This is a genomic window from Pseudomonas cichorii (assembly GCF_003700275.1).
GTDB classification, from domain to species: Bacteria; Pseudomonadota; Gammaproteobacteria; order Pseudomonadales; family Pseudomonadaceae; genus Aquipseudomonas; species Aquipseudomonas cichorii_B.
This window is the reverse complement of the sequence record NZ_RBRE01000075.1, coordinates 29,591-84,630: the sequence shown is the minus strand read 5'-3', so window position 1 is coordinate 84,630 and position 55,040 is coordinate 29,591. Positions and strand designations below refer to the sequence as shown.

Below are 55,040 nucleotides of genomic sequence, written 5' to 3'. Positions count from 1 at the left end.
TTAAATTTAAAACCCATAAAGACTGGTTATTTTTCATACAAAAACAACCAAAAAGCGCGCAAGCCTGTGCGCACCTGCGCAGAATGTTGCGCAAGCACTCGGAAAGCCTTATCCGTAAAGGGGCTGAAGGGGTTTTGAGGATATTTTTAATGGCGAGAGGTGCGCAAATATTTGCGCATCAAGGCGTGCTGCCCTGAGCTCAGCAAAAAAGCTCGCTGCATCCCGCACCGAGCTTTTTATTTGCCGCGAATCAGAACACCAGCTTGAACAGCGCAATGACCACGATCAGTCCGATCAGAAAGATGATGCCGACGGTGCCACCCAGGAACTTGAGCATTTTATACCTCCAGTAATTGATGCCTCACAAACTTGGGACCACGCTGCGTTGCGCTCGTTTCTTATATTTTTTACACATTTACAGCCCCGCCTGATTCAGCAAAATCCCATAAAACTTTCTCTGCGTTCATCACTCACACTTAGTAACGATCTCGCCGAGCCCTTCACCAAGAGCGGGACGCATACCTGATGAACCATGGAGATAAATCATGATTTCTGCACCCCAGCTATCCGATGTCAGCACTCTGCGTGAACGTGCGCGCCATAACGTTGAGAACGGTGCGGTCACCGAAGGCTATAGCGCGGACCGGGAAACCATCCTGCGTCTGCTCAATGAGTCGCTGGCGACCGAACTGGTCTGCGTGCTGCGCTACAAACGCCACTACTTCATGGCCACGGGCCTGAAGGCGAGCGTTGCGGCAGCGGAGTTTCTGGAGCATGCCCAGCAGGAAGCCGAGCACGCCGACAAGCTGGCCGAACGTATTGTGCAACTGGGCGGCGAGCCGGAGTTCAACCCGGACACCCTGACCAAGAATTCCCATGCGCAATACGTGGCAGGCAACAGCCTCAAGGAAATGGTTTACGAAGATCTGGTCGCCGAGCGGATTGCCGTCGACAGCTACCGGGAAATCATCCAGTACATCGGCGAATCCGATCCGACCACACGCCGCATCTTCGAGGACATCCTGGCTCAGGAAGAAGAGCATGCCGATGATATGGCGGATATTTTGAACGACCTTTAAAACCTTTCGCGGATGAGTCCGCTCCACGAGCTGTGGGAGCGGACTCATCCGCGAAAATCCGGCGTTTATTTAACCGTCTTGGGCGCCTTGCCCGCTTTCATCTGTTCCAGCAACGGCCCGCACTGATTCGGCTCGTTATCTCCGGTGGCCACCAGCGCCAGCAAACCGGCTGCAGGGCCGACCGTAGCCCCCAACAGCAGCATGCCCGCCCCGCGCAACAGCAATGGTCCGGATTGCACCCCGGCATTGGGTCTGGCGAACGGCCCGTTCACATACAACGGCGAACGTAGTGAGAACACCCGGAAGCCCTTGGATTCGGGGCTGATCTTCAGGTCCAGTTGCTCGGTCTTGAAGTTGGCGGTGCCGTCGATGTAGATGATTGCGTTCTCGGTATCGAACACGAACAGGCGACTGGTCGCCAGACCGTCCTTGATGCCGAAGTCGGACGCAGCGCAATTGATCTTCACGTCCTTGTCGCCAAACAGCTTGCCGACCACGTAGTTGCCCACATTGAGCCCGGCGATTTCCATCAGGCCCTGGCTGATGGCGCCGTCGTTGACCAGCATCTTCAGATCGCCATTGGCAGTGCCCAGCAGCGCCGCGATCGAGTTGCCGCGCCCGCTGATATCGGCATCGCCGTTAAGCTCACCGAAGCTGGTCTTCATCGGCTCGAAAGTCGGGAACAGTTGCTTGAGCTTGAAGTTGCGTGCCGACAGCCTGGCACGGCCCTGCAAAGGCTGGCTGCGGCCATCGAGGCGTATCTCGGCATCCAGTTTGCCGCCCGCCACACCGAACCGCAGCGGTTGCAGGCTCAACTGGCCATCATTGAGCAACAGGTGGGTATACAGGTCGGTGAAGGGCAAGTCCGGGCTCTGTACGATGCGCTTGCCGGTGAATTCCACATCGGCATCCATCGCCCGCCAGCGCTCGGTCTGGAACTCCTCGACCGGCAGAACCTTGTCCCTGGGCTGCTTGCTCTCGCCTCCGCGCTTTTTCTGCGCGGCATTGGAATCGGCACCGATCAACGGGGCAAGGTCACTGAACAGCAACTGGTTGGAAACCAGCACGCCGCTGAGCTTAGGCCGTGGCTGGCTGGCCACAAAGCTCAGGTCGCCATGAATATCGCTATTGCCGATCTTGCCGTTGAAGCCTTCGTAACGGAAATTCGCCCCGCCAGCATCATGCAACCGGGCAATCAACCGACCATCAGTGGAATAGGCTGGCGAGTCAGGCAAGGCCACGCCGGTCAACGGATAGAGATGGCTCAGACTGGCGCCGGACAGTTTCAGGCGTAAATCGAGCGCGCCCAGGTTCTGTGGATCGGTCAGGGTGCCGGCAACGGCAATGTGCGTATCGCCAATGTTCAGGTCGGCCTGCACCGGGAACGGCTGCGTGGCATCCTTCAAGGCAAGCAAGCCACCGACCTTGCCCGTCCCGTTCAGCTTCTGCTCGTGATACTGGCCCTTGACCGCCAGGCCAAACGCATAGTCTTGCGGGACTGCACCTTTCTCCTGGGCTTTCTTCACTTCTTTGCTGCCGACAATGTCGCCGAAGGGAATCGGCTTGCCCAGCATGTCGATCACCACATCAAGTTGCGTCTTCAGGGTCTGGTCATTGAAGCTGACCAGGCCTTTGTCGAACTTGATCGCGCCGATATCCAGCACCCAGCTTGAAGGCTCGGCGTTGGGGTCTGACTTGGGCAGGTCAAAAACCCAGTTGGCACGGCCATCGGCCAGGCGCTCAAGCTTCGCTTCGGGGCCGGTCAGGTCGATACGCGGGATCACCACTTCCTGAACCAGCAAGGGCAGCAGGGCAAGACGAAACTCGACCCTCTTGAGCGTGACCATCTGCGGCGTCTTCGACCATTGCGGGTTGCCCAGGCTCAGGTCCTGGGCGACGAAATGTGGCCATGGCAGCCAGGCGCGCCAGCCACCCGATTCCGGTTCGCGCTGCCAGTGCACGGCAAGATCGCCATTGATGGCGAAGGGTCGATGCAGCGCTTCGCTGACTTTTTCGTTGAGCGTGGGTTTGATGCGGTTCCAATCGAAGGTGGCGATCACAATGACCAATACGGCAAGTACCAATAACAACGTGGCACCTGTCCAGGCGAAAATCTTGCGGCTGCGCGTCATTGCACGACACTCCAAAAAACAACGCCCCGGCCATGGTGCGTTGAATACGACATATACCTGAGACTGACAAAAGCGCCGAGGGTTTGATCTGATGTACAAACCCTGCAACAGGTTCCCTTGAAGAAAAGGTAGCGCATCCCGTCAAAAGCCTTTCGACGCATACAAAGCTCATTTGCTAGAGTGCCAGCACAGTCTAACCGCAGAAATGTTTACCCCCATGCTGCCCCGCGCCGAACAGAAACAACAGACCCGCAGAGCACTGCTCGACGCCGCTCACCAGTTGATGGAAAGCGGGCGTGGTTTCGCCAGCCTGAGCCTCAGGGAAGTGGCGCGTACGGCAGGTATCGTGCCCACCGGTTTCTATCGGCACTTTGAAGACATGGACCAGTTGGGGCTGGCGCTGGTCAGCGAAGTCGGCCAGACCTTTCGCGAAACCATTCGCCTGGTACGGCATAACGAAATGGTCATGGGCGGGCTGATTCACGCCTCGGTACAGATATTCCTCGACAAGGTGGCAGCCAACCGTTCGCAGTTTCTGTTCCTGGCCCGCGAGCAGTACGGCGGCTCGCTCAAGGTACGGCTGGCGCTGGGCGCCCTGCGCGAAGGCATCAGTGCCGACCTGACGGCCGACCTGGCGCAAATGCACAAGTGGCGACACCTGGATGGCAAGGCGTTGTCGGTGATTGCCGACCTGGTGGTCAAAAGCGTATTCGCCATGCTTCCGGAACTGATCGACCCGCCTTCGGCTACGTTGGCAGCCCACCTGACCCCGCAGGCGAAGATTACCCAGCAACTGCGTTTCATCTTCATGGGCGCCAAACATTGGAAAGGTCTTGGAAGCCACGACTGATAATTCCGTCAGAAAATTCGCACCAGCTTGAAACACAACTCAACGCACGCACCAAAAAAGTGCGTAGATTCGGCTTTTTTCCGGGCATTGCGCCAATAGCGTCCGTCTTTTCCTTCTTTCTGCACTGTTGGCAAGCCCCTTGCTCTGCTTTGAAGCATCGCAATTAGCCGGAAGCTTCCCGATGCTGGTGATTCATAAAAGAATCGACCCCCAAACCGAATGGGCCGCCGAGCTGCATTTGAATTTCGAGGCGCGCAGCAAAAGCCGTCTGCGCTGCTTCAGTGCCGAAAACGAAGACGTAGGTCTGTTCCTGCAACGTGGGCAGCCGCCTCTACATGACGGCGAATTCCTGCAGGCCGAAGATGGTCGTATCGTTCGCGTCTGCGCCCGTCCCGAGCAATTGCTGCATGTGACCTGCAGCAACACTTTTGAACTGACTCGCGCCGCCTATCATCTGGGCAATCGCCATGTCGCCCTGCAAGTGGGCGATGGCTGGTTGCGCCTGCTCGATGACTACGTGCTCAAGGCCATGCTCGATCAACTGGGCGCAACCACCGAAACTATCGAGGCGCCGTTCCAGCCGGAACACGGCGCTTACGGCGGCGGGCATCACCATTCGCGGGCCGGGGAAGAAGACTTCAACTACGCACCGCGCCTGCACCAGTTCGGCGTACGCAAGTGAACCGAGCCTGGGCGCTTTTGCGTCTGGCCAGCCCGCAACTGCCAATTGGCGGCTACAGCTATTCGCAAGGGCTGGAAATGGCCGTGGAGCAGGCCATCGTGGTCGACCCGCCAACGGCGGCGCTCTGGATCGGCGATCAGTTGCTGCTCAACCTCGCCCGCTTCGAGGCGCCGTTGATGCTTGCCCATTGCACGGCGGCTGCCGAGGAAGACTGGGGCCAGTTGCTGCAATTGAGCGAGCAGCACCGTGCCAGCCGGGAGACCCGTGAGCTGCATCTGGAAAGCCGGCAGATGGGCTACTCGCTGAAGCAGTTGCTCAATGGCCTGCCGGAACTGGATCGCCCTGCCCGCCTGTTTCTGGAGCAGAGCGACGAACCGCATCTTGCACTGGGCTGGGCGCTGGCCGCACGCGCCTGGCAAATCAGTCCGCAGGACGCGCTGGCCGCCTGGCTGTGGAGCTGGCTGGAAAACCAGCTGGCAGTACTGATGAAAACCCTGCCGCTGGGCCAGCAGGCCGCCCAACGCCTGACCACTGAACTGCTGCCTTTGCTGCAGCAGGCCCAACAAGACGCCACCGCTCAAGACATCCGCCAGGTCGGCAGCGCCGCCTTCGGCCTGTCACTGGCGAGCATGGCCCATGAACGTCAATACAGCCGGTTGTTCCGGTCCTAGCATCCTTGGAGAACTCAATGAACAGCCAACCTCTGCGCGTCGGTATCGGTGGTCCGGTCGGTTCCGGCAAGACCGCCCTGACCCTGGCCCTGTGCCTGGCCTTGCGTGAGCGCTACAACCTGGCGGTCGTCACCAACGACATCTATACCCGGGAAGATGCCGACTTTCTGGTGCGCAACGAAGCCCTGGCGCCGGAGCGGATCATTGGCGTGGAAACCGGCGGCTGCCCGCACACGGCGATTCGCGAAGACGCTTCGATCAACCTGGAAGCCGTCGATCAGCTCAACCGTCGCTTTGAAGGACTGGACCTGATCATTGTCGAGTCAGGTGGCGACAATCTTTCGGCGACCTTCAGCCCGGAACTGTCGGACCTGACCATTTACGTGATCGACGTATCGGCAGGCGACAAGCTGCCGCGCAAGGGCGGCCCCGGCATCTGTAAATCCGATCTGCTGGTGATCAACAAGATCGATCTGGCGCCATTGGTGGGCGCCTCGCTGGAGATGATGGACCGCGACACCAAAAAGATGCGCGGCGAAAAGCCCTTCGTATTCAGCAATCAGAAAACCGGCCATGGCCTGGAACAGATCATTACCTTTATCGAGCGTCAGGGTCTGCTGACGGTCGGTGCCTGAATTCAAACCTCCAAGGAAATCTGTCAATGAACTACAAGAAAGTCCTCGGCGCACTCGCCCTGCTGCTCACCCCGACTCTGGCACTGGCGCATCCCGGCCATGGTGATAACGGCCTGATCGCCGGGCTCGGACATCCGATCGGTGGCCTCGATCACTTGCTGGCGATGCTCGCGGTCGGTCTGTGGGCCGCACAGCAGCAAGGCGCGGCCCGCTGGGCATTGCCTTGCACCTTTGTCGGCACCATGTTGATCGGCGGCCTGCTGGGCTTTGCCGGCCTGGAATTACCGGCGCTGGAAAGCGGTATCTCGGCCTCGGTGCTGGCGCTGGGTCTGGCGGTCGCGCTGGCAGTACGTCCACCGCTGGCACTGGCTGTTGTGGCCACGGCCGTGTTTGCGATGTTCCATGGCGTGGCTCATGGCCTTGAGCTGCCGGACATGTCCAGCCCATGGGCTTATGCAGCTGGTTTCGTGGCAGCAACGGCAGCACTGCATGCGGCGGGTTATGCCGTGGTGCGCATCCTGCCCCGGGCCGCCGCGCCGCTGGTACGGATTGCCGGTGCAGCTTCGGCAGCAACAGGTGTGTGGTTGCTGGCGGGCTGATCCGGGCTCCGGACAGGAGCCTATTTATTCGCGAAAGTCTGTATTCGCGAATAAATAGGCTCCCATCGATGGCAGGATATTTAACCGACAGGCAGATTGAGCCTTGTGTGGGAACGAGTTCATTCGCGAAAATGCATGATCGCGAATAAATAGAAACGCTCATGCCCGATACCCAGCGTTTGACCCTGCCCAACGGCCTGAATGTGGTGCTTTGTCATGCACCTCGTCTCAAGCGCTGTGCGGCATCGCTTCGGGTTGCAGCGGGCAGTCATGACGTGCCGCAGGCATGGCCGGGGCTGGCGCACTTTCTGGAGCATCTGTTCTTTCTCGGCACCGAACGATTCGCCGCCGGGGAAAACCTGATGGCCTTCGTGCAGCGCCATGGCGGACAGATCAACGCCAGCACCCGCGAGCGCACCACCGACTTTTTTTTCGAGCTGCCGCCCAGGGCCTTTGCCCAGGGGCTGGAGCGTCTGTGCGACATGCTCGCTCATCCCCGCCTGGCGCTGCCCGATCAGTTCCGCGAGCGTGAAGTGCTGCATGCCGAGTTCATCGCCTGGACTCAGGATGCCAAGGCCCGTGAGCAGATTCGCCTGCTGGCACCGATCAATTCGCAGCACCCGCTGCGGGCCTTTCATGCTGGCAATCGCTACAGCCTTGCCGTGCCCAACCCGGCCTTTCAACAGGCGCTTCAGGGGTTTTATCAGCGTTTCTATCAAGCCGGGCAGATGACCCTGTGCCTGAGCGGTCCTCAACCGCTGGCCGAGTTGCAGGCACTGGCAGCCGAGCATGGCAGCGCGTTCAACAGTGCAGGTAAAGTCACGCAACAAGCGCCCGTGGCCCTGCTCGACACACAGCAAGTGCGTCACACGGCATTTGAATCGACAGGCAGGCATTTGCTGTTCGCCTGCGAAGGTTTACCGGCGAAAGCCGAAGAGGCGGTGGCTTTTTTCTGTCACTGGCTGATGGACGCCCAGCCGGGCGGTCTGGTGGCTGAACTGCTGGAACAAGGGCTGATCGACTCGCTCACAGCATCGCCGCTGTATCAGTTCGACGGGCAATTGCTGCTCGATATCGACTGCGCGGGAACGAAACCTGCGACTTCTGTTTCGATAGCAGCGCTGTTCTTCGACTGGCTCGCCTTCTTCAAAAACCAGTGGTCCGCGCTGGTCGAGGAATACCGACGCCTGCAACAGCGACGTCTGCAAGCCTGCGGCGCACTGGAGATGGCCCATCATTTCTGCCGCGATACGCCTGCCGATCTCGGCGAGCGAGGCGCCCTGGCCTTGAGCGTCCTGCTTGACCAGCTATCACCCGAAACCCTCGTACCGCCGCTGCCTGTGGATAAGTTGGCCTGTGGACAAGTTGAATGGCGCCTGCCCGCAGCCAATCCTTTCCTGCAACCTGTAGCTGTTTGCGAGCAGGCAGTGGCCAGCCCGATGATCTATAGCGAAGCCCTGCCCTGCGACAACGGTGAAGGTGCAATTTTCCTGCGCTGGCAGTTGCCGTCTGCGCAGCCCGAAGTGTGGCGTATGCTCAATGGCGGCCTGCACAACCTCGGCGAACAAGCCCGACAAGCCGGCGTGGCAGTGTCATTCAGCGCTTATGGCAACTACTGGCAACTCAGGCTGACCGGCCTGCATGAGCCGATGGCCGCCATCCTCGAACGCGCCCTGGATTTACTGCAACATCCGGGTAGCAAGACCCTGGCACGCCAGGGCCAAGCGGACGATCAACCGGCGCTGATGCCGATTCGCCAACTGCTCAAGGTGCTTCCTGATCATTTTCTGTCCAGTGAGCCCGGACAGCGCATCGACGATCTTCAGGCGCTCTGGCGCAGTTCCCGCTGGACCGGCCTGGTAACCGGTCTGCCCAGCCAAAGCCGTTCACGCCTCAACAGCGTTCTGCAGGCCATGCCCGGTCTGGCGGAACAACAGGCGCTCGCCGCTCCGTCAACGAGGCCCGGCAAGCGCTGGCAAACGCAAACCTGCGGGTCGCCGGAAGATGCCGTGCTGCTGTTCTGCACCACGCCCGATTCTTCTGTTGCGCACGAAGCAGGCTGGCGCCTGCTCGCCCATCTGATCCAGGCGCCGTTCTATCAGCGCCTGCGAGTCGAACTGCAACTGGGCTATGCGGTGTTCAGCGGACTGCGGCAGATCGCCGGGCGCAGCGGGCTGCTGTTCGGTGTGCAATCACCGGCCAGCAGCGCCGAGCAATTGGTCGGGCATATCGAAACATTCATCGATGAACTGCCGGAACTGATCCAGAGCGCCGATCTTCCCGGCCTGCGACAGACGCTGGCCGAGCAGTTCGACCAGGCTGCGATGCCCAATGAGCAGGCGGCGGAATTACTCTGGCAGGCCTGTCTGTATGGACAGGCTGGCAACCCCTTTGAGCAGTTGCCGCAGACACTGTTACATCTGGAAAAACACTCGTTACTGGCCGTCGCCGATCAGTTGAAGGCAGCCAAAGGAGGATGGCTCATTCTCGCCAACCGCCCTGTTCCTGCGGCCTGGACGGGCAATAGCGCCCTTTGAAAACCATCTTTCATGCAATTGCCGTCCTCACAAATTGTTAAATTAAGTAAGATAGCTTCCTAAGCATCTGAACGTATGCCTGCACAGGCGCACTAAGATGTAGTCACCAACCGCTGCAATCATTTGAAGGAGTCTCACCATGTGGACCAAACCTGCTTACACTGATCTGCGTATCGGCTTTGAAGTCACCATGTACTTCGCAAGCCGCTGATTTACATGCGGTGCAAAGCCTCGGTTCGCCGGGGCTTTTTTTATGGATAGCGCTCTTTTTTATTTTCAGCGTTTGGCGGTAGGGAGCTGACATGTACATCCAGATTCTAGGTTCTGCGGCTGGCGGCGGTTTTCCGCAGTGGAACTGCAATTGCGCCAATTGCGCAGGCTTTCGCGATGGCAGCCTCAATGCCAGGGCACGCACCCAGTCATCCATCGCGATCTCCGACGATGGCGTCAATTGGGTCCTGTGCAATGCTTCGCCGGACATCCGCGCACAACTGCAAGGTTTCGCGCCGATGCAACCGGGCCGGGCACTGCGCGATACCGGGATCAGCGCCATCGTGCTGATGGACAGCCAGATCGATCACACTACCGGGCTGCTCAGCCTGCGCGAAGGCTGCCCGCATCAGGTCTGGTGTACCGATATGGTTCATGAGGACCTGAGCACCGGCTTTCCGCTGTTCGAGATGCTCAAGCACTGGAACGGCGGGCTGGTGTGGAACCGTATCGAGCTGCAAGGCAGCTTCATCATCCCTGCCTGCCCCAACCTGCGCTTCACGCCGTTCCCGCTACGCAGTGCCGCGCCGCCCTACTCGCCACACCGCTTCGATCCGCATCCCGGCGACAACATCGGCCTGATCGTCGAAGACCTGAGGACCGGCGGCAAGCTGTTCTATGCACCCGGCCTGGGCAAGGTCGACGAGTCGTTGCTGGAGAAAATGCACGCTGCCGATTGTCTGCTGGTGGACGGAACCCTGTGGGACGACGACGAAATGCAGCGCCGCGGCGTCGGCACCCGTACGGGCAGAGAAATGGGCCATCTTGCCCAGAGCGGTCCTGGCGGCATGCTGGAAGTGCTCGAAGGCTTCCCGAAACAGCGCAAGGTACTTATCCACATCAACAACACCAATCCGATCCTCGACGAAGACTCCCCGCAACGCGCCGAACTGGTTCGGCGCAATGTCGAAGTGGCCTGTGACGGCATGAGTATCGAGCTTTAGGAGCCAAGATGAGCGAAGCCACTGCGATGTCCCGCGTCGAGTTTGAACAGGCTCTGCGCGCCAAGGGTGCCTACTACCACATTCATCACCCGTTCCACGTGGCGATGTACGAAGGCCGGGCGACGCGCGAGCAGATTCAGGGCTGGGTCGCCAACCGTTTCTACTATCAGGTGAATATCCCGCTCAAGGATGCGGCAATCCTGGCCAACTGCCCGGACCGCGAGATCCGCCGCGAGTGGATTCAACGCCTCCTCGATCACGACGGCGCGCCCGGCGAAGACGGCGGTATCGAAGCCTGGCTGCGCCTGGGCGAGGCCGTGGGTCTGGACCCGGAGCAACTACGCTCACAGGAGCTGGTATTGCCGGGCGTGCGTTTCGCGGTGGATGCCTATGTGAACTTCGCCCGCCGCGCCAACTGGCAGGAAGCCGCCAGCAGCTCATTGACCGAGCTGTTCGCGCCGCAGATCCACCAGTCGCGCCTGGATACCTGGCCACAGCATTACCCGTGGATCGACCCGAGCGGCTATGAATACTTCCGCACTCGTCTTGGTCAGGCCCGCCGCGATGTAGAACATGGATTGGCGATTACACTTGAGTACTACACCACCCATGAGGGCCAGCAGCGCATGCTGGAAATTCTGCAGTTCAAACTCGACATCTTATGGAGCATGCTGGACGCCATGAGCATGGCGTACGAGCTGCACCGCCCACCTTATCACAGCGTCACCGACCAGAATGTATGGCATAAGGGAATTAGCCTATGAAACATGTGAAAACTGTGAACCCTGATCGACAAAAAGTCCCCAGCTGGCGTCCGGGGTATCGCTTCCAGTTCGAGCCTGCGCAGAACAGCCATGTGGTGCTGTATCCCGAGGGCATGATCAAGCTGAACGAAAGTGCCGGCCTGATCGGCGCATTAGTGGACGGAGAACACAATGTGGCATCGATCATAGCCTCATTGCAGGAGCGCTTTCCGAACGTTCCGGAGCTGGGTACCGATGTCGACGACTTCATGGCTCACGCCCAGAAAGAGGGTTGGATAACCCTTGTCTGAGATCGGCAGCGCCACCCAGGACGTACTCATCCCGCCCACGCCACCGGTCGGCCTGCCGCTGTGGCTGTTGGCGGAGCTGACCTATCGCTGTCCGCTGCAATGCCCGTATTGCTCGAACCCGCTGGACTTCGCCAGGCAAGGCCAGGAACTGAGCACCGAGCAATGGTTTACGGTCATGCAGCAGGCCCGACAGATGGGCGCGGCGCAAATCGGCTTTTCCGGGGGCGAACCGCTGGTGCGTCAGGATCTGGCGGAACTCATCGCCGAAGCCCGACGCCTGGGTTACTACACCAACCTGATCACGTCGGGAATCGGCCTGACCGAACAGAAGATCATCGATTTCAAGAAAGCGGGCCTGGACCATATCCAGATCAGTTTTCAGGCCAGCGACGAGCAGGTCAACAACATGCTCGCCGGCTCGAAAAAGGCCTTCGCGCAAAAACTGGAAATGGCCCGTGCAGTGAAAAAGCACGGCTATCCCATGGTGCTGAACTTCGTCACCCATCGGCACAACATCGACCGCATCGACAAGATCATCGAACTTTGTCTGGCCCTGGAAGCAGATTTCGTGGAACTGGCGACCTGTCAGTTCTATGGCTGGGCGCACCTCAATCGTGTCGGCCTGCTGCCGACCAAGGAGCAACTGGTGCGGGCCGAAGCCGTCACCAACGAGTACCGCGCAAAACTCGCCGCTGAGAAACAGCACTGCAAGCTCATCTTCGTCACCCCCGACTACTACGAAGAGCGCCCCAAGGCCTGCATGAACGGCTGGGGCAACCTGTTCCTCACCGTGACGCCGGACGGCACCGCGCTGCCTTGCCATGGCGCGCGCCAGTTGCCGATCCAGTTCCCCAACGTGCGCGATCACAGCATGCAGCACATCTGGTACGAATCGTTCGGCTTCAATCGTTTCCGTGGCTACGAGTGGATGCCAGAGCCCTGCCGCTCCTGCGACGAGAAGGAAAAAGACTTCGGCGGTTGCCGCTGCCAGGCGTTCATGCTGACCGGCGATGCTGCCAATGCTGACCCGGTATGCAGCAAATCCCCGCACCACGGGATGATTACCCAGGCCCGCGACGAAGCCGAAACAGCCACCAAAACCATCGAACAGTTGGCCTTTCGCAATGAACGAAACTCACGACTCATCGCCAAATCCTGATCTGTTCAGCGCCACCCAGGCCGTTGCGGCGGGTGTCGACTTTGCCGAACTGGATGTCGGGCCGGCTGGCCTGTGCTGGAACGAATATCGCCCCCAGGATGCGGCCAGCCGTATCTGGCACTGGTCTGAAGGCCGGGCCCGCTGCCTGACGCCCGACGGTTTCAGCGTGCGCAGCAGGGTCTATGAATACGGTGGCGGCTCGTTCTGCATCGCTGGCGATGCCGTGGTATTCGTCAATGAACGTGACCAGCAGCTTTATCGGCAGGCACTGGATGCCAGCGCGCCGGTAGCGCTGACTCAAGGCGACAAGCGCTATGGCGCGCTGCACTTCGCTGCGCAGCAGATTCTGGCGGTCGAGGAACATCACACTATCCATCGTCTGGTGGCAATCGACCTGGCGGACGGCCAGCGCCATCTGCTGGCCGAAGGCGCCGATTTCTATTCAGCACCGGTTCTCAGCCCGGATCTGCAGCGACTGGCATGGATTGAATGGCAACGCCCGCATCAGCCCTGGACCAGCACCCGGCTGATGTGTGCCGAGCGGCAGAACGATGGCTCCTGGTCGCAACCACGCTGTGTGGCAGGCGATGGCCCGGAGCAGGAGTCGCTGCAACAGCCGCGCTTCGATGCCCTTGGGCGCCTGTGCTGCCTGACGGATCGTGAGGGTTTCTGGCAGCCATGGGGCGAAACGCCTTCGGGCTTTGTGCGCTTCACCGCTGTCGCAGCCGACCATGCCCCAGCGCCCTGGCAGTTGGGCGGTTGCACCTGGCTGCCGGTCGACAACGGCTACCTTGCCAGTTGGTCGCAGGACGGCTTTGGCGTGCTGGGCTTGCGTCAGGCGGACGGCCCTGCCGAAGATTTCAGCGGCGACTACACCCGGTTTCGCAGCCTGGCCATTGATGAGCAGTACATCTATTGCATCGCGGCCTCGGCCACCCGTCCTTCGGCGGTGCTGGCCATCTCACGCAAGGATCATGGCACCAGCGTGCTGGCAGGTGGCGTGTCGCCTTTGCCGGCGGAGCACATCAGCCAGCCGCAATCGTTGCGCTATGCCAGTGGCGGAGCGACGGCGTATGGCTACTTCTATCCAGCCATGAACGACGCCGAAAAACCGCCCTTGGTGGTTTTTATCCATGGCGGCCCCACTTCGGCCTGTTACCCGGTTCTGGACCCGCGTATCCAGTACTGGACGCAGCGAGGCTTTGCGGTTGCAGACCTCAACTATCGCGGCAGCACGGGCTATGGCCGTGCCTACCGGCAAAGCCTGCATCTGAACTGGGGTGTCGCGGATGTGGAGGACGCCTGCGCCGTGGTGGCGCATTTGGCGGAAAGAGGCTTGATCGACAAGGATCAGGCATTTATCCGTGGCGGCAGCTCGGGGGGCTATACGACGCTCTGCGCACTGGCCTTTCACAAGGTATTCCGCGCGGGTGCGAGCCTTTATGGCGTCAGTGACCCCATCGCTCTGGGCAAGGCGACCCACAAGTTTGAAGGCGATTATCTGGACTGGCTGATTGGCGATCCGGTCAGGGATCTGCAGCGCTATCAGGCCAGGACGCCATTGCTGCATGCCGGAGAGATCAGCGTTCCAGTGATTTTCTTTCAGGGAGAACTCGACGCCGTGGTCGTGCCGGAACAGACCCGCTCCATGCTCAAGGCGCTGCAGGACAATGGCATTGCGGTGCAGGCACACTTCTATCCCGACGAGCGCCACGGTTTCCGCAAGGCCGAAAACCTGGCTCAAGCGCTGGAAGCGGAGTGGCGTTTCTATCGGGAAGTGCTGGCGGGAAGTGCCGGAACTTGATTATTCGCCAATGAACTCACTCCCACCCAGGCGGCGGGAGCGGTTTGGACCGCGATTACTTGCGGCTGGCGATGATGTATACGGCGTGGATGATGCCCGGGAAATAGCCCAGCAACGTCAGCAGGATATTGAGCCAGAAGGCGCCAGCGAAACCGACTTGCAGGAAAACACCCAGTGGCGGCAGCAGAATGGCGAAGATGATACGAATGATGTCCATGGGTTAGCTCCTGATGGATGACCTTTTTGTAGGCCCGGTAGCTAATCGACCCTTGGCATCGGCAAGGGTTCCACCCGCTCTGGCACACCGCCATTATAAAAATCACGCAAACAAAGAAAGCCCCGCCTAAGCGGGGCTTTCCAGACTGTTTCCCTGATATCCCTTTCGCCCCGCCGTCCTGGCAGGCATCCCTTCGTGTCCCTGTTATGTCTTATTGCGCATCCTGCGCTACGTCCATGGATTTAGAGTAACTTTGGATCCATTTTTAGGGAAGAGGCAAAAAGCCAACACAACATGTAAGCAAATGCTTACAGACTGTAATCTCAGAACTGTGACGCATCCATCAGGAACAGCGATTCGCTGCCGGCGCGCACGCTGGCATTCAGGGAATGGATACGCGGCAGCAGGCGTGCGAAGTAGAAACGCGCCGTGCTCAACTTGCTGGCGTAGAACTCCTCCTGCCCTTCCTTGCCCTGCGCAGCCTTGGCCATCATTGCCCACATGTAGGCATAGGCGGTGTAACCGAACAGGTGCAGATACTCCACGGAAGCAGCACCGATTTCGTTGGGGTTGGCCCGCGCACGGTCCAGTACCCAGCGGGTGAGTTCATTGAGCATATCCAGCGCAGAGCCCAGAGGCCTGGTGAATTCGGCCAGGGAACCGTCGGCACCGTTGATGAATTCGCGGACCTCGTCGGCGAACAACTGATAGAACGCGCCGTTCGAACCGACAATCTTGCGCCCCACCAGATCCAGCGCCTGGATGCCATTGGTGCCTTCGTAGATCTGGGTGATGCGCACGTCACGAACCAGTTGCTCCTGGCCCCACTCGCGAATGTAGCCGTGACCACCGAATACTTGCTGGCCATGCACCGTGGTTTCCAGCCCGATATCGGTGAGGAAGGCCTTGGCGACCGGCGTCAGCAAGGCCACCAGGTCATCGGCGCGCTGACGAGCGGCTTCGTCTTCACTGAACTTGGCGATATCCAGTTGCAGCGCCACATAGCTGGAGAACGCCCGGCCACCTTCGTTGAAGGCCTTCATGGTCAGCAGCATGCGCCGTACGTCAGGGTGGACGATGATCGGGTCAGCGGCCTTGTCCTTGTTCTGCGCACCGGTTGGCGCACGACTTTGCAGGCGGTCGCGGGCATATTCCACGGCGTTCTGGTAAGAGCGCACGCCAGAAGCCAGCCCCTGGATGCCAACGCCCAGACGCTCGTAGTTCATCATGGTGAACATCGCCGCCAGGCCCTTGTTGGGCTCGCCGATCAGATAACCGATGGCATCGTCGAAGTTCATCACGCAGGTGGCCGAAGCCTGGATGCCCATCTTGTGCTCGATGGAGCCGCAACTGACGGTATTACGCTCACCCAGGCTGCCGTCCTGGTTGACCATGAACTTGGGCACCAGGAACAGCGAAATGCCTTTGGGACCGGCTGGCGCATCGGGCAACTTGGCGAGGACCAGATGGATGATGTTCTCGGTCAGGTCATGCTCACCACCGGTGATGAACACCTTGCTGCCGGTAATCCTGTAGGAGTTGTCTGTCTGAGGAATGGCCCTGGTGCGGATGATGCCCAGATCGGTGCCCGCATGGGCTTCGGTCAGGCACATCGAACCGCACCAGGTGCCTGCATACATGTTCGGCAGGTAAGTCGCCTTGAGTTCTTCGCTGGCGTGGGTATTGATCGAGACACAGGCGCCAGTGGTCAGCATCGGGTACAGGCCGAACGCCAGGCTGCCGGAGTTGAGCATTTCCTCGACCTGCGCCGAAACCACCTTGGGCATGCCCATGCCGCCGAAATCCGGATTGCCGCCAACGCCGACCCAGCCGCCTTCGGCGTAAATCCGATAGGCTTCGGGGAAACCGGCCGGGGTAGTCACGACGGTGTCGTTCCAGTGGCAACCTTCTTCATCGCCGTTACGGCTGAGCGGAGCGATGGTTTTACTGCATACCTTGCTCGCTTCTTCGAGGATCGCATCGACTGTCTCGGCATCGACCGTTTCGGCCAGAGCCGGTAACTGGGCCCAGAGCCTGGAAACCTCGAACACTTCATTGAGGACGAAACGCATATCGCGCAATGGCGCTTTGTAGTCAGCCATGACAAACCTCACAAGCAAGGAACTGGAAACCTGAAAAAGAAGATCCAGGCATGCGGCATGCCGGATCAGGTGGCAATGTCCAAGAGTCTAACCGAACAACGTTTCAGAGACATAGGGTCATGGCGTGACTATAAATAATAAACAAGTCACACCCAAATCTGACCGACGAAAAGACACGGCGCTGCCCGACAGACTGCACCGTACGATCCTGAATCGTCTATCTCAAGTTGTGGGTTCGGCAGTGCGCACCGCGCCGCGTCGATTCTGCTGGCCGTGGGCAATCACACAGTTGCGGCCTGCGCCCTTGGCGGCATAGAGCGCCTGGTCGGCAGACTTGAGCACTTCTTCGGGAGTGCGCTGCTCCGGCTGACGCTCGGCAACACCGATACTGACCGTCACCGAAACACTGTTCGAGGCGGTCGCGCCCCGTCGCTGTCGGCCTTGTTGGTCGTCCTTGGGGCGATCATCCTTGTTGCGCAGCAGTATTTCGTAATTGGCGATACTCTCGCGGATGGCTTCCAGATGCGGCAGGCATTCCTCAAGAGTCTTGCCCGCGAAGACGATGGCGAACTCCTCACCGCCATAACGGTAAGCACGCCCGCCGCCATTGGTGATCTTCGACAGCTTGCTGGCTACCAGACGCAGCACCTGATCGCCCACATCGTGGCCATGGGTATCGTTGAATTTCTTGAAGTGATCGACGTCGCTCATGGCCAGCACATAGTTGCGCCCCAGTCGCTGCATGCGCTCATTGAGTGCCCGACGTCCCGGCAGCCCGGTCAGTTCATCGCGGAACGCCATCTGGTAAGCCTCATGGGCGACGGCGGCGGCAATCATCAGCATCACCTGGCTGCATAGAATATTCAGGGTGAACGGCAGGATGAAGGTCTTGGGCAAGGCCCAGAAAAGCCCCAGCAATCCGACGAGCTGCGCGGCGTGCAAGGGACGGGGTTTTTCCAGGTATTGCCAGATCAGCAGGCCGAACGAGCCCAGAAACATCGCATATGACAGCTGGATCAGGCTCATCCACGAACCATGCAATGCCGGCCAGCGAATATCCGCCAGCCAGGTCTGCACTTCAACGGGGTAGCTCTGCTCAAGGCCGAAGGCAACGCTGCCCACCGCAACCAGCACCGCGATACGCGCCACCAGATCCTGGAACAGGTGAGTGCGCTCCTCCCAGGCGGCATACAGCCCGAACAAGACTGGCAAGAGCAGGCAGACCAAGTGAAAGATCACCGCCGCATCTTCCCGGACCTTGCCGTTGTCGCGGTAGTAATCAGTCTGGGTATCCAGCAGGAAATAAGCGGTGTAGACGGTGATCATCAGAAACAGCTCACGCTGGCGTCGATACACACAGCAATAAGCACCACCCAGCAGCAATACCAGGGTCGGCAACACATTGAACAGGGAGGTGAAGAAAACGTTCAGGTCCTTGACGTAGGCAGCCGCCAGTCCTGCAACGAACAAAGCTGCAGAAGGAAGAAAATGGCTCAAGCGTGCAGCGGATGGACGCAACAAGGGGAATATCTCCTACTCGGCATCGGAGTGAATATCTGGAGTAATGGCATTGTGCCTCTATCCAGTGAGCAATGCATACAGCAGGATTGATAGCGGGCTACTTTTCTGTAACGGCAGCAGATCGAAAAGGTTTATTGATTGAGTGAGCAAAGAAGGCGGTTTGCCAGCTCTTTCATGCAAACACTAAAAAGCCGCCTGACCCCGGAGGGCCAGACGGCTTTGCACAGCGACCGGGCTTATCAGTAAGCCAGGCCGAAGTCTTCTTCTTTCATGTCCATCAGGTTGCCGGCACCGGAAAGGATAGCGGCGACATGCGTACGGGTACGCGGCAGGATGCGCTGGAAGTAGAAGCGCGCAGTCTGCAGCTTGGCGGTATAGAACGCTTGCTCGGAGGTACCGGCTGCCAGCTTCTCGGCCGCCAGGCGCGCCATGTCGGCCCAGAAGTAGGCCAGGCAGGCATAACCGGAATACATCAGGTAATCCACCGAAGCGGCACCGACTTCTTCGCGATCCTTCATGGCGGCCATGCCCACTTTCATGGTCAGTTCGCCCCACTCCTTGTTCAGCGCAGCCAGCGGCGTGACGAACTCCTGAACGCTTTCACTGCCTTCGTTGGCCTGGCAGAACTTGTGCACGATCTTGGTGAAGCCCTTGAGCGCTTCGCCCTGAGTCATCAGGACCTTGCGGCCCAGCAGGTCGAGAGCCTGGATGCCGGTGGTGCCTTCGTACAGCATCGAGATGCGGCTGTCGCGAACGTTCTGCTCCATGCCCCATTCGGCGATGAAACCGTGGCCACCATAGATCTGTACGCCATGGTTGGCAGCCTCGAAGCCCACTTCGGTCATGAAGGCCTTGGCAATCGGGGTCATGAACGCCAGCAGTGCATCGGCGGCTTTCTTCTGTTCGTCGTCTTCGCTGTACTTGACGATATCGACCTGCTTGGCCGTGAAGTACACCATGGCCCGCGTACCTTCGGCGAAAGCCTTCATGGTCAGCAGCATGCGGCGCACGTCAGGGTGCACGATGATCGGGTCAGCAGCCTTTTCCGGCGCCTTGGGGCCGGTCAGCGAACGCATCTGCAGACGATCGCGGGCGTATTTCAGGCCGCCCTGGAACGCCACTTCAGCGTGGGCCAGACCTTGCAGTGCAGTGCCCAGGCGAGCGGTGTTCATGAAGGTGAACATGCAGTTCAGGCCCTTGTTCGGCGGACCGATCAGGAAGCCCTTGGCCGAATCGAAGTTCATCACGCAGGTGGCGTTGCCGTGGATGCCCATCTTGTGTTCGAGCGAGCCACAGGTCACCGCGTTACGTTCACCGATGCCGCCATCGGCAGTTGGCAGGAACTTGGGAACGATGAACAGCGAAATACCCTTGGTGCCCGCCGGAGCATCCGGCAGACGCGCCAGCACGATATGGACGATGTTGTCGGCCATGTCATGTTCGCCAGCGGAGATGAAAATCTTGGTGCCGGTGACCTTGTAGGAACCATCGGCCTGAGGCTCGGCCTTGGTACGCAGCATGCCCAGGTCGGTACCGCAGTGAGATTCGGTCAGGCACATGGTGCCGGTCCATTCGCCGGACACCAGCTTGGTCAGGTAAGCCTCTTGCTGCTCGGGCGTACCGTGTTCGGAAATGGTGTTCATCGCGCCGTGGGACAGGCCTGGGTACATGCCCCATGACCAGTTGGCCTCGCCCACCATCTCGCTGACCGCAAGACCCAGCGACTCGGGCAGGCCCTGGCCGCCGTGATCGACATCATGCGCCAGGCTTGGCCAGCCGCCTTCGACGAATTGCTTGTATGCCTGTTTGAAACCGGTCGGCGTTTTCACGCCCGCCTCGCTCCAGGTGCAGCCCTCGGTATCGCCGACCCGGTTCAGGGGAGCCAGCACCTGCTCACAGAATTTGGCGCCTTCTTCAAGAATGGCGTCGACCATGTCAGGTGTTGCGTCCTGGCATGCCGGCAGACTTTGATAGTGCGCTTCATAACCGAGCAGCTCATCACGAACGAAACGAATATCACGCAAGGGGGCCTTATATTCAGGCATAGCGATAAACCTCTGCTGATGAATCCTGGAGCGAATGACCGGTCGGTCGCCGGGAGCAGTCTCCCAGGCACCAGACAATCTCGTATGCCTTACGGTCAAACAGGTGTTTGAAACATACGTTTACGCCTAAACCTTGTCAATAGCGCTTCACACACCGTTTGTCATCGATACGCTACAGAGCGCGCACACAAAGGCATACAGCGTTTGCAAAACGATGCAGTGAGTCTAGTTGAGGGAAGAGGAGTTGCGGTGGCGATACAAGCGGTTGATAGCGTGAAATTCAGAAAATGACGCCGTGCGCGGAAGGCACGGCGTGCAGGGGATCAAGCGTAGGTATCGATCAGCGTACCCAGTGCTTCGTCGCTGGCTTTCTGCGCAGCCAGGCCAGCCTGGATCTGCTCTTTGCCAGCGGCCAGCTCAACGATGTTGGCCGGCAGATCGGAACGCTGGCTACGGTCGACCGAGCGCAGGTTCTCAAGCTGGAAATCCGAAGACTGGCTTCTGCCGGACACTTCGATATTGGTGCTGGCGATCTGGGTGGCCGCCTGATCGACACGCTCCTGCCCAACCTGAATCGCGCTCAGGCCTGGATAGAGAGTATTGTTCATGGTGATTTGCATAAGCCGGTCCTCAGTTCAAATAGCGAACAAGTGCTATTGAACCAGTAAATGCAGCGGAATACTCGACAAAAAGACTAATGGCACATAGCCGGATAATAGGTTCTGTCTTGAACGGGGCAAAAGCCCCTTATGCATCAGCGACATAGTGAATATGTTTCAAAATCCGTCGAGCAGTTCCAGATGCAGGTGTTCCGCCACTGCATCGGCAGTCGATTTCTTCAAGCGCGGCACCCGGCCGATGCAAGGTGCGGGCAGACGCTCGGACAGGGTCGCAAGGTTCTCTTCCAGCCGCGAAGTCCTGGGCTCAATGATATTGGCCACCCAGCCCGCCAGCTGCAGGCCGTCACGCGCGATGGCTTCGGCGCTCAACAAGGCATGGTTGATACAGCCCAGACGCACGCCCACCACCAGAATCACCGGCAAGCCCAGGCCCATGGCCAGATCGGACAGGTTGCTCTGATCGGCCAGGGGCACCCGCCAGCCGCCAGCGCCTTCGATCAGGGTGAAGTCGGCGTTTCTGTCCAGCAAGCGCCGCATGGGCTGCAGCAACGAATTCACCGTCAGCGCCACACCCGCTTCGCGAGCGGCCAGATGCGGGGCAATGGCGGGCTCGAATGCCCAGGGATTGACGTCGTCATAGCTCAGCGGCAGCGAACACTCGGCCAGCAAGGCCAATGCATCTGAATTACGCAGGCCTTGCGGCGTGATCACACTGCCGGAAGCGACCGGCTTGCCTGCCGCCGTGCTCAGACCGGACAGCCGGGCAGCATGCAGCAGACCCGCAGCAACCGTGGTCTTGCCAGCATCCGTATCGGTCCCAGTGATGAAATACGCAACACTCATCGGCGGCCTTCCTTGTCTCGCAAGTCCATCAGTTGTTTTCGAGTACCGCATAGACCACTTGATAAGTCGCGGGCAGCCCGGCCTCCTGACGAAACCTTTCATATGCCTGGACCAGGCCCATGATCCGCGCCCTGCCGGTCAAGCCGCCGGGGCGTCCGGGATTGAGGTTGTGGGCGCCCAGTGCCTTGAGTTCATGAGTCAGGCTGCGCACATCCGGGTAATACAGCACATGCGGCCGAACCTCAAGGCTGCGCACCCGCAAACCGCTGGCCGCACACAACTGGCGATAGTCATCCAGCTCACGGAAACGATTGACATGCACCAGCCCGTCGACGCTCTGCCAGCTTTCGCGCAGCTCATGCAAGGTGCCAACACACAGGCTGGAAAACGCGAACACACCGCCAGGCTGCAACACCCGGCGCGCCTCACTGAGTACCGCAGCAAAGTCCGCACACCATTGCACCGCAAGGCTGGAGTAAATCAGTTCGCAACTTTGTGCCTGCATCGGCATGCGCTCGGCATCGCCTGCCACAAAGTGACGGGCACCACCCAATGGCCGGGCATGGCGCAGCATGCCCTGGGCGATATCCAGCGCAACACCTTCGCTGTCCTGAAACTTCTGTCCCAGCACCCGGCTGAAATAGCCGGTGCCGCAGCCCAGATCCAGCCAGCGCGAAGGGCTCAATTCTTCAGGCAGGCGCGCCAACAGCTCATGGCCGACAGCCCGCTGCAAATCGGCCACGCTGTCGTAACTGCCGGCAGCCCGGGAAAACGATTCGGCGACCTGACGTTTGTCGGGCAAGCCGCCCGGTAATTTGACGTGGGAAAGATCAGTCATCGCCCGACTCATGCAAAAAGGCCTGGATCGCCGCAGCCACTCCGTGAGGGTTTTCCAGGATGAAGGCATGGCTGGCCTGTTCAATCAGACCAACTTCAATATCCGGCAACAGTGCCAGCAGATCACCTGCGGCCTCGGCCGGAACGAATGCATCGTGACCGGCAAACAGATGCAGTTGCGGGCCGCGGTAGCTCTGCAAGGCACTGCGGGTGTCGAGCTGCTCCAGCACTTTCAGGCCATCGACCAGCGTGCCGGTCGAGGTATGCGGTGCACCGGCCTTGAGCAGGCGCGACAAACCACGCGGGTCTTCGGCGCCTTGAGTACACAGCAGGCTGAAGCGCTTCAAGGTCGCATCGGCGTCGGCCGAGCAACCGGCCAGAAAGGCCGCGAAGTCACCTTCAGCCATCGCATGGGGCCACGCTCCGCGGGTCACGAAGCTGGCATTGCTGGCCAGGGTCAGCAACCCGCAGCAATCATCGCCGCGCCGTGCCGCCAGCTCCGCAGCCAGCATGCCGCCCAGCGACCAGCCGCCCAGCCAGGCACCGCTCGGGATATTGGCATCCAGTTCGTCGAGCCATTCCTCAAGGTCGCAGCTGTCGAGTTCCGGCAAGGGTTCGATCTCGACCCGCAGATGTTCGTCCAGCCCGCGCAAGGCGGCCGCCAGCGGCTCAAGTGGCGAGACACCAAGGCCCCAGCCGGGTAGCAGGATCAAGCGATCACGCATGCTCGGACTCCATCGGTTCACTTGCACCCAGCAGCGGATAACACTGCTCCAGTGCATTCAACAATAGCTGCACTTGGGCTTCACTGTGCGCAGCGGACAGAGTCACGCGCAAACGGGCGCTGCCAGCCGGCACGGTAGGCGGGCGGATCGCGGTCACCAGCAAACCGCGCTCGCGCAGCATCTGCGACAGGCGCAAGGCACGCCCGGCATCGCCGATCATGATCGGCTGGATCGGCGTGAAGCTGTCCATCAGTTGCAGGCCGATCTGCTCGGCACCACTGCGGAACTGTTTGATCAAGCCTGCCAGATGCTCACGACGCCAATCTTCGCTGCGCAGCAGTTCCAGGCTCTTGAGTGTGGCGCAGGCCAGCGCGGGCGGCTGGCTGGTGGTGTAGATGTAAGGCCGGGCGAACTGGATCAGGGTTTCGATCAACTCCTCGCTACCGGCGACAAAAGCCCCCGAGGTGCCGAACGACTTGCCCAGCGTCCCCACCAGCACCGGTACATCGTCCAGGCCCAGGCCGAAATGTTCGACGATCCCGGCACCGTTGGCACCCAGCGGGCCGAAACCGTGGGCATCGTCCACCATCAACCAGGCGCCTCTGGCCTTTGCGGCCTGCGCCAGCGCGGGCAGATCGGCGATATCGCCATCCATGCTGAACACACCATCGGTGACCACCAACGTATCGCCGATGGCCTTTTCCAGACGCACCTGCAAGCTGGCCGCATCGTTGTGCAGATAACGCGAGAAGCGCGCGCCGCTGAGCAAACCGGCATCCAGCAACGAAGCGTGATTGAGGCGGTCTTCCAGCACGGTATCGCCCTGCCCGACCAGCGCCGTCACGGCACCGAGGTTGGCCATGTAACCATTGGAAAACAGCAGCGCCCGCGGGCGACCGGTGAATTCGGCCAAGGCTTCTTCCAACTGGTGATGCGGGCCGCTGTGACCGATCACCAGATGCGATGCACCGCCGCCGACACCCCAGCGCTCAGCACCCGCCTGCCAGGCGGCGATCACTTCAGGATGATTGGCCAGGCCCAGGTAATCGTTGTTGCAGAAAGCCACCAGCGGCTGACCATCAACGATTACCTGCGGCCCTTGCGGGCTTTGCAGCAACGGGCGCTGGCGATAGAGATGTTCGGCGCGACGCGCATCGAGGCGCGCGCGGAGATCGAAAGACATGCAGGCCCCGGTCTTCGGAAAGGAGATTCAAAGCGGGCCAGTCGCAGCCGGCCCGCTCACAGGGATCAGGCAGACGCGGCGTCGTAGAACATCGCGCTGCTCTTCTGCTCGACCAGCGCCTGCTCGATGGCGGCCTGATGCACTTCATCGGCATGCTCTTCGCGGGCTTCGGGTTTGATGCCCAGACGCGAGAACAACAGCATGTCCTTGTCGGCCTGCGGGTTGGCGGTGGTCAGCAGTTTTTCGCCGTAGAAAATCGAGTTGGCACCGGCGAAGAACGCCAGGGCCTGCATCTGCTCGTTCATTGCCTCGCGACCGGCCGACAGACGAACATGGGATTGCGGCATCAGGATGCGGGCCACGGCCAGCATGCGGATGAAATCGAACGGATCGACTTCTTCGGCGTTTTCCAGCGGCGTGCCCGCGACTTTCACCAGCATGTTGATCGGCACCGACTCGGGATGCTCGGGCAGGTTCGCCAACTGGATCAGCAGCCCGGCGCGGTCGTCCAGCGACTCGCCCATGCCCAGGATGCCGCCGGAGCAGATCTTCATTCCCGCATCGCGCACATAGGCCAGGGTCTGCAGACGCTCGCTGTAGGTGCGGGTGGTAATGATGTTGCCGTAGAACTCCGGCGAGGTATCGAGGTTGTGGTTGTAGTAATCCAGACCGGCCTGGGCCAGCGCCTCGGTCTGATCCTGATCCAGGCGACCGAGGGTCATGCAGGTTTCCAGGCCCATGGCTTTCACGCCTTTGACCATTTCCAGCACGTAGGGCATGTCCTTGGCCGAAGGATGTTTCCAGGCGGCGCCCATGCAGAAGCGGGTCGAACCGATGGCCTTGGCGCGTGCGGCCTCTTCGAGCACCTTCTGCACTTCCAGCAGCTTTTCCTTCTCCAGGCCAGTGTTGTAGTGGCCGGACTGCGGACAGTACTTGCAGTCTTCCGGGCAGGCGCCGGTCTTGATCGACAGCAAGGTGGAAACCTGGACGCGGTTGGCGTCGAAGTGAGCGCGGTGCACCGTCTGCGCCTGAAACAGCAGGTCATTGAATGGCTGTACAAACAGCGCCTTGACCTCGGCTAAAGTCCAGTCGTGACGCAAAGTGGCGGTGGTGCTGGCGCTCATCGGGCGGCTCCTTGGTTTTTTTGGGCAATGCGCCAAGGCGAGGAATGCCCACAAGCGCTACACGGATGTTCGGCATATTTAAGGAAGAGCCATGCACTGTCAACCAGATTACAAACATCAGGTTTACATCTGGTTAAAAAACAAACAAACCTGTTTATTGTGCGATGAATTCAGCGATACACCCTTGCCCATCTGCGTCGCCTGCGAAACCGAACTGCCGTGGCTGGGCGAACAATGTCTGCATTGTGCGCTGCCACTGCCCGCTTCCGGCCTGAGCTGCGGACAGTGCCTGAAACAGCCGCCTGCATTCACGGAAGTGGTCGTGCCCTGGCTGTACGACTTTCCCCTGGACAGCCTGATCACCCGCTTCAAACACCAGAGCCAATGGCCCATGGGCCGACTGCTGGCGGAACTGTACGGACAGTTTCTGCAACACCGCTTCGACGAGGGCCTGCCGCGCCCCGATTGCCTGTTGCCCGTCCCGCTGGCCAGCAAGCGCCTGCGCCAGCGCGGCTACAATCAGGCGGCCATGCTGGCAGGCTGGCTTGGCAAATCCCTGGACCTGACAGTGGACGAGCGCCAGTTACTGCGGATTCGCGAAACAACCGCCCAGCAAGGTCTGGACGCCAAAGGCCGCAAACGCAACCTGAACGGCGCGTTCAAGGTTACCGATCCGGCCTGGGTCCAAGGCAGGCATCTGGCGCTGGTCGACGATGTGCTGACCACAGGTTCCACAGCCGATGTCATTAGCCGCGTGCTACTCAAGAACGGCGCACAGCGGGTGGATATCTATTGTCTGGCGCGGACACCCAAGCCAGGAGGATGATCGCTTCACTCACCAGAAGCCGACTTGTCTTACACTCGCGGTTTCCATCAGCCAGCCACTTGCCGCCATGCCCTTACCGACTCTGCTGACGCAACACATGGTTCGTCGCCCACAGCGTATCGAGTTGCTGCAACACATTGCCGAACAAGGCTCCATTACCCGGGCGGCCAAGAGTGCCGGCTTGAGTTACAAGGCGGCCTGGGATGCCATCGATGAACTGAACAATCTGGCGCAAAAACCGCTGGTGGAGCGCAGCGTCGGCGGACGTGGTGGCGGCGGTGCGAAACTCTCAGTCGAAGGCGAGCGCGTACTGCGTCTCTACCAGCGCTTGCAGACGTTGCAGGCGCAAGTGCTGGAAGCCACCGAAGAAAGCGCCGACCTCGACCTGCTCAACCGCCTGACCCTGCGCACCAGCGCCCGCAACCAGTTGCTGGGCCGGATCGTGAGCATCAACCGTCAGGGGCACAACGACCATATTCGTCTGCAGATGGCCGGCGAAATATTCATCGAGGCGCAGATCACCCACGACAGCACCCTGCGCCTGGACCTGCATATCGATACCGATGTGGTTGCCCTGATCAAGGCAGGCTGGCTTGAGCTGTATCCCCATGAGCACGAAGAAACAAATGGAAACAATTGCTTGTTCGGCCTGATCGAAGCCGTACTTGAAGCGCAAGACGGCCCCTCGGAAGTTCGTATCAATCTGCCTGGCGGCCAGACCCTGTGTGCCCTGGCGCCTTCCGGGCAGCTACTGGCGCTGGGGCTGGAAACCGGCAGTCGGGTGCAGGTCCGCTTTGCTCCCGCGCTGGTATTGCTGGGCACGCTTTTGTAAGCGTCTGTGTCGTCATCGCCGCGACACAATTTCGTCATATAGGGCAATTATCGTGGCTGCCACCTCTGTGGGAGCCGTGATGATGAAATTATTAGAAGAAAATCAATCAACCGACCTCGAAAAGATGGTCGGCCTCACTCGCCGTGGATTCATTGGCGCAGGTGCCCTGTGCGGCGCAGCGATGTTCCTGGGCGGCAGCCTGCTGAGCCGTAGCGCTCTGGCCAACAGTGTCAGCGCTGCATCGAGCCCGTTACTGGGTTTTGCCAGCATTCCGGTCGCCACTGCCGACAGCATCAGCCTGCCAGCGGGCTATACCTCTTCGGTTCTCATCAGTTGGGGCCAGCCACTGCAGGCCGGCGGACCGGCGTTCGATGCCAGCGGCAAAGGCACAGCAAAGGCTCAGGAAGTGCAGTTCGGCGACAACAACGACGGCATGAGCCTGTTTCCGATGCCCGGGCACAAAGACCGCGCCCTGATGGCAATCAACAACGAATACACCAATTACCGCTACCTCTTCGAGCACGGCAAGGAGCCGCAATCGGCCGAAGAAGTGCAGAGGGCACTGGCTGCCGAAGGCGTATCGGTCATTGAAGTCCAGCACAAGAACGGCCAGTGGCAGTTCGTGCAAGACTCGCCGTACAACCGCCGCATTCATGGCAATACGCCCATCGACCTGAGCGGCCCGGCTGCCGGTCACGAATGGCTCAAGACCGACGCCGACACGAGCGGCACCCATGCCCTGGGTACATTCCAGAACTGCGCCAACGGCAAGACGCCGTGGGGCACTTACCTGACCTGTGAAGAGAATTTCACCGACTGTTTCGGCAGCAGCAACCCGGAGCAGAAGTTCGATGCCGGCCTCAAGCGTTACGGCGTGGTGAGCGCCAGCAAGGACATCAACTGGCATCAGCACAACCCGCGCTTCGATGTGGCCAAAAACCCCAACGAGGTCAACCGTCACGGCTGGGTGGTCGAAATCGATCCGTTCGACCCCAAATCCACGCCGCTCAAACGTACTGCGCTGGGCCGCTTCAAGCATGAAAACGCCGCGCTGGCCGAAACCAGGGGCGGACGCGCCGTGGTGTACATGGGCGACGATGAACGTGGCGAATTCATCTACAAGTTCATCAGCCGCGACAAGATCGACCACCAGGACCCCAAGGCCAACCGCAACCTGCTGGATCACGGCACCTTGTATGTGGCGCAGTTCGACGGCGGCGACAGCAACCCGGACCGCCCGAAAGGCAAAGGCCAGTGGATCGAACTGACCCACGGCAAGAACGGCCTGGATGCCGCTGCCGGTTTCAACAGCCAGGCCGAAGTGCTGATCCATGCGCGGCTGGCGGCCAGTGTGGTGAAAGCCACGCGCATGGACCGCCCGGAATGGATCGTGGTCAGCCCCAGGGACGGCCAGGTTTATTGCACGCTGACCAACAACGCCAAGCGTGGCGATGACGGCCAGCCGGTTGGCGGGCCGAACCCGCGGGCCAAGAACCAGTACGGGCAAATCCTGCGCTGGAAGGAAGCCGGAGATAATGCCTCGGCCATGGAGTTCGAGTGGGATCTGTTCGTGGTCGCGGGCAATCCGGTGGTACATGCCGGAACGCCACAGGGCGGGTCGAGCAATATCAACCCGCAGAACATGTTCAACAGCCCGGACGGCCTGAGTTTCGACGCCGCAGGTCGCCTGTGGATACAGACCGACGGCGATTCCAGCAACAAGGGTGACTTCGCCGGCATGGGCAATAACCAGATGCTCTGCGCCGACCCGCAGACGGGGGAAATCCGCCGCTTCCTGGTCGGGCCGATCGGTTGCGAAGTGACCGGCATCAGCTTCGCGCCGGACTACAAGACCATGTTTGTCGGCATCCAGCACCCTGGCGAGAACGGCGGCTCTACCTTCCCCGAGCACCTGCCCAACGGCAAACCGCGCTCTTCGGTGATGGTGATTACCCGGGAAGACGGCGGCGTGATCGGCGCCTGATGTCCCGCCAGCCGCGACGGTGATACATCGGCAGGTGGCCTGTCCGCCAGACAGTTTGGCGGACCCCGGCCAGTCTGCGTTACCATCAGCGGTCGAACGCGGCGACCTGCTGCGCGCAGGAGTCAGCATGGCCCACCCGTTTGCAACACTCACCCCCGACCTCGTTCTCGACGCTGTAGAAAGCATCGGTTTTTTCAGCGATGCGCGCATCCTGGCCCTCAACAGTTATGAAAACCGGGTCTATCAAGTCGGCATCGAAGACGAGCAGCCGCTGATCGCCAAGTTCTATCGCCCACAGCGCTGGAGCAACGAAGCGATTCTTGAAGAGCACAGCTTCACCTTCGAGCTGGCAGAAGTCGAAGTGCCGGTGGTCGCCCCGCTGGTACACAACGGGCAAACCCTGTTCGAGCACGGCGACTTCCGCTTCACGCTGTTCCCGCGCCGTGGCGGCCGAGCGCCGGAGCCCGGCAATCTCGACCAGCTCTATCGCCTGGGCCAGTTGTTGGGACGCATCCATGCCGTAGGCGCAACCCGGCCGTTCGAGCATCGCGAAGCCCTGGCCGTGAAAAACTTCGGCCATGACTCGCTCGACTATCTGCTGAACAACGACTGCATTCCACGCAGCCTGCTACCGGCTTACGAATCGGTGGCCCGCGACCTGCTCAAGCGTATCGAAGATACTTACGCCGCTACGCCGCACACCAATATCCGCATCCATGGCGACTGCCATCCGGGCAACATGATGTGTCGCGACGAAATGTTCCACATTGTCGATCTGGACGACTGCCGTATGGGACCCGCCGTACAGGACATCTGGATGATGCTGGCCGGTGATCGTCAGGAATGTCTGGGGCAACTGTCGGAACTGATGGACGGTTACAACGAATTTCACGACTTCGATCCTTCCGAACTGGCCCTGATCGAACCACTGCGCGCCCTGCGCCTGATGCACTACAGCGCCTGGCTGGCCCGCCGCTGGGACGATCCGGCCTTCCCGCGCAGCTTTCCGTGGTTCGGCACCGAGCGTTACTGGGGCGACCACATCCTGGCCTTGCGCGAACAGTTGTCAGCCCTCAACGAGGAACCGTTGAAACTGTTCTGACCCCGTCATGTGCGCCGCACCGCTCCGCAAGCCTGCGGCACATGCGTCACCACTGTAAAAACCCGTCACCCGTTTCTGAGTAAAAGGACGTTCCATGCAAGCTGCCGATCCACGCCGTGGATATATTCTTGGCCTGTGCGCTTACATCATCTGGGGCCTGTTCCCGATGTATTTCAAACTCCTCTCCGCCGTTCCCGCCCTTGAGATCATCATTCATCGGGCGATCTGGTCGGCGCTGTTCGGCTCCTTGCTGCTACTGGTCTGGAAGCATCCCGGCTGGTGGCGCGAGCTGCGCGAAAACCCCAAGCGACTGGCGGTACTGGCCCTCAGCGGCACCCTGATCGCCAGCAACTGGATGGTTTACGTCTGGGCCGTGAACAACGGGCGCATGGTCGAAGCCAGCCTGGGTTATTACATCAATCCACTGGTCAACGTGCTGCTCGGCATGTTGCTGCTGGGTGAACGCCTGCGACGGCTGCAATGGCTGGCGGTAGGACTGGCCGCTGCCGGAGTTGCCCAGCAGGTCTGGCAGGTCGGCAATCTGCCGTGGGTTTCGCTGATCTTGCCGCTGACCTTCGGCTTCTACGGCCTGATCCGCAAGAAAGCACCGGTCGCCGCCCTGCCCGGCCTGGTAGTGGAAACCTGGATGCTGGTACCGCTGGCTCTGGCCTGGTTGCTGTTTAACCCCATGGCACAAACCGCGCAGCCTGAATTCTGGAGCACCAGCCAGGCGCTGTGGCTGGCCGCTGCCGGCCCGGTCACGCTGATACCGTTGGTGTGTTTCAACGCCGCCGCCCGCCACTTGCCCTACACCACTCTGGGCTTCCTGCAGTACATCGCCCCGACTCTGGTACTCGCCCTGGCAGTCATGCTCTACGGCGAACACCTGAGCACCAGCACCATCGTCACCTTCGTCTTTATCTGGGCAGGCCTGGCGATCTACAGCATTGATGCCTGGCTGAGGCTACGGCGCCGTAGCTGATCAAAAAACAGCCAACTCTTTGCAAGCCACGTTCTACATGGCCTGCAAAGGGTTCTCCAACGGTTATCCACAGGCAGGTTCACCTTATTTGTGCACAAGCCATTGAAACTGTTGAATTTTTGATCAAACCCCGCGAAGCCTTGCTGGCTATGGCGCGCAAGGTAGTCTCCCCAGGTTATCCACAGGCGGGTGCACGATTAATCTGGATAACCTGACTACACGTCAATCCGTGAGAAGCCTGTTCGGTCTGAGAAATCCAAAAATCAGCTCACAGAACTCATGGAGGACTTGATACTTCGATGCACGGAAAGCGCCTTGCCTGTCCACTTCAGCCCTCAGCGCTCAACACCAACTCCACCATCAAATCATCCGCCAGGGTTTCAAGCCGGGCCTGCAAATCTTCCAGTGAAAGGGTCAAGGGCACGCCAAGCACGGCGTCGGCGTGGAACAGCAGTTCGCTGCTCATCGGCGCGGGGGTGATGTCGGTGATCAGGCTTTCGACGTTGACGCCCTGTTCGGTAAGCAGGCGGGTGATGTCGCGCACGATGCCGGGGCGGTCGTTGCCCACCAGTTCCATGTTGATGGTTTTCCAGCTGCCGACTACCTCGGCAGTGCTTTCGGCCAGTTGTACATGAATGCCATGCACCGACAGCACTTGCAGGGCCTGGATCAGTTCATCGTGTTTTTCCGGCGGTACGCTCACCCGCAGGATGCCGGCGAACTGCCCGGCCATGCGTGACATGCGGCTCTCCAGCCAGTTGCCTTCATGCTCGGCAATGCATTTGGCGATACGCTCGACCTGTCCCGGTTTGTCGGGAGCAACCACAGTGACTACGAGATGATCCACAGCTGACTTCCTCTTGCTCGAATAGATACCGTCAGACCTCGGCGGCTGTCGCGAAAGTATAGGCAAGGTTCACCCGGGTGCCGTAAAGCGCAAAGCGTGTACCGTTTTGATAATTATCTGGAACAATCGTCGCCATTTTTGAGAACATCCGTGGCTGCGGCGTGACCAGACGTGAAAATTCAGTCGTTTGGTGACATATTCGCTCTCCACCGCTGCTCCTCATGTAGTATTCCGCGGCGCGCACTACATAACATCGAAACCAATAAGAGAGCGCTCCCTGAGTGAGCTCGACCTGCTGAGCAGAGTGAGGCAAGTGTAATGACTGAGTACGTTCAAGTCGGTGACCTGCGGGTCGCCAAAGTCCTGTTCGACTTCGTGCAGAACGAAGCCATCCCTGGAACCGGCATCGATGCCTCAGCGTTCTGGGCCGGAGCGGACAAACTGATCCACGAGCTTGCGCCGAAGAACAGAGCCCTGCTCGCCAAACGTGATGACTTGCAGGCACGTATCGATGCCTGGCACCAGTTCAATGCCGGACAGGCCCACGACGCCTCGGCTTACAAGGTTTTCCTGCAGGAAATCGGTTATCTGCTGCCAGAAGCGGCGGACTTGCGGATCACGACGCAAAACGTCGATGAAGAAATTGCCACCATGGCCGGCCCGCAACTGGTCGTGCCGGTGATGAATGCGCGCTTCGCTCTCAACGCCTCCAATGCCCGCTGGGGCTCGCTGTACGATGCCCTCTATGGCACAGATGCCATCAGCGAAGCAGGCGGCGCGGAAAAGGGCAAAGGCTACAACAAGGTTCGCGGCGACAAGGTGATTGCCTTCGCCCGCGCTTTCCTCGACGAAGCCGCGCCTCTGGCTGCCGGCTCGCATGTGGATTCCACTGCTTACAAACTGATCGATGGCAAACTGGTCATCAGCCTCAAGGGCGGCAGCAATACCGGCCTCAAGGACGATGCACAACTGATCGGTTTCCAGGGCGATGCCTCTGCGCCGTTCTCGGTATTGCTCAAGCACAATGGCCTGCACTTCGAGATCCAGATCGATGCCTCCAGCCCGGTCGGCCAGACAGATCCGGCAGGCGTAAAAGACATCCTGATGGAAGCCGCGCTGACCACCATCATGGACTGCGAGGACTCCATCGCCGCAGTCGACGCCGATGACAAGGTCGTGGTCTATCGCAACTGGCTGGGCCTGATGAAAGGCGATCTGGCCGAAGAAATGTCCAAGGGCGGCGAAACCTTCATCCGCACCATGAACCCTGATCGCGTCTACACCACGGTCGACGGTGGCGAAGTGACGCTACATGGCCGCTCACTGCTGTTCATCCGCAACGTGGGTCACCTGATGACCATCGATGCAATCCTCGACAAGCAGGGCAACGAAGTGCCGGAAGGCATTCTCGATGGCCTGCTGACCAGCCTTGCCGCGATCCACAACCTCAAGGGCAACACCTCGCGCAGCAACAGCCGCAGCGGCTCGGTGTACATCGTCAAACCGAAGATGCACGGCCCCGAAGAAGCGGCGTTCACCAACGAGCTGTTCGGGCGCATCGAACAGGTCCTGAACTTGCCGCTCAACACGCTGAAAGTCGGGATCATGGACGAGGAACGCCGCACCACGGTCAACCTCAAGGCCTGTATCCAGGTAGCGAGCGAGCGTGTGGTGTTCATCAACACCGGTTTCCTGGACCGCACCGGCGACGAAATCCATACCTCCATGGAAGCCGGCCCGGTAGTGCGCAAGGCACAGATGAAAGCCGAGAAGTGGATCGGTGCCTACGAGAACTCCAACGTCGATATCGGCCTCAAGTGCGGCCTGCAGGGCAAAGCCCAGATCGGCAAGGGCATGTGGGCCATGCCGGACCTTATGGCGGCGATGCTGGAACAGAAAATCGCCCATCCGCTGGCAGGCGCCAACACTGCCTGGGTGCCATCACCCACCGCGGCGGCACTGCACGCCTTGCACTATCACAAGGTCGATGTATTCGCCCGGCAGGCAGAACTGGCCCAGCGAGCACCGGCTTCGGTGGATGACATCCTCACCATCCCGCTGGCACCACAGGTCAACTGGACGCCGGAAGAAATCCGCAACGAACTGGACAACAATGCCCAGGGCATTCTTGGCTACGTGGTGCGCTGGATCGATCAGGGCGTGGGTTGCTCGAAAGTGCCGGACATCAATGACGTCGGCCTGATGGAAGACCGCGCAACCCTGCGCATCTCCAGTCAGCACATGGCCAACTGGCTGCGCCACGGCGTGGTCAATGAAGCCCAGGTACTGGAAAGCCTCAAGCGCATGGCACCAGTGGTAGATCGGCAGAACGCCAACGACCCGCTATACCGTCCGCTGGCTCCTGACTTCGATAGCAATATCGCGTTCCAGGCGGCGGTCGAGCTGGTGATAGAAGGCACCCGCCAGCCTAACGGCTACACCGAACCGGTCTTGCATCGTCGGCGTCGGGAGTTCAAGGCGCAAAACAGGTAGTGTGGCTTTCGCGACTGAAGTCGCTCCTACACATTATGTGGGAGCGAATTCATTCGCGAACCGGAGCTCAGGCCATACCCAGCTCACGCTTGACCAGCTTGACCAGTTGCTTGGTATTGAGGGGTTTGAGCAGAAAATCCACCACGCTCAAGTGCATCGCATCGATGGCGTCGCGCACGTTGGCATCACCGGAAACGATGATGATCGGCAAGGCGGCGCGTTCGGAGTCGCGTACCTGACGGATCAGGTCCAGCCCGTCGCAAGGCGCCATGCGCAGATCGGTGATCAGCAGCCCGATGGACTGACGGGTCTGAAGCAGTTCCATTGCGCTGTTGCCACCACCGGCAGTCATGCAACTGATGTCGTTGAGGCTAAGAATTTCCGCCAGCAGTTCACGGGCATCGCTGTCGTCATCGACGATCAGCACCCGCTGGGGCAAATCACGATTGGACTGGAGCATGACCTCTGTAAGGGCGTCGCGCTCTTCATCACTCAAGATGTCGTGGTCAATCATTACCGTCTCATCATTCCCTGGACTAATTCTGACAGCAGATCAGGCTAAACCTGCGGCGCACTTTACAGGCTTCCCAGCCAGATATTCGAGCGCGATCCCGTGCGTTCGTCAAAACAGTTCTACAAGAACCCCGCCAACCGATGCACAACCTGCAGCGTAAGACTTACGTCCAATGGGCACTGCGTCGTAAGCGGCCGACCATGACAACCAATAACAAAAACGCGGTACAGGTCATGAGTAAAGCTGACGCTTTCACCCAGGCAGGCAAAACAGCGGTGTTGCAGAACATTCACGGCACCATGCAGTTCCTGCAAAAATTCCCGCCATTCAATCAGATGGAAAACGCCCACCTGGCGTACCTGGTTGAACAGTGCCAACTGCGTTTTTACGCCGCTGACGAGAGCATCATCAAGCCAGCCGACGGTCCAGTAGAGCACTTTTATATCGTTAAGCAAGGCCGAGTGGTAGGGGAACGACCACATTCGGCCAAGGGCGGCACTGAAACCACCTTTGAAATCACCACAGGTGAATGCTTTCCGCTGGCGGCTTTGCTGGGCGAACGGGCCACTCGTACCGAACATCTGGCAGCCGAAGATACTTTTTGTCTGCAACTGAACAAACAGGCTTTCATCAAGCTGTTCGCATTGTCGACCACCTTTCGCGACTTTGCCTTGCGCGGCGTCAGCAGTCTGCTGGATCAGGTCAATCATCAAGTCCAGCAGCGCGCCGTGGAAACTCTTGGCACCCAGTACTCGCTGAATACCCGGCTTGGCGAACTGGCTATGCGCCATCCAGTAATGTGCAGCCCCGAAACGCCGATGCGCGAAGCGGTCAGGCTGATGCATGAGCAACAAGTGGGCAGTATCGTGATCGTCGATGAGCAGCAGGCGCCGCTGGGAATCTTCACCCTGCGCGATTTGCGCGAAGCCGTTGCCGACCTGAATGCCGACTTCAGCCAGCCGATCAGACACACCATGAGCCCGTCGCCGTTTCACTTGAGCCCCGACGCCAGCGCCTTTGATGCGGCCATCGCCATGACCGGCCGACACATCGCCCATGTCTGCCTGGTCAAGAATGGCCGCTTGTGTGGCGTGGTCTCGGAGCGCGATCTGTTCTCGTTGCAACGGGTGGATCTGGTGCATCTGGCCCGCACCATCCGCACGGCACCACGGATCGAGACCCTCACCAGCCTGCGCGGCGATATCGTCCAGCTGGTTGACCGCATGCTGGCCCATGGCGCTTCCTCGACCCAGATCACCCAGATCATTACCCTGCTCAACGATCACACCGTCTGCCGGGTCATCGAACTGACCCTGGAAGAAAAAGGCGACCCGGGCGTGCCCTTCAGTTGGCTGTGCTTTGGCAGCGAAGGTCGGCGCGAGCAGACGCTGCACACCGATCAGGACAACGGCATCCTGTTTGAAGCCAGCGACGCGGTGCAGGCAGCCGAAATACGGACGCTGCTGCTACCCATCGCCGAACGTATCAACCAGAGTCTTGCGCAGTGCGGCTTCAGCCTGTGCAAAGGCAATATCATGGCCAGCAATCCCGAGCTGTGCCTGTCGCGCAGCGAATGGGCCAGACGCTTTTCTGCCTTCATCCGCGAGGCCACCCCGGAGAACCTGCTGGCATCGAGCATCTACTTCGACCTGCGCGTGGTCTGGGGCGATGAGGCGGGCTGTGAACAATTGCGCCGCGGCATTCTCGATCAGGTCGCCGACAACCGCCTGTTCCAGCGCATGATGGCCGACAACGCCTTGCGCCAGCGTCCGCCGGTGGGCCGTTTCAAGGATTTCGTGCTGGCCCGCAAGGGCAGCGACAAGGACACCCTGGACCTCAAGACCGAAGGCCTGACGCCTTTTGTCGACGGCGCACGGCTGCTGGCACTGGCCAACGGAATTGGTGCCAACAACACCCTTGAGCGACTGCGGCAACTGGTCGAACGCGAAGTCATCGACCCGCTCGATGGCGCCGCCTATGAAGAGGCTTACCACTTCATCCAGCAGACCCGCATGCTCCAGCACCAACTGCAAAGCCGCCAGAACCTGGCGTACTCCAACCGCATCGATCCGGACACACTCAACCATCTGGACCGACGCATCCTGCGCGAATCGTTCCGCCAGGCACAACGCCTGCAAACCAGCCTGACCATGCGTTATCAACTATGAATCTGTTCGAGTGGCTGCGCCCACGCCCCAAAAAGACACCTCTGGATAGCCGACAAATGCAGCGTCTGGCAGCGCTGCCCGGTTTCGCCAGACTGAGCGACGAAGCGCTGCGCAAACAGCGCTGGGTCGTGCTGGACCTGGAAACCAGCGGCCTGAACATGAACCGCGATCAGGTCCTGTCGATCGGCGCCGTAGTAATCGAAGATGGCGCCATCGATCTTGGTCAGCAGTTCGAGCGCACGATTCTGCGCGTCGACCACAAGGTCAGCCCGGCAGTGCTGATTCACGGCCTGGCTCCCAGCACCATTGCTGCCGGAAGCGAGCCGGTCGAGGCGTTCCTGGACTTCCTGGAGTTCGCCGGATCAAGCCCGGTCCTGGCGTTTCATGCGCCGTTCGATCAGCACATGCTGTCGCGGGCCTTGAAGGACAGCCTGGACTATCGCCTGCCGCATCCGTTCTTCGATGTCGCCGACATTGCCCCGATGCTTTTTCCCGACGCCAACCTGCGCCAGGCCGGGCTGGACGACTGGACCGACTTCTTCGGCCTGCATGCCGAAGAACGCCACCATGCCAGCGCCGACGCGCTGGTCACCGCAGAGCTGGCCCTGATCCTGTTCAGCCATGCCCGCCGCCAGGACATCGACAGCCCTCTGCGCCTGGAAGAAGCACTGGGCCAATGGCGCAGGCGCAAGCAGTCGCATTCGTTCTGACACCTGCTGCCCGGTACAGACTGGAGCGCATTCATTCGCGAAATCCATAAAAGCCCCGCTCCGGGGCTTTTTTGTGCCTGCTCGAAACACCCTACGTAATGTGAATATTTGTTAAATTCAAAAAATACTTCACATTATTCGTTCGCTGATCCACTATCGGATTCACAGATCAGAACAATATCGTCCGTTATGCCGGTACGACAGGCATCGGCCCCGACTTGAGGATTGCTTCATGACTACCAAGAATGTTGGCGTTATCGGCCTGGGTGCCATGGGTCTGGGCATTGCCCGCTCGCTGCTGCGCAACGGGTTCAATGTGCATGCCTGCGATGTGCGCAGCAGCGTGACCGAAGCGTTCGCCCAGGAAGGCGGTGTTGCCTGTGACTCACCCGCCAGCATGGCCGCGGCCTGCGACGTGATCATTACCGTCGTGGTCAACGCCGAGCAGACTGAAACGGTCCTCTTCGGCGACAACGGGGCCATCGACGCACTGCGTCCCGGCAGCCTGGTCATCGGCTGCGCCACTGTTGCACCAACTTTCGCGGTAGAGCTGGGCCAGCGCCTGGTCGACAAGGGTCTGCTGTACCTCGATGCGCCGATTTCCGGTGGTGCGGCCAAAGCCGCGGCCGGCCAGATGACCATGATGACTTCCGGCCCGGCCGAGTCCTACGCCAAGGCCGAAGCCATCCTCAATGGCATGGCTGGCAAGGTTTACCGTCTGGGCGACGTTCACGGCCTGGGCTCGAAAGTCAAAATCATCAACCAGTTGCTGGCTGGCGTGCACATCGCGGCCAGCGCCGAAGCCATGGCGCTGGGCCTGCGCGAAGGTGTCGATGCCGATGCGCTGTACGAAGTGATCACCAACAGCGCCGGTAACTCGTGGATGTTCGAGAACCGCGTGCCGCACATCCTCAATGCCGACTACACGCCACTCTCGGCGGTGGACATTTTCGTCAAGGATCTGGGCCTGGTGCTGGATACCGCACGCACCAGCAAATTCCCGCTGCCGCTGTCAGCCACCGCTCACCAGATGTTCATGCAGGCTTCCAGCGCCGGTTTCGGCCGCGAGGATGACTCGGCAGTGATCAAGATCTTCCCGGGCATCGAACTGCCGAAAGCCAAACCGGAACAAGCCTGAGGAACGCCCCATGACCCTGACTTCCTCTCGCCCTTTGCTGGGCTGCATCGCCGATGACTTCACCGGCGCCACGGACCTGGCCAACATGCTGGTGCGCGGCGGTATGCGCACTGTGCAAAGCATCGGTATTCCGAGCGCCGACATGGCTGACGGCCTGGATGCCGACGCCATCGTCATTGCACTCAAGTCCCGCACCACGCCCACCCGCGAAGCCATCGAAGAATCACTGGCGGCGCTGGAGTGGCTGCGCGAGCGCGGCTGCGAGCAGATTTTCTTCAAGTACTGCTCGACCTTCGATTCGACTGCCGCAGGCAACATCGGCCAGGTCAGTGAAGCACTGCTGGAAAAGCTCAACAGCGACTTCACCCTGGCATGCCCGGCCTTCCCGGAAAATGGCCGCACGATCTTCCGTGGTCACTTGTTCGTCCAGGACCAGTTGCTCAACGAATCCGGCATGCAGAACCACCCGCTGACGCCAATGACCGACGCCAATCTGCTGCGCGTCCTGCAAGAGCAGACCAGCAGGAAAGTCGGCCTGTTGCGCTACGACACCGTCGCCAAGGGCGTGGAAGCAGTGCGCAGCAAGATCGCCGAACTGCGCGCCGACGGCGTGGGCATGGCGATTGCCGATGCGGTATCCGATGCCGACCTGTACACCCTGGGCGAAGCCTGTGCCGACCTGCCGTTGCTGACCGGCGGTTCGGGGCTGGCGCTGGGCTTGCCGGGCAACTTCCGCAAGGCGGGCAAGCTGCGCGATATCGATGCTGCCATACAGACCGCCGTCAGCGGTGGTGAAGTGGTATTGGCAGGCAGCGCTTCGGTAGCCACCAATGGTCAGGTCGCGGCCTGGCTGGAAGACAAGCGCCCTGCCTTGCGCATCAATCCGCTGGAGCTGGCGGCTGGTCAACCGGTGGTCGAACAGGCACTGGCTTTTGCCCGCGACGCCGGGCAAACCGTGCTGATCTACGCCACCAGCACACCGGATGAAGTCAAGGCCGTGCAACAGCAACTGGGCGTCGAGCGCTCCGGTGCCATGGTCGAAGAAGCGCTGGGCCAGATCGCCAAAGGGCTGCTGGACGCAGGCGTGCGGCGCTTTGTAGTCGCCGGTGGTGAAACTTCGGGCGCGGTGGTTCAGGCGCTCGGCGTGCAACTGCTGCAGATCGGCGCACAGATCGATCCGGGCGTTCCGGCGACCATCAGCAGCGGTGCACAACCGCTGGCGCTGGCCCTCAAGTCCGGCAACTTCGGTGCCCGTGACTTCTTCGCCAAGGCGCTCAAGCAATTGGCGGGAGAAGCCTGATGAGTAGCGAAAAAGCCCTGCGCGAAGAAATCTGCGATGTCGGCAGGCTGCTGTATGGCCGTGGCTACACGGTCGGCAGCGCTGGCAACATCAGCGCCCGTCTCGACGACGGCTGGCTGATCACTCCGACCGATGCCTGCCTCGGCCGGCTCAATCCGGAGGATATCGCCAAGGTCAATCTGGCCGGTGAATGGGTGTCCGGCAACAAGCCTTCCAAGACCCTGGCCCTGCATCGCCAGGTCTATGACCGCAACCCGGAAGTCGGCGGCGTAGTGCATACCCACTCGACGCATCTGGTCGCCCTGACCCTGGCCGGTGTCTGGCAGCAGGACGACATCCTGCCGCCATTGACCCCTTATCAGGTGATGAAAGTCGGGCATATCCCGCTGATCGGCTACGAACGTCCGGGCTCGCCGAAAGTCGCCGAGCGGGTCGCGCAACTGGCTAACAGTGTGCGCGGCGTGATGCTCGAAAGACTTGGTCCGGTGGTCTGGGAAAGCTCGGTCGCCAAGGCCTGCTACGCCCTGGAAGAACTCGAAGAAACCGCCCGCCTGTGGCTGATGAGCAACCCCAAGCCGGCCCCGCTGGAAGCAGCCGCGCTTGAGGAGTTGCGTCAGGTTTTCGGCGCGAAGTGGTGATTCAGAAGAATTGATCGGCAACCGCCTGGCGGCTTCCGGGCAACGACAGCACCTATAAAATAACAATAGGACTACAGAGCATGACCCTCCCATCACTCGCTTTTGTCAGATATCGCTCAGCGTTTGTCTCGCTCACTCTCTGCGGGAGTGCACAGGCATGACTCCCTTCATGTTGATGGCCATTGCGGGCGCGGGGATCGCGCTGCTGCTGTTCCTGGTTCTCAAGTACAAATTCCAGCCTTTCGTGGCCCTGATGCTGGTCAGCATCATCGTCGCCCTGGTCGCCGGAGTGAAACCTGCCGATCTGGTCGCGACCATCGAAGGCGGCATGGGCAAGACCCTCGGCCATATCGCGATCATCATTGCCCTGGGCGCGATGATAGGACGCATCATCGAACTGTCGGGAGGCGCCGAGGCGCTGGCCAGGACGCTGATTGACCGCTTCGGCAACAAGCGCACGCCACTGGCGCTGACCGTGGCCGGTTTCATGGTCGGCATTCCGGTGTTCTTCGAGGTCGGCGTGATCATCCTCATGCCGCTGGCCTATGGCGTGGCGCGTGCCGCACGCAAGCCGCTGCTGATCTTTGCCCTGCCGATGTGCGCCGCATTGCTGGCGGTGCATGCATTCCTGCCGCCCCATCCGGGCGCAGTTGCGGCGGCCAGCCAGCTGGGCGCGGACCTTGGCCGGGTGCTGATGCTGGGCATTCCGATGGTCGCGGTGCTGTGCATCATCGGCTACTTCGTGGCCGGTCGCATGACCCGCAAGACCTATCCGATGACCGACGATATCCGTGCAGAAGTCTATGGCGCGCATGTCACCAACGAAGACCTGGAAGCCTGGGCGCGCAACGACTACTCCAGGGTTCGCGAGGCAACTCAGGCGCGTATTCTGGGCGGTGAAGAAAGCGCCAGCAGCCTGGCCAGCAAGTTGCCGCCAGCGCCAGCGCCGGGTTTCGGCCTGATCATTGCCCTGATTCTGCTGCCAATCGTACTGATTCTGCTGGGCACACTGGCGACCACCATGTTGCCGGCGGACTCCACATTGCGTGCAGTTCTCACCGTACTGGGTGCACCGCTGGTTGCCCTGTTGATCGATACCCTGCTGTGCGCCTGGCTGCTCGGTACGCGCCGTGGCTGGAGCCGTTCGCAGGTGTCGGACGTGATCGGTTCGGCATTGCCGGGCGTGGCGATGGTGATCCTGATCGCCGGTGCCGGTGGCGTGTTCGGCAAGGTGCTGGTCGATACCGGAATCGGCGCAGTGGTGTCCGAAGCCCTGCGCAACACCGGCCTGCCGGTATTGGCCCTGGGTTTCCTGCTGACCATGCTGCTGCGTGCCGTGCAGGGCTCCACCACCGTGGCGCTGGTAACCACTGCCGGGATTCTCAGCCCGCTGATCGCGACTCTGGACCTGAGCGCCAACCATCTGGCCCTGCTGTGTCTGGCCATGGGCGGTGGCGGTCTGGCCATGTCGCATATCAACGATGCAGGCTACTGGATGTTCACCAAGCTGGCCGGCCTCAATGTCGGTGACGGCTTGCGCACCTGGACCGTACTGGTCACGCTGCTGGGAACACTGGGCTTCGTCATTACCCTGCTGCTTTGGCCATTCGTCTGACCTTTAAAGACTGGAGTTAACATGCCTCGTTTTGCCGCCAACCTCAGCATGCTGTACCCGCAGCATGATTTCCTTGAGCGCTTCGCCGCAGCCGCTGCCGATGGTTTCGGCGCGGTCGAGTATCTGTTTCCCTACGACTACAGTGCGCAGGAACTCAAGCAACGCCTGAGCGACAACGGTCTGGTGCAGGCGCTGTTCAATGCACCGCCCGGTGACTGGGCGGGCGGCGAACGCGGCATCTCTACCTTGCCGGGCCGCGAAGCGGAATTTCGCAGCGGCATCGAGCGTGCGCTGGAGTATGCGCAGGTGCTGGGTAACGACCGGATTCACGTCATGGCCGGCCTGCTGCCCGACGAGAACCTGCGGCAGCGCCATCAGGCGGTGTACCTGGAAAACCTGGCGTTTGCGGCTCAACAGGCCAAAGCCGCTGGCATCACGGTACTGATCGAGCCGATCAACACCCGCGACATGCCGGGCTTCTTTCTCAATCGTCAGGATCAGGCCCAGGAGATTTGCCGTCAGGTGGGCGCCGATAACCTCAAGGTCCAGTTCGACTGCTACCACTGCCAGATCGTCGAAGGCGATCTGACAGCCAAGCTGCGTCGTGACTTTGCCGGAATCGGCCATATCCAGATCGCCGGTGTCCCGGATCGTCACGAACCGGACCTGGGCGAACTGAACTACGCGCATCTGTTCGAGGTGATCGACCAGTTGGGCTACGAAGGCTGGATCGGTTGCGAATACCGTCCCAAGGGCGACACCAGCGAAGGCCTGGCGTGGCTGCGGCAACTCCAGGGCTGATCGCCTGAGATCCTGCCTCAGGTCCCTGAGGCAGGATGGCTTCCTTTATTCCGGTATATCGAACTGATCCTTGATGTAACGGATTTCAGTGCGGCCGTGCGGCGCAGGCTGCCCGTCTTCGCCCAGATTGACGAACACCATCTTCTCGACGGTCAGGATGCTCTTGCGGCTGATCTTGTTGCGCACTTCACACATCAGGGTGATCGAGGTGCGACCGAACTCGGTGGCGGTAATCCCCAGTTCGATGATGTCGCCCTGGCGCGAAGCACTGACGAAGTTGATTTCCGAGATGTACTTGGTCACCACACGTTGATTGCCCAACTGGACGATGGCGTAGATCGCAGCCTCTTCGTCGATCCAGCGCAACAGGCTACCGCCAAACAACGTACCGTTGGGGTTGAGGTCTTCGGGCTTGACCCACTTGCGGGTGTGGAAATTCATGTTCACTCCTGAGCGACTGCCAATGGATGCCCGTCATCATGGCAGACCTTGCCGGGGCGATGCAGAAAAAACCGAGGCGGCATTTGCCGATAGAAAGCCTTGGGAAGAATCGCCAGCACAGCTATACTGCCACCCGTTTCAAAACGGTCATCTTCACTTGATACCGTTCCCGCCACCTGTCCGAGGGGCGCTGCAGCAGGTTTTCCTGTCAGGCTCGGATGGGGCGTTGTTTGACCAGTCCGCTGGTCAGGCCTTAAACGCACAACGGCGCCCATTCGCATTTTTATGGAATGGAGACTCTCAATGAGTGCTGTAATCACGCCTGCAGAATTCAACGATTTCAAAGTGGCCGATATTTCCCTGGCTGCCTGGGGCCGTCGCGAAACCATCATCGCCGAATCCGAAATGCCTGCCCTGATGGGTCTGCGCCGCAAGTACGCCGGTGAGCAACCGCTCAAGGGCGCGAAGATCCTCGGCTGCATCCACATGACCATCCAGACCGCCGTGCTGATCGAAACCCTGGTCGCCCTGGGCGCCGAAGTTCGCTGGTCGTCGTGCAACATTTTCTCCACTCAGGACCAGGCCGCTGCCGCCATCGCCGCTGCCGGCATTCCTGTGTTCGCCTGGAAAGGCGAAACCGAAGAAGAATACGAGTGGTGCATCGAGCAGACCATCCTCAAGGATGGCCAGCCATGGGATGCCAACATGATCCTCGACGACGGCGGCGACCTGACCGAGATCCTGCACAAGAAATACCCGCAGATGCTTGAACGCATCCACGGCGTGACCGAAGAAACCACTACTGGCGTTCACCGCCTGCTGGACATGCTGGCCAAGGGCGAACTGAAAATCCCGGCCATCAACGTCAACGACTCGGTCACCAAGAGCAAGAACGACAACAAGTACGGCTGCCGTCACAGCCTGAACGACGCCATCAAGCGCGGCACCGACCACCTGCTTTCCGGCAAGCAGGCGCTGGTCATCGGTTACGGTGACGTGGGCAAGGGCTCGGCTCAGTCGCTGCGTCAGGAAGGCATGATCGTCAAGGTCACCGAAGTCGACCCGATCTGCGCCATGCAGGCCTGCATGGACGGCTTTGAGCTGGTTTCGCCGTTCATCGACGGTGAAAACGACGGCACAGAAGCGAGCATCGACAAGGCCCTGCTGGGCAAGATCGACCTGATCGTGACCACCACCGGCAACGTCAACGTCTGCGACGCCAACATGCTCAAGGCGCTGAAAAAACGCGCTGTGGTCTGCAACATCGGTCACTTCGACAACGAAATCGACACTGCTTTCATGCGCAAGAACTGGGCATGGGAAGAAGTGAAGCCACAGGTTCACAAGATCCACCGTACCGGCGCTGGCGCGTTCGACCCACAGAACGACGACTACCTGATCCTGCTGGCCGAAGGTCGTCTGGTTAACCTGGGCAACGCCACTGGCCACCCAAGCCGCATCATGGACGGCTCGTTTGCCAACCAGGTTCTGGCCCAGATCTTCCTGTTCGAGCAGAAGTACGCCGACCTGTCGCCAGCCCAGAAAGCCGAGCGCCTGACCGTTGAAGTACTGCCGAAGAAACTCGACGAAGAAGTGGCCCTGGAAATGGTCCGCGGCTTCGGCGGCGTCGTGACCAAACTGACCAAGACCCAGGCCGACTACATCGGCGTGAGCGTTGAAGGTCCGTTCAAGCCACACGCTTACCGCTACTGATTGATACGGACGGTCCGCTCTTCTGGTTAGGAGCGGACTTGTCCGCGATCGAGCGCAAGGCGGTCGCAGCCAAAAGGCTGACAGCATCGCTATTCTTCAGTACCTGAAGGCCTGTACGGCCTTATCGCGAACAAGTTCGCTCCTACAGTGAGACCGGCCTCCATGAGCCAAGACCGTCGCTTCAGCTTCGAGTTCTTCCCGACGAAGACCGATGCCGGGCATGAAAAGCTGCTGACCGTTGCGCGTCAGCTTGCCAGCTACAACCCCGATTTTTTCTCCTGCACCTATGGTGCCGGTGGTTCTACCCGCGACCGCACGATCAACACCGTGCTGCAGCTGGAAAACGAAGTAAAGATCCCTGCCGCTCCGCACCTGTCGTGCGTTGGCGACAGCAAGGCCGAACTGCGCGCCCTGCTGGCTCAGTACAAGGATGCCGGTATCAAGCGCATCGTTGCCCTGCGCGGCGACCTGCCGTCAGGCATGGGCATGGCCAGCGGTGAATTGCGCTACGCCAGTGACCTGGTGTCCTTCATCCGTGAAGAAACCGGCAGTCACTTCCATATCGAAGTCGCGGCGTACCCGGAGATGCATCCCCAGGCGCACAATTTCGACAACGACGTGAAAAACTTCGTGCACAAGGCCCAAGCCGGTGCCGACAGCGCGATCACCCAGTACTTCTTCAACGCCGACAGCTATTTCCACTTCCTGGAGCGCGTGCAGAAGAAGGGTGTGAACCTGCCAATCGTGCCGGGCATCATGCCGATCACCAACTACAGCAAGCTGGCGCGCTTCTCGGATGCCTGCGGTGCGGAAATCCCGCGCTGGATCCGCAAGCAGCTGGAAGCCTACGGTGACGACATTCAAAGCATCCAGGCCTTCGGCGAGCAGGTCATCACCGAAATGTGCGAACGCCTGCTGCAAGGTGGCGCACCGGGTCTGCACTTCTACACGCTGAACCAGGCCGAGCCGAGCCTGGCGATCTGGAACAACCTGAAGCTGCCACGCTGACAGTGTATTTTCCGGGCGGGATCTTTCAGGCCATGCCAGAAAGATCCCGCAGCGCAAAACCGTTGGGCAGCATGAAAGCAGCACAGCGTGTTTGCTCTGTTATACTCCAGCCTTCCCGCCAGGCTTACGCCCGGACGCTCGGTCTTGCAGAAGCCATCTCGATCACGCCAGCAGCGCACTTTCCAACCCGCGCCCATGTCACGAGATGAACCAGAGACCCCGCAGGACCGGACGGGATCGCGTCTTCTCAGCTCTTGTATACACAGCAGGCAATCAAGCTTCTTGCCGCATACAAGACACGAACGCCATTCGCGCCAGGCAAGATTATCCCTTGAGCTCAAGCTCCAACAGAACAGGATTACTCATGTCCTTTGCTTCCCTCGGTCTCTCCGAGGCTTTAGTCCGCGCCATCGAGGCAGCGGGCTATACCCAGCCTACTCCGGTGCAACAGCGGGCCATTCCCGCCGTGTTGCAAGGTCGCGACCTGATGGTTGCGGCACAGACAGGTACAGGTAAAACCGGTGGCTTCGCCCTCCCGATTCTGGAGCGGTTGTTCCCCAACGGTCACCCGGACAAATCCCAGCGTCACGGCCCGCGCCAACCGCGCGTACTGGTCCTGACCCCGACTCGCGAACTCGCCGCCCAGGTGCATGACAGCTTCAAGATCTATGCCCGCGACCTGAAGTTCGTCAGCGCCTGCATCTTTGGCGGCGTCGGCATGAATCCGCAGGTCCAGGCCATGGCCCGGGGCGTGGACGTGCTGGTAGCCTGCCCTGGCCGCCTGCTCGACCTCGCCGGCCAAGGCAGCGTCGACCTGTCCCACGTTGAAATTCTGGTGCTCGACGAAGCAGACCGGATGCTCGACATGGGCTTCGTGCATGACGTGAAGAAGGTCCTCGCCCGCTTGCCTGCCAAGCGCCAGAACCTGCTGTTCTCGGCAACCTTCTCCAACGACATCACCGCCCTCGCCGGCAAGTTGCTGCACAACCCCGAGCGCATCGAAGTCACGCCGCCGAACACCACGGTCGAGCGTATCGAGCAACGGGTTTTCCGTCTGCCGGCCAACCACAAGCGTTCGCTGCTGGCGCACCTGATCACTCAGGGCGCATGGGAACAGGTGCTGGTCTTCACCCGCACCAAGCACGGCGCCAACCGTCTGGCCGAGTACCTGGACAAGCACGGCCTCAGCGCTGTCGCGATCCACGGCAACAAGAGCCAGAACGCCCGGACCAAGGCCCTGGCTGACTTCAAGGCCGGCGAAGTGCGGATCATGGTCGCTACCGATATCGCCGCTCGCGGCCTGGATATCGACCAGTTGCCACATGTGGTCAACTTCGAGCTGCCCAACGTCGATGAAGACTACGTCCACCGCATCGGTCGTACCGGCCGTGCAGGCCGTACCGGCGAGGCGATCTCGCTGGTTGCGCCGGACGAAGAGAAACTGCTTAAAAGCATCGAGCGCATGACCCGCCAGAAAATCCCTGACGGCGATCTGATGGGCTTCGATATCACTGCGGTCGAGGCCGAGAAGCCTGAAGTTCGCGAGCGTCCCGACGTTCGCAACCCACGTGCTGCTCGCGCGCCACGTGCCGAAGGTGAAAAGAGCAGCAACAACGGCGGTCGTCGCGACAAGGGCAAGGACAAAGGCAAGGAAAAGCCCGCGGCCGCAGCTTCGGGCGAGCGCCCGGCTCGCCAGCCACGCGAAAGAAAGCCTCGCGAAGGCACCCCGCGTGAGCAACGTCAGTCGCAAGTACCACGTCCGACAGAAGACCGTGCACCTGACGAATTCCGCGATGACGATGTGGATAACTTCGGTAACCGCGCCGATTACGTCAGCCCTTACCAGGGCAAAACCCAGGGCCGTGGTCGTCGTCCCGGCGCACCTGCGGCACCAGGCGCAGCTACTGGCGCCGGACGCCCGCAAGGCCCGGGTCGCCAGAGCAACCCGCGCAGCAGCAACGGCTCGGGCGCCAGCAATGGCACCGCAGGCAAACGCAATGGTGCAGGCGCAGGCTCTCGCAATGGCGGCTCGCGTGACGGTCAGCCACGCAATCGCCGTCCGGCTCGTGACGATCAACCTCGTCAGGAACCGGCAGTGCAGAACTCGCGTGACAGCCAGTCGCAGCCGAAAATCGTGCACAAGGAATCGAAAATCGATCGTTTCCCGTCTGCCGAGCAGCTCGATCAGTTGCCAAGCCGCCCGCGCGGTGAAAAACCGGCCCTGCTGACTCGCAACCGCGATAGCTGACAGCAGCGCTGAAACAAGAACGCCCCGACTGGTTCGGGGCGTTCTTGTATGTGGCTTGCGCGAATCCACAAACAGAAACGCCGACCCAGGGTCGGCGTTCTGTCGTTCAGGCAGCGCTTACTTCTTCTGGATACCTTCCAGGGTGATATCCAGAACCAGAGTCTGAGAGGTAGGACCCGGGCCTTTGATGCCGAAGTCGTTCAGGTTCAGAGTGCTGGTGCCGTTGAAGCCGGCACGGTAGCCGCCCCATGGATCCTTGCCTTCGCCGTTGAAGGTAGCCTTGATCACGATTGGCTTGGTGACGCCGTGCAGGGTCAGGTCGCCAGTGACGTCAGCAGTCTTTTCGCCAGTGGATTTGACGCTGGTGGAAACGAACTTGGCTTCAGGAAACTTGCCGGCGTCCAGGAAATCCTTGCTCAGGATGTGCTTGTCGCGCTCGGCATGGTTGGTGAAGAGGCTGGCGGTTTTCAGTTCGACAGCGATCTTGCTGGCTTCAGGCTTGGCAGCATCAAAGCTGAAAGTACCGTCCCAATCCTTGAATGTGCCGTGGATGAAGCTGTAGCCCAGGTGGCTGATCTTGAAATCGATGAAAGCGTGCTGGCCTTCCTTGTCGATCACATAATCAGCAGCCATCGCCTGACCGGCAGACAACAGAGCGGTACCCAGAGCCAGAGCGGCAAGAGACTTCTTCAACATGCTTTTATTCCCGTTTTGGTTGAACAATCAATTACGACCCAGCATACGCTTGAGGGTCACATCGCGATCGATGAAGTGGTGTTTCAGTGCAGCAAGGCCATGGAGCACCGCAAACACCACGATGAACCATGCCAGATAAAAGTGTATCCAGCCTGCTGTCTCCGATTGTCCGGGCAGGCCGCTGATCAGCGCTGGAACCTCGAACAGGCCGAAGACCGGAATCCCCACGCCATCGGCAGTGGAAATCAGGTAACCGGCGAACATCACGGCAAACAGCGCGACATACAGAAACAGATGGCCAAACGCAGCGCCGAGGCGCGTCAGCTTACTGTAGCTGGCCAATGGCGCAGGCGGCGGGCTGAGCAGGCGCCAGACCACACGAAACAGCATCACGGCAAACAGCGTGAGCCCGATGCTCTTGTGCAGGTCGGGCCCGGCCTTGCGCCAGGTATCGTAATAATCCAGCCCCATCATCCATAGCCCAAGCGCAAACAAACCGAAGACCACAACAGCCACACCCCAATGCAGCACCATGCCGACCAGACCGTAGCGAGAGGATGAATTACGTAACTGCATCGCAAATACCCTGTGAGAAGTGTTACCAGACTAGCTTTTTATCTATCGAATGAAAGCGCAAAATTTTGCTCTGAAATATCGAACAATTCGATATGGAATATTTCATCGAATATCCCGCTATCGACCTTCCGACATTCACCCATGGCTCCGACAGCCCTCCTTTGAGAGGCTTTCGATGACCACCGGCTGTTCTGCTGGCGCAGCATCTCGATAAATTCTGCTCAGTAACACTGCGCCATGACCGTCGGCATTTCGATGGCGATGAACGGCATTTTTGAGAAAGTTTCACTGCACAGGTTTATACGGAACGAATCTGGCGCCCATAAAAAAAGGCGCGGTATGCATACCGCGCCTTTTCATGTCAGCGATGGCTCAGTCAGTTCTTGACCTCGGCCGGCGTTGCGTCGCTCTTCGGCTTGGCTGCCGGCTCGGTTTTAGCCGGGGCTTTCGGCGCTGCGGCAGGTTTGGCAGGTGCCTTTTCCTTGTGCGTCGCTTCTTTCTTCACGGCCTCTTTCTTCACCGGCTCCTTGGCTGGAGCTTTCTTGGCGGGCTCGGTCTTGGCCGGTGCTTTCTTCGCTGGCTCGACTTTCGCAGGCGCCCTGGCAGGCTCGGCGACTGGCGCAACCACAGGGGCAACAGGCACTGGAGCGGGTGCCGGAGCAGGCTCTGGTGCTTTCTCGACCGGTTGCTCGGCAGGCTTTTCAGCCGGTTTGTCGGAAGAGCCACCGAAATCGAACAGGTTGCTGAAGAAACCACCTTCCGACTTCTTCTCTACCGGAGCGGCTGCCGGGGCCGGAACCACCTTGACCGGCTCGAACGACTTGCCCGCCGCCAGATCCTGCACCTGGCTGGCCGCACGCTGACCGCTGCGCAGAGCACCTTCCAGGGTGCCCGGATACAGGGCATCGGTGTGCTCGCCGGCAAAAGCTACGCGCTGCACGGGTTTTTCCCACAGGCGCCAGTACTTGCTGATCTGGCCAGGGCCGAACGCCAGGTAGGAACCACCGGTCGATGGATCGACGCTGTAGCGACGGATTTCATAGCCGGTATAGGCACCACGCGCCTGTGGATAAAAGGTGTGCAGACGAATCAGCACCTGATCGACCAGTTGCTTGTCGCCAAACGCCTGCATGATCCGTGCATTGTCACCGGACAGGTTGATCACCACATTGGCGCCACCCTTGAGCGCCGGCTCGATCCACAGCATGCCCAGGCCGGTGTTGCTGAAAATCTCGCCGGACATGCGCGCCTTGCTGTCCCAGACCGGGGTCTTGAACTTGAGCATGATCTGGTCGCGCCAGCCATAGTTGGTGCCCTTGAGGGCGCCCATGTGCTGGGCATCCAGCGCAGGGGTCATCTGGATATTGCTCAGCGAGCGCAAAGGCACCGCCAGCACCACGTAATCGGCGCTGTAGCCGACTGCGCCGACCTTGACCGTTACGCTGTCCTTGTCCTGCACGATGGCCGATACCGCAGAGCTGGTCTTGATGGTCTTGAGCTGTTTGACGAAGGCCTGGGCCAGCACCACGCTGCCACCCGGCAAGCGTGCGGCACGCTGGTCGCGCTCATCCACTGCGCGATAGACCCGCGATTGCTGGGCGAAATACAGCAGCGACAGGCGCGAAGGCTCGTCGTAGCGCGTGCGAATCTGCTGGTTGATCAACTGTCGTGCCGTCGCTGGCAGGTTCAGGCGATCCAGCCAGTTGGAAACGTTGATCTGGTCCAGAGCGAACAGCGTGCTGTTGGCCGCCGGTGTTTCCGGGTTCTCGATGGAGCGCGCCAGATTGTCCAGCGTCTCCTCGTAGCGCTTGATGGCCTCGGCGGTCGCCGGTTGCTTGAGCGCCAGATCGGCCTGGGTGAAGTGCACGCCGTCGATCAGGTAGCTGGGCGTACGCACGAACTCCGGAGCCGGTACGCTCTGGATCTTGAAGCTGTCCAGGTAGCGGTTCAGGACCGGCTGCGCCTTGGCATTGCCGATCCACTCACTGGTAGCCAGCCCCGAACGGCCACCGATATTGGCTTTGGCTTCCAGCAGCGTCACCTGCCAGCCTTTGTTCTGCAGCTCATACGCCGCCGTCAGGCCGGCCAGCCCGCCGCCGACGACAATCGCCGTACGTTGTTTTTCATTGGCGAGCGCCGAAACGCTGACCAGACCTATTACTACAAGCGCACACGCGCGCAGCCACCCAGAAAGCATTCCGTGAACTCCGAAAAACATGGGAAATTGCCAAAAACAACGAAGAGGCGCGCAGCATACGCCAGCCATACAAGCCCCGCCAGCGATGTTCAAAACGATACAAAGGTTGTTCCGCAGCCGGGCATTGCATAGGCTTGCGCGATTGTTCGCCCTCGCGTCATGCGAGCTGCTACCCGGAGATTGCCAATGGGCCTGAATGACCAGTGGATGCAACGCGACCTCAAGGTCCTGTGGCACCCCTGCACGCAGATGAAAGATCACGAAAGCCTGCCGTTGATTCCGATCAGGCGCGGTGAAGGCGTCTGGCTGGAAGACTTTGAAGGCAAGCGCTATCTGGATGCCGTGAGTTCCTGGTGGGTCAACGTGTTCGGCCATGCCAATCCGCGCATCAATCAGCGGATCAAGGATCAGGTCGATCAACTGGAGCATGTGATCCTCGCCGGTTTCAGCCATCAGCCGGTGATCGAACTGTCCGAACGCCTGGTCAAGCTGACTCCCGAAGGGCTGACTCGGTGTTTCTACGCCGATAACGGTTCTTCGTGCATCGAAGTCGCGCTGAAAATGAGCTTTCACTACTGGCTCAATCGCGGCCAGCCGGACAAGAAGCGCTTCGTTACCCTGACCAACAGTTATCACGGCGAAACCATGGCCGCGATGTCGGTCGGCGACGTGCCGCTGTTCACCGAAACCTATAAAGCCCTGCTGCTGGACACCATCAAGGTGCCCAGCCCGGACTGCTACCATCGCCCGCAAGGCATGGGCTGGGAAGAACACTCACGCAACATGTTCGCAGCCATGGAACAGACCCTCGCCGAACACCATGACAGCGTGGCAGCGGTGATCGTCGAGCCGTTGATCCAGGGCGCGGGCGGCATGCGCATGTATCACCCGGTCTATCTCAAACTGCTGCGTGAGGCCTGCGACCGCTACGGCGTGCATCTGATTCACGATGAGATCGCCGTCGGCTTCGGTCGTACGGGCAGCATGTTTGCCTGCGAACAGGCTGGTATTCGCCCGGACTTCCTGTGCCTGTCCAAGGCCCTGACGGGCGGTTATCTGCCGCTGGCAGCCTGCCTGACCACCGATGAGGTGTACGACGCCTTCTACGACGACTATCCGACGCTACGCGCCTTCCTGCACTCGCACAGCTACACCGGCAATCCGCTGGCCTGCGCTGCGGCACTGGCGACGCTGGATATCTTCGAGCAGGACAATGTCATCGAGAACAACAAAGCGCTGGCGCAACGCATGGCCACGGCTACCGCGCATCTGGTGGAGCATCCCCACGTCGCGGAAGTCCGCCAGACCGGCATGGCCCTGGCCATCGAGATGGTTCAGGACAAGGCGAGCAAGACGGCTTATCCGTGGCAGGAACGCCGCGGCCTGCAGGTTTTCCAGCATGCCCTGGAACGTGGTGCGCTGTTGCGGCCGCTGGGCAGCGTGGTGTACTTCCTGCCGCCGTACGTGATCACCCCGGAGCAGATCGACTTCCTGGCCGAAGTCGCCAGCGAAGGCATCGACATCGCGACCCGCAGCAGCATCAGCGTGGCCGTGCGCGAGAACTTCCACCCGGATTTCCGGGATCCGGGTTAACGCCATAACCCCCTGTAGGAGGGGGTTTATCCATGAAAAACCCTCTGCATGCCACGCTAGGCTTTGTACGAAAAGTCGGCGAGCGAAGGTCAGGCAAGGCAAAAACAGGCGAGGAACGGTCGGAGTCGCGCTCGACTTTACGTGTTGTAAATGAGNNNTCCGAGCCTGTTTTTAACGCAGCATCACCGAGCACAGCCACTTTTCGTACAAAGCCTAGCAAGAATAACCACCCAGAGACCCACCATGAGACTGTCCCGCTTCTTTATCGACGCCACCCTGAGCCTCGGCGAACACGAACTGCCGGAGGCGCAGGCGCACTACATCAGTCGCGTACTGCGCATGGCCGAGGGCGATGCGCTGCAACTGTTCGACGGTTCGGGCACGGAGTTTCGCGGCACACTGCTGGAAGTCGGCAAGAAGCGCGTGCGCGTACAACTGAATGAGAGCCTGGCCGGACAGATCGAATCGCCACTGCGTATTCATCTGGGCCAGGGCCTGTCACGCGGCGAGCGCATGGACTGGGCGATCCAGAAAGCCACGGAACTGGGGGTCAGCGAAATCACCCCTATCGTCAGCGAGCGCTGCGAAGTACGCCTCAAGGACGAGCGCGCCGAAAAGCGGCAGGCCCACTGGCAGCAGATCGCAGTCAGCGCCTGCGAGCAATGTGGCCGCTCGGTGGTGCCGGTGATTCATCCGCCCATGCCTCTTGCCGACTGGCTCAAGCGCACAGAAGCCGATCTCAAGCTGGTCCTGCATCCGGTCGCTGAACCGCTGACCAGCCATGACAAACCCGCAACGCTGGCATTCCTGATCGGTCCTGAAGGCGGCCTGAACGATGCGGAAGTCGAACAGGCCAGGGCCGCCGGCTTCCACGCTGCCCGCCTCGGCCCCCGCGTGCTGCGCACCGAAACCGCGCCGGTGGTTGCGTTAAGCGTGGCGCAGCAGTTGTGGGGTGATTTCTAGGAACCCCGCAGGAGCGAATTCA

General features: G+C 60.2%; 49 protein-coding genes and 1 riboswitch. Of the genes, 32 read left to right on the top strand and 17 right to left on the bottom strand.

The annotated features are described in order from the left end of the window. Together ALQ04_RS27080 and ALQ04_RS19940 are read left to right on the top strand one after the other, a co-directional pair. Positions 1 to 197 (top strand): hypothetical protein (locus ALQ04_RS27080; protein WP_221033412.1); only part of this gene is annotated, 197 nt, incomplete at its 5' end. 348 nt (positions 198 to 545) lie between these two features. Then, entirely contained in the window at positions 546 to 1,079 is a 534-nt protein-coding gene (locus ALQ04_RS19940; RefSeq protein ID WP_122317456.1) for a bacterioferritin, read from the top strand. 65 nt (positions 1,080 to 1,144) lie between these two features. Here ALQ04_RS19940 and ALQ04_RS19935 read toward each other — a convergent pair whose 3' ends face one another. Beyond that, positions 1,145 to 3,211, bottom strand: a complete 2,067-nt coding sequence (locus ALQ04_RS19935) for an AsmA family protein (RefSeq protein WP_122317455.1) — start codon at positions 3,209 to 3,211, stop codon at positions 1,145 to 1,147. Between the two features lie 217 nt (positions 3,212 to 3,428). Between ALQ04_RS19935 and ALQ04_RS19930 the strand changes: the two genes are divergently transcribed. From ALQ04_RS19930 to ALQ04_RS19875, 12 genes are all read left to right on the top strand, one after another. Next, positions 3,429 to 4,061: a TetR family transcriptional regulator gene (locus ALQ04_RS19930; protein WP_122317463.1), complete on the top strand. Its 633-nt coding sequence runs from the start codon at positions 3,429 to 3,431 to the stop codon at positions 4,059 to 4,061. Positions 4,062 to 4,242: 181 nt separating this feature from the next. Then, positions 4,243 to 4,743: an urease accessory protein UreE gene (ureE, locus tag ALQ04_RS19925; RefSeq protein ID WP_122317454.1), complete on the top strand. Its 501-nt coding sequence runs from the start codon at positions 4,243 to 4,245 to the stop codon at positions 4,741 to 4,743. Beyond that, positions 4,740 to 5,414 (top strand): urease accessory protein UreF, encoded by a 675-nt coding sequence (locus ALQ04_RS19920; protein WP_122317453.1) that lies wholly within the window; start codon positions 4,740 to 4,742, stop codon positions 5,412 to 5,414. The genes ureE and ALQ04_RS19920 overlap by 4 nt, the downstream gene beginning before the upstream one ends. A gap of 17 nt (positions 5,415 to 5,431) precedes the next feature. Further along, a complete protein-coding gene (gene ureG / locus ALQ04_RS19915; RefSeq protein ID WP_122317452.1) occupies positions 5,432 to 6,049 on the top strand; it encodes an urease accessory protein UreG in 618 nt (205 codons plus the stop codon). Positions 6,050 to 6,075: 26 nt separating this feature from the next. Further along, positions 6,076 to 6,648 carry a HupE/UreJ family protein gene (locus ALQ04_RS19910; RefSeq protein ID WP_122317451.1) on the top strand — a complete coding sequence of 191 codons (573 nt, stop codon included), beginning with the start codon at positions 6,076 to 6,078 and terminating at the stop codon, positions 6,646 to 6,648. A 161-nt stretch (positions 6,649 to 6,809) separates the two neighbouring features. Further along, positions 6,810 to 9,185 (top strand): pyrroloquinoline quinone biosynthesis protein PqqF, encoded by a 2,376-nt coding sequence (pqqF, locus tag ALQ04_RS19905; protein ID WP_122317450.1) that lies wholly within the window; start codon positions 6,810 to 6,812, stop codon positions 9,183 to 9,185. 139 nt (positions 9,186 to 9,324) lie between these two features. Then, positions 9,325 to 9,396: a pyrroloquinoline quinone precursor peptide PqqA gene (pqqA, locus tag ALQ04_RS19900; RefSeq protein ID WP_008365141.1), complete on the top strand. Its 72-nt coding sequence runs from the start codon at positions 9,325 to 9,327 to the stop codon at positions 9,394 to 9,396. Between the two features lie 91 nt (positions 9,397 to 9,487). Beyond that, on the top strand, positions 9,488 to 10,399 hold the full coding sequence (gene pqqB / locus ALQ04_RS19895; RefSeq protein ID WP_122317449.1) for a pyrroloquinoline quinone biosynthesis protein PqqB: 912 nt from the start codon (positions 9,488 to 9,490) through the stop codon (positions 10,397 to 10,399). A gap of 8 nt (positions 10,400 to 10,407) precedes the next feature. Further along, positions 10,408 to 11,163, top strand: a complete 756-nt coding sequence (gene pqqC / locus ALQ04_RS19890) for a pyrroloquinoline-quinone synthase PqqC (RefSeq protein WP_122317448.1) — start codon at positions 10,408 to 10,410, stop codon at positions 11,161 to 11,163. 14 nt (positions 11,164 to 11,177) lie between these two features. Then, positions 11,178 to 11,453, top strand: a complete 276-nt coding sequence (gene pqqD, locus ALQ04_RS19885) for a pyrroloquinoline quinone biosynthesis peptide chaperone PqqD (protein ID WP_122317462.1) — start codon at positions 11,178 to 11,180, stop codon at positions 11,451 to 11,453. Then, positions 11,446 to 12,612: a pyrroloquinoline quinone biosynthesis protein PqqE gene (pqqE, locus tag ALQ04_RS19880; protein ID WP_122317447.1), complete on the top strand. Its 1,167-nt coding sequence runs from the start codon at positions 11,446 to 11,448 to the stop codon at positions 12,610 to 12,612. The genes pqqD and pqqE overlap by 8 nt, the downstream gene beginning before the upstream one ends. Next, positions 12,578 to 14,416 (top strand): S9 family peptidase, encoded by a 1,839-nt coding sequence (locus ALQ04_RS19875; protein ID WP_122317446.1) that lies wholly within the window; start codon positions 12,578 to 12,580, stop codon positions 14,414 to 14,416. The genes pqqE and ALQ04_RS19875 overlap by 35 nt, the downstream gene beginning before the upstream one ends. 55 nt (positions 14,417 to 14,471) lie before the next feature. Here ALQ04_RS19875 and ALQ04_RS19870 read toward each other — a convergent pair whose 3' ends face one another. From ALQ04_RS19870 to bioB, 10 genes are all read right to left on the bottom strand, one after another. After that, positions 14,472 to 14,633, bottom strand: a complete 162-nt coding sequence (locus tag ALQ04_RS19870; RefSeq protein ID WP_122317445.1) for a YqaE/Pmp3 family membrane protein — start codon at positions 14,631 to 14,633, stop codon at positions 14,472 to 14,474. Between the two features lie 323 nt (positions 14,634 to 14,956). Continuing rightward, positions 14,957 to 16,735, bottom strand: coding sequence for an acyl-CoA dehydrogenase C-terminal domain-containing protein (locus tag ALQ04_RS19865; RefSeq protein WP_122317444.1), 1,779 nt, complete (start codon positions 16,733 to 16,735; stop codon positions 14,957 to 14,959). A gap of 222 nt (positions 16,736 to 16,957) precedes the next feature. After that, entirely contained in the window at positions 16,958 to 18,256 is a 1,299-nt protein-coding gene (locus tag ALQ04_RS19860) for a diguanylate cyclase (RefSeq protein ID WP_122317443.1), read from the bottom strand. Positions 18,257 to 18,495: 239 nt separating this feature from the next. Then, on the bottom strand, positions 18,496 to 20,301 hold the full coding sequence (locus ALQ04_RS19855) for a phenylacyl-CoA dehydrogenase (RefSeq protein WP_122317442.1): 1,806 nt from the start codon (positions 20,299 to 20,301) through the stop codon (positions 18,496 to 18,498). A gap of 323 nt (positions 20,302 to 20,624) precedes the next feature. Next, complete coding sequence (locus ALQ04_RS19850; protein WP_095068362.1) at positions 20,625 to 20,921, bottom strand: pyrroloquinoline quinone biosynthesis protein PqqE; 297 nt, start codon at positions 20,919 to 20,921, stop codon at positions 20,625 to 20,627. Positions 20,922 to 21,077: 156 nt separating this feature from the next. After that, positions 21,078 to 21,764 carry a dethiobiotin synthase gene (gene bioD, locus ALQ04_RS19845; RefSeq protein ID WP_122317441.1) on the bottom strand — a complete coding sequence of 229 codons (687 nt, stop codon included), beginning with the start codon at positions 21,762 to 21,764 and terminating at the stop codon, positions 21,078 to 21,080. A gap of 28 nt (positions 21,765 to 21,792) precedes the next feature. After that, the gene (bioC, locus tag ALQ04_RS19840; RefSeq protein WP_122317440.1) at positions 21,793 to 22,602 is read right to left on the bottom strand and encodes a malonyl-ACP O-methyltransferase BioC; all 810 of its coding nucleotides are present in this window, start codon (positions 22,600 to 22,602) and stop codon (positions 21,793 to 21,795) included. Beyond that, positions 22,595 to 23,326: an alpha/beta fold hydrolase gene (locus ALQ04_RS19835; RefSeq protein WP_122317439.1), complete on the bottom strand. Its 732-nt coding sequence runs from the start codon at positions 23,324 to 23,326 to the stop codon at positions 22,595 to 22,597. Before ALQ04_RS19835 ends, bioC begins: the two co-directional genes overlap by 8 nt. Beyond that, entirely contained in the window at positions 23,319 to 24,509 is a 1,191-nt protein-coding gene (bioF, locus tag ALQ04_RS19830) for an 8-amino-7-oxononanoate synthase (RefSeq protein WP_122317438.1), read from the bottom strand. The genes ALQ04_RS19835 and bioF overlap by 8 nt, the downstream gene beginning before the upstream one ends. A 65-nt stretch (positions 24,510 to 24,574) precedes the next feature. Beyond that, positions 24,575 to 25,633, bottom strand: coding sequence for a biotin synthase BioB (gene bioB, locus ALQ04_RS19825; protein WP_122317437.1), 1,059 nt, complete (start codon positions 25,631 to 25,633; stop codon positions 24,575 to 24,577). 91 nt (positions 25,634 to 25,724) lie between these two features. Between bioB and ALQ04_RS19820 the strand changes: the two genes are divergently transcribed. The 5 genes from ALQ04_RS19820 to rarD all read left to right on the top strand — a co-directional run bounded on the left by ALQ04_RS19820 (position 25,725) and on the right by rarD (position 31,359). Further along, positions 25,725 to 26,459, top strand: coding sequence for a ComF family protein (locus ALQ04_RS19820; protein WP_122317436.1), 735 nt, complete (start codon positions 25,725 to 25,727; stop codon positions 26,457 to 26,459). Positions 26,460 to 26,526: 67 nt separating this feature from the next. Beyond that, positions 26,527 to 27,291 carry a TOBE domain-containing protein gene (locus tag ALQ04_RS19815; RefSeq protein WP_122317435.1) on the top strand — a complete coding sequence of 255 codons (765 nt, stop codon included), beginning with the start codon at positions 26,527 to 26,529 and terminating at the stop codon, positions 27,289 to 27,291. Between the two features lie 82 nt (positions 27,292 to 27,373). Continuing rightward, complete coding sequence (locus ALQ04_RS19810) at positions 27,374 to 29,275, top strand: PhoX family phosphatase (protein WP_122317461.1); 1,902 nt, start codon at positions 27,374 to 27,376, stop codon at positions 29,273 to 29,275. 127 nt (positions 29,276 to 29,402) lie between these two features. Continuing rightward, positions 29,403 to 30,377: a serine/threonine protein kinase gene (locus ALQ04_RS19805; RefSeq protein ID WP_122317434.1), complete on the top strand. Its 975-nt coding sequence runs from the start codon at positions 29,403 to 29,405 to the stop codon at positions 30,375 to 30,377. 94 nt (positions 30,378 to 30,471) lie between these two features. Then, positions 30,472 to 31,359 (top strand): EamA family transporter RarD, encoded by an 888-nt coding sequence (gene rarD / locus ALQ04_RS19800; RefSeq protein WP_122317433.1) that lies wholly within the window; start codon positions 30,472 to 30,474, stop codon positions 31,357 to 31,359. 328 nt (positions 31,360 to 31,687) lie between these two features. Here the strand turns inward: rarD and ALQ04_RS19795 are convergent, their stop codons facing one another. Beyond that, positions 31,688 to 32,206, bottom strand: a complete 519-nt coding sequence (locus ALQ04_RS19795) for a glycine cleavage system protein R (protein WP_122317432.1) — start codon at positions 32,204 to 32,206, stop codon at positions 31,688 to 31,690. A gap of 318 nt (positions 32,207 to 32,524) precedes the next feature. On the opposite strand from ALQ04_RS19795, the gene ALQ04_RS19790 reads away from it, so the two are divergent. After that, entirely contained in the window at positions 32,525 to 34,699 is a 2,175-nt protein-coding gene (locus tag ALQ04_RS19790; protein ID WP_122317431.1) for a malate synthase G, read from the top strand. A 67-nt stretch (positions 34,700 to 34,766) separates the two neighbouring features. Here the strand turns inward: ALQ04_RS19790 and ALQ04_RS19785 are convergent, their stop codons facing one another. Further along, positions 34,767 to 35,213, bottom strand: coding sequence for a response regulator (locus ALQ04_RS19785; RefSeq protein ID WP_122317430.1), 447 nt, complete (start codon positions 35,211 to 35,213; stop codon positions 34,767 to 34,769). A 233-nt stretch (positions 35,214 to 35,446) separates the two neighbouring features. Here ALQ04_RS19785 and ALQ04_RS19780 point away from each other — a divergent pair, with 233 nt between their 5' ends. The 7 genes from ALQ04_RS19780 to otnI all read left to right on the top strand — a co-directional run bounded on the left by ALQ04_RS19780 (position 35,447) and on the right by otnI (position 43,583). Beyond that, a complete protein-coding gene (locus ALQ04_RS19780; protein ID WP_122317460.1) occupies positions 35,447 to 37,381 on the top strand; it encodes a DUF294 nucleotidyltransferase-like domain-containing protein in 1,935 nt (644 codons plus the stop codon). Further along, positions 37,378 to 38,091: a PolC-type DNA polymerase III gene (locus ALQ04_RS19775; RefSeq protein WP_122317429.1), complete on the top strand. Its 714-nt coding sequence runs from the start codon at positions 37,378 to 37,380 to the stop codon at positions 38,089 to 38,091. Before ALQ04_RS19780 ends, ALQ04_RS19775 begins: the two co-directional genes overlap by 4 nt. A gap of 232 nt (positions 38,092 to 38,323) precedes the next feature. Then, positions 38,324 to 39,229 (top strand): L-threonate dehydrogenase, encoded by a 906-nt coding sequence (ltnD, locus tag ALQ04_RS19770; protein ID WP_122317428.1) that lies wholly within the window; start codon positions 38,324 to 38,326, stop codon positions 39,227 to 39,229. A gap of 10 nt (positions 39,230 to 39,239) precedes the next feature. Further along, positions 39,240 to 40,529 carry a 3-oxo-tetronate kinase gene (otnK, locus tag ALQ04_RS19765; protein WP_122317427.1) on the top strand — a complete coding sequence of 430 codons (1,290 nt, stop codon included), beginning with the start codon at positions 39,240 to 39,242 and terminating at the stop codon, positions 40,527 to 40,529. Next, complete coding sequence (locus ALQ04_RS19760; protein WP_122317426.1) at positions 40,529 to 41,167, top strand: aldolase; 639 nt, start codon at positions 40,529 to 40,531, stop codon at positions 41,165 to 41,167. Before otnK ends, ALQ04_RS19760 begins: the two co-directional genes overlap by 1 nt. Positions 41,168 to 41,324: 157 nt before the next feature. Then, positions 41,325 to 42,782, top strand: coding sequence for an SLC13 family permease (locus ALQ04_RS19755; protein ID WP_122317425.1), 1,458 nt, complete (start codon positions 41,325 to 41,327; stop codon positions 42,780 to 42,782). A gap of 21 nt (positions 42,783 to 42,803) precedes the next feature. Beyond that, complete coding sequence (gene otnI / locus ALQ04_RS19750) at positions 42,804 to 43,583, top strand: 2-oxo-tetronate isomerase (RefSeq protein ID WP_122317424.1); 780 nt, start codon at positions 42,804 to 42,806, stop codon at positions 43,581 to 43,583. 45 nt (positions 43,584 to 43,628) lie between these two features. Here the strand turns inward: otnI and ALQ04_RS19745 are convergent, their stop codons facing one another. Then, entirely contained in the window at positions 43,629 to 44,024 is a 396-nt protein-coding gene (locus tag ALQ04_RS19745) for an acyl-CoA thioesterase (RefSeq protein WP_122317423.1), read from the bottom strand. A gap of 176 nt (positions 44,025 to 44,200) precedes the next feature. Then, positions 44,201 to 44,304, top strand: a riboswitch (S-adenosyl-L-homocysteine riboswitch). A 23-nt stretch (positions 44,305 to 44,327) separates the two neighbouring features. On the opposite strand from ALQ04_RS19745, the gene ahcY reads away from it, so the two are divergent. The 3 genes from ahcY to ALQ04_RS19730 all read left to right on the top strand — a co-directional run bounded on the left by ahcY (position 44,328) and on the right by ALQ04_RS19730 (position 48,993). Further along, positions 44,328 to 45,737, top strand: coding sequence for an adenosylhomocysteinase (gene ahcY, locus ALQ04_RS19740; protein WP_122317422.1), 1,410 nt, complete (start codon positions 44,328 to 44,330; stop codon positions 45,735 to 45,737). 162 nt (positions 45,738 to 45,899) lie between these two features. Next, the gene (gene metF / locus ALQ04_RS19735) at positions 45,900 to 46,745 is read left to right on the top strand and encodes a methylenetetrahydrofolate reductase [NAD(P)H] (protein WP_122317421.1); all 846 of its coding nucleotides are present in this window, start codon (positions 45,900 to 45,902) and stop codon (positions 46,743 to 46,745) included. A 364-nt stretch (positions 46,746 to 47,109) separates the two neighbouring features. Then, positions 47,110 to 48,993, top strand: a complete 1,884-nt coding sequence (locus ALQ04_RS19730; protein WP_122317420.1) for a DEAD/DEAH box helicase — start codon at positions 47,110 to 47,112, stop codon at positions 48,991 to 48,993. 117 nt (positions 48,994 to 49,110) lie between these two features. Here the strand turns inward: ALQ04_RS19730 and ALQ04_RS19725 are convergent, their stop codons facing one another. From ALQ04_RS19725 to ALQ04_RS19715, 3 genes are all read right to left on the bottom strand, one after another. Beyond that, positions 49,111 to 49,689 carry a YceI family protein gene (locus tag ALQ04_RS19725; protein ID WP_122317419.1) on the bottom strand — a complete coding sequence of 193 codons (579 nt, stop codon included), beginning with the start codon at positions 49,687 to 49,689 and terminating at the stop codon, positions 49,111 to 49,113. 27 nt (positions 49,690 to 49,716) lie between these two features. Continuing rightward, positions 49,717 to 50,265 carry a cytochrome b gene (locus ALQ04_RS19720; protein ID WP_122317418.1) on the bottom strand — a complete coding sequence of 183 codons (549 nt, stop codon included), beginning with the start codon at positions 50,263 to 50,265 and terminating at the stop codon, positions 49,717 to 49,719. A 376-nt stretch (positions 50,266 to 50,641) separates the two neighbouring features. Then, entirely contained in the window at positions 50,642 to 52,462 is a 1,821-nt protein-coding gene (locus tag ALQ04_RS19715; RefSeq protein ID WP_122317417.1) for a flavin monoamine oxidase family protein, read from the bottom strand. Between the two features lie 186 nt (positions 52,463 to 52,648). Between ALQ04_RS19715 and ALQ04_RS19710 the strand changes: the two genes are divergently transcribed. Further along, a complete protein-coding gene (locus ALQ04_RS19710) occupies positions 52,649 to 54,055 on the top strand; it encodes an adenosylmethionine--8-amino-7-oxononanoate transaminase (RefSeq protein ID WP_122317416.1) in 1,407 nt (468 codons plus the stop codon). A gap of 243 nt (positions 54,056 to 54,298) precedes the next feature. Continuing rightward, on the top strand, positions 54,299 to 55,018 hold the full coding sequence (locus tag ALQ04_RS19705) for a 16S rRNA (uracil(1498)-N(3))-methyltransferase (RefSeq protein WP_122317415.1): 720 nt from the start codon (positions 54,299 to 54,301) through the stop codon (positions 55,016 to 55,018). Positions 55,019 to 55,040: the final 22 nt, after the last annotated feature.

Coding starts and splice junctions, on each gene's coding strand:
- ALQ04_RS19940 (WP_122317456.1), top strand. CDS start 546: ATGATTTCTGCACCCCAGCTATCCGATGTCAGCACTCTGCGTGAACGT.
- ALQ04_RS19935 (WP_122317455.1), bottom strand. CDS start 3,211: ATGACGCGCAGCCGCAAGATTTTCGCCTGGACAGGTGCCACGTTGTTA.
- ALQ04_RS19930 (WP_122317463.1), top strand. CDS start 3,429: ATGCTGCCCCGCGCCGAACAGAAACAACAGACCCGCAGAGCACTGCTC.
- ureE (WP_122317454.1), top strand. CDS start 4,243: ATGCTGGTGATTCATAAAAGAATCGACCCCCAAACCGAATGGGCCGCC.
- ureG (WP_122317452.1), top strand. CDS start 5,432: ATGAACAGCCAACCTCTGCGCGTCGGTATCGGTGGTCCGGTCGGTTCC.
- ALQ04_RS19910 (WP_122317451.1), top strand. CDS start 6,076: ATGAACTACAAGAAAGTCCTCGGCGCACTCGCCCTGCTGCTCACCCCG.
- pqqF (WP_122317450.1), top strand. CDS start 6,810: ATGCCCGATACCCAGCGTTTGACCCTGCCCAACGGCCTGAATGTGGTG.
- pqqB (WP_122317449.1), top strand. CDS start 9,488: ATGTACATCCAGATTCTAGGTTCTGCGGCTGGCGGCGGTTTTCCGCAG.
- pqqC (WP_122317448.1), top strand. CDS start 10,408: ATGAGCGAAGCCACTGCGATGTCCCGCGTCGAGTTTGAACAGGCTCTG.
- ALQ04_RS19875 (WP_122317446.1), top strand. CDS start 12,578: ATGAACGAAACTCACGACTCATCGCCAAATCCTGATCTGTTCAGCGCC.
- ALQ04_RS19870 (WP_122317445.1), bottom strand. CDS start 14,633: ATGGACATCATTCGTATCATCTTCGCCATTCTGCTGCCGCCACTGGGT.
- ALQ04_RS19865 (WP_122317444.1), bottom strand. CDS start 16,735: ATGGCTGACTACAAAGCGCCATTGCGCGATATGCGTTTCGTCCTCAAT.
- ALQ04_RS19855 (WP_122317442.1), bottom strand. CDS start 20,301: ATGCCTGAATATAAGGCCCCCTTGCGTGATATTCGTTTCGTTCGTGAT.
- ALQ04_RS19850 (WP_095068362.1), bottom strand. CDS start 20,921: ATGCAAATCACCATGAACAATACTCTCTATCCAGGCCTGAGCGCGATT.
- bioD (WP_122317441.1), bottom strand. CDS start 21,764: ATGAGTGTTGCGTATTTCATCACTGGGACCGATACGGATGCTGGCAAG.
- bioC (WP_122317440.1), bottom strand. CDS start 22,602: ATGACTGATCTTTCCCACGTCAAATTACCGGGCGGCTTGCCCGACAAA.
- ALQ04_RS19835 (WP_122317439.1), bottom strand. CDS start 23,326: ATGCGTGATCGCTTGATCCTGCTACCCGGCTGGGGCCTTGGTGTCTCG.
- bioF (WP_122317438.1), bottom strand. CDS start 24,509: ATGTCTTTCGATCTCCGCGCGCGCCTCGATGCGCGTCGCGCCGAACAT.
- bioB (WP_122317437.1), bottom strand. CDS start 25,633: ATGAGCGCCAGCACCACCGCCACTTTGCGTCACGACTGGACTTTAGCC.
- ALQ04_RS19820 (WP_122317436.1), top strand. CDS start 25,725: ATGCACTGTCAACCAGATTACAAACATCAGGTTTACATCTGGTTAAAA.
- ALQ04_RS19815 (WP_122317435.1), top strand. CDS start 26,527: ATGCCCTTACCGACTCTGCTGACGCAACACATGGTTCGTCGCCCACAG.
- ALQ04_RS19810 (WP_122317461.1), top strand. CDS start 27,374: ATGAAATTATTAGAAGAAAATCAATCAACCGACCTCGAAAAGATGGTC.
- ALQ04_RS19805 (WP_122317434.1), top strand. CDS start 29,403: ATGGCCCACCCGTTTGCAACACTCACCCCCGACCTCGTTCTCGACGCT.
- rarD (WP_122317433.1), top strand. CDS start 30,472: ATGCAAGCTGCCGATCCACGCCGTGGATATATTCTTGGCCTGTGCGCT.
- ALQ04_RS19790 (WP_122317431.1), top strand. CDS start 32,525: ATGACTGAGTACGTTCAAGTCGGTGACCTGCGGGTCGCCAAAGTCCTG.
- ALQ04_RS19785 (WP_122317430.1), bottom strand. CDS start 35,213: ATGATTGACCACGACATCTTGAGTGATGAAGAGCGCGACGCCCTTACA.
- ALQ04_RS19780 (WP_122317460.1), top strand. CDS start 35,447: ATGAGTAAAGCTGACGCTTTCACCCAGGCAGGCAAAACAGCGGTGTTG.
- ALQ04_RS19775 (WP_122317429.1), top strand. CDS start 37,378: ATGAATCTGTTCGAGTGGCTGCGCCCACGCCCCAAAAAGACACCTCTG.
- ltnD (WP_122317428.1), top strand. CDS start 38,324: ATGACTACCAAGAATGTTGGCGTTATCGGCCTGGGTGCCATGGGTCTG.
- otnK (WP_122317427.1), top strand. CDS start 39,240: ATGACCCTGACTTCCTCTCGCCCTTTGCTGGGCTGCATCGCCGATGAC.
- ALQ04_RS19760 (WP_122317426.1), top strand. CDS start 40,529: ATGAGTAGCGAAAAAGCCCTGCGCGAAGAAATCTGCGATGTCGGCAGG.
- ALQ04_RS19755 (WP_122317425.1), top strand. CDS start 41,325: ATGACTCCCTTCATGTTGATGGCCATTGCGGGCGCGGGGATCGCGCTG.
- otnI (WP_122317424.1), top strand. CDS start 42,804: ATGCCTCGTTTTGCCGCCAACCTCAGCATGCTGTACCCGCAGCATGAT.
- ALQ04_RS19745 (WP_122317423.1), bottom strand. CDS start 44,024: ATGAATTTCCACACCCGCAAGTGGGTCAAGCCCGAAGACCTCAACCCC.
- ahcY (WP_122317422.1), top strand. CDS start 44,328: ATGAGTGCTGTAATCACGCCTGCAGAATTCAACGATTTCAAAGTGGCC.
- metF (WP_122317421.1), top strand. CDS start 45,900: ATGAGCCAAGACCGTCGCTTCAGCTTCGAGTTCTTCCCGACGAAGACC.
- ALQ04_RS19730 (WP_122317420.1), top strand. CDS start 47,110: ATGTCCTTTGCTTCCCTCGGTCTCTCCGAGGCTTTAGTCCGCGCCATC.
- ALQ04_RS19725 (WP_122317419.1), bottom strand. CDS start 49,689: ATGTTGAAGAAGTCTCTTGCCGCTCTGGCTCTGGGTACCGCTCTGTTG.
- ALQ04_RS19720 (WP_122317418.1), bottom strand. CDS start 50,265: ATGCAGTTACGTAATTCATCCTCTCGCTACGGTCTGGTCGGCATGGTG.
- ALQ04_RS19715 (WP_122317417.1), bottom strand. CDS start 52,462: ATGCTTTCTGGGTGGCTGCGCGCGTGTGCGCTTGTAGTAATAGGTCTG.
- ALQ04_RS19710 (WP_122317416.1), top strand. CDS start 52,649: ATGGGCCTGAATGACCAGTGGATGCAACGCGACCTCAAGGTCCTGTGG.
- ALQ04_RS19705 (WP_122317415.1), top strand. CDS start 54,299: ATGAGACTGTCCCGCTTCTTTATCGACGCCACCCTGAGCCTCGGCGAA.